This is a genomic window from uncultured Oscillibacter sp. (assembly GCF_910579365.1).
In the GTDB taxonomy this organism is placed as follows: Bacteria; Bacillota; Clostridia; order Oscillospirales; family Oscillospiraceae; genus Oscillibacter.
The window spans coordinates 113,155-168,514 of sequence record NZ_CAJTUX010000002.1 but is presented as its reverse complement, the minus strand read 5'-3'; the positions used below and the strand labels follow the sequence as shown (position 1 = coordinate 168,514).

The 55,360-nt window shown below is 63.1% G+C and carries 58 protein-coding genes (2 of these 58 running past the window's edge); 35 read left to right on the top strand and 23 right to left on the bottom strand.

The window, feature by feature from the left end:
- The 5 genes from QZ329_RS01730 to QZ329_RS01710 form a co-directional block, all read left to right on the top strand.
- Positions 1–631, top strand: the 3' portion of a protein-coding gene (locus tag QZ329_RS01730; protein ID WP_295747658.1) for a carbohydrate ABC transporter permease. 260 nt of this gene lie to the left of the window's left edge; 631 of the gene's 891 nt are visible here — the last part of the coding sequence; its start codon lies off the left edge, out of view; its stop codon occupies positions 629–631.
- Between the two features lie 97 nt (positions 632–728).
- Complete coding sequence (locus tag QZ329_RS01725) at positions 729–935, top strand: hypothetical protein (RefSeq protein ID WP_295747656.1); 207 nt, start codon at positions 729–731, stop codon at positions 933–935.
- Between the two features lie 12 nt (positions 936–947).
- Positions 948–3,110, top strand: a complete 2,163-nt coding sequence (gnpA, locus tag QZ329_RS01720) for a 1,3-beta-galactosyl-N-acetylhexosamine phosphorylase (protein ID WP_295747654.1) — start codon at positions 948–950, stop codon at positions 3,108–3,110.
- A 181-nt stretch (positions 3,111–3,291) separates the two neighbouring features.
- A complete protein-coding gene (locus QZ329_RS01715; RefSeq protein ID WP_295747652.1) occupies positions 3,292–4,893 on the top strand; it encodes a CTP synthase in 1,602 nt (533 codons plus the stop codon).
- Positions 4,894–5,075: 182 nt separating this feature from the next.
- Entirely contained in the window at positions 5,076–5,618 is a 543-nt protein-coding gene (locus tag QZ329_RS01710; protein ID WP_295747650.1) for a hypothetical protein, read from the top strand.
- A 37-nt stretch (positions 5,619–5,655) separates the two neighbouring features.
- Here the strand turns inward: QZ329_RS01710 and QZ329_RS01705 are convergent, their stop codons facing one another.
- Positions 5,656–5,904 (bottom strand): helix-turn-helix transcriptional regulator, encoded by a 249-nt coding sequence (locus QZ329_RS01705; protein ID WP_295747648.1) that lies wholly within the window; start codon positions 5,902–5,904, stop codon positions 5,656–5,658.
- Positions 5,905–6,005: 101 nt separating this feature from the next.
- Here QZ329_RS01705 and QZ329_RS01700 point away from each other — a divergent pair, with 101 nt between their 5' ends.
- The 5 genes from QZ329_RS01700 (at position 6,006) to QZ329_RS01680 (ending at position 9,699) form a co-directional block, all read left to right on the top strand.
- On the top strand, positions 6,006–6,263 hold the full coding sequence (locus tag QZ329_RS01700) for a hypothetical protein (RefSeq protein ID WP_295747646.1): 258 nt from the start codon (positions 6,006–6,008) through the stop codon (positions 6,261–6,263).
- Between the two features lie 103 nt (positions 6,264–6,366).
- A complete protein-coding gene (locus QZ329_RS01695) occupies positions 6,367–7,455 on the top strand; it encodes a Xaa-Pro peptidase family protein (RefSeq protein WP_295747644.1) in 1,089 nt (362 codons plus the stop codon).
- Between the two features lie 32 nt (positions 7,456–7,487).
- Positions 7,488–7,838 (top strand): arsenate reductase family protein, encoded by a 351-nt coding sequence (locus QZ329_RS01690; RefSeq protein WP_295747642.1) that lies wholly within the window; start codon positions 7,488–7,490, stop codon positions 7,836–7,838.
- Positions 7,835–8,794, top strand: a complete 960-nt coding sequence (locus QZ329_RS01685) for a tRNA-dihydrouridine synthase family protein (protein ID WP_295747640.1) — start codon at positions 7,835–7,837, stop codon at positions 8,792–8,794. The genes QZ329_RS01690 and QZ329_RS01685 overlap by 4 nt, the downstream gene beginning before the upstream one ends.
- Positions 8,795–8,886: 92 nt before the next feature.
- Positions 8,887–9,699: a DUF975 family protein gene (locus QZ329_RS01680; protein ID WP_295747638.1), complete on the top strand. Its 813-nt coding sequence runs from the start codon at positions 8,887–8,889 to the stop codon at positions 9,697–9,699.
- Positions 9,700–9,821: 122 nt separating this feature from the next.
- On the opposite strand, the gene QZ329_RS01675 is transcribed toward QZ329_RS01680, so the two are convergent.
- Positions 9,822–10,382: an ECF transporter S component gene (locus QZ329_RS01675; protein WP_295747636.1), complete on the bottom strand. Its 561-nt coding sequence runs from the start codon at positions 10,380–10,382 to the stop codon at positions 9,822–9,824.
- A gap of 107 nt (positions 10,383–10,489) precedes the next feature.
- Between QZ329_RS01675 and QZ329_RS01670 the strand changes: the two genes are divergently transcribed.
- A complete protein-coding gene (locus tag QZ329_RS01670; protein ID WP_295747634.1) occupies positions 10,490–11,890 on the top strand; it encodes a PLP-dependent aminotransferase family protein in 1,401 nt (466 codons plus the stop codon).
- A gap of 1 nt (position 11,891) precedes the next feature.
- Here the strand turns inward: QZ329_RS01670 and QZ329_RS01665 are convergent, their stop codons facing one another.
- The 4 genes from QZ329_RS01665 to QZ329_RS01650 all read right to left on the bottom strand — a co-directional run bounded on the left by QZ329_RS01665 (position 11,892) and on the right by QZ329_RS01650 (position 15,311).
- Complete coding sequence (locus QZ329_RS01665; protein ID WP_295747632.1) at positions 11,892–12,464, bottom strand: ECF transporter S component; 573 nt, start codon at positions 12,462–12,464, stop codon at positions 11,892–11,894.
- Positions 12,465–12,584: 120 nt separating this feature from the next.
- On the bottom strand, positions 12,585–13,736 hold the full coding sequence (locus QZ329_RS01660) for a hypothetical protein (protein WP_295747630.1): 1,152 nt from the start codon (positions 13,734–13,736) through the stop codon (positions 12,585–12,587).
- Complete coding sequence (locus tag QZ329_RS01655; protein WP_295747628.1) at positions 13,733–14,158, bottom strand: DUF3842 family protein; 426 nt, start codon at positions 14,156–14,158, stop codon at positions 13,733–13,735. Before QZ329_RS01655 ends, QZ329_RS01660 begins: the two co-directional genes overlap by 4 nt.
- A gap of 4 nt (positions 14,159–14,162) precedes the next feature.
- A complete protein-coding gene (locus tag QZ329_RS01650) occupies positions 14,163–15,311 on the bottom strand; it encodes an aldo/keto reductase (protein WP_295747626.1) in 1,149 nt (382 codons plus the stop codon).
- Between the two features lie 142 nt (positions 15,312–15,453).
- Between QZ329_RS01650 and QZ329_RS01645 the strand changes: the two genes are divergently transcribed.
- The 8 genes from QZ329_RS01645 to QZ329_RS01610 all read left to right on the top strand — a co-directional run bounded on the left by QZ329_RS01645 (position 15,454) and on the right by QZ329_RS01610 (position 21,779).
- On the top strand, positions 15,454–15,702 hold the full coding sequence (locus tag QZ329_RS01645; protein ID WP_295747623.1) for a sporulation transcriptional regulator SpoIIID: 249 nt from the start codon (positions 15,454–15,456) through the stop codon (positions 15,700–15,702).
- A gap of 25 nt (positions 15,703–15,727) precedes the next feature.
- On the top strand, positions 15,728–16,102 hold the full coding sequence (locus QZ329_RS01640; RefSeq protein WP_295747620.1) for a hypothetical protein: 375 nt from the start codon (positions 15,728–15,730) through the stop codon (positions 16,100–16,102).
- Positions 16,103–16,323: 221 nt separating this feature from the next.
- A complete protein-coding gene (locus QZ329_RS01635; RefSeq protein WP_295747617.1) occupies positions 16,324–17,322 on the top strand; it encodes an LCP family protein in 999 nt (332 codons plus the stop codon).
- Between the two features lie 19 nt (positions 17,323–17,341).
- A complete protein-coding gene (locus QZ329_RS01630) occupies positions 17,342–18,763 on the top strand; it encodes an S-layer homology domain-containing protein (RefSeq protein WP_295747614.1) in 1,422 nt (473 codons plus the stop codon).
- A 229-nt stretch (positions 18,764–18,992) separates the two neighbouring features.
- On the top strand, positions 18,993–19,253 hold the full coding sequence (locus tag QZ329_RS01625) for a TIGR03905 family TSCPD domain-containing protein (protein ID WP_295747611.1): 261 nt from the start codon (positions 18,993–18,995) through the stop codon (positions 19,251–19,253).
- 16 nt (positions 19,254–19,269) lie between these two features.
- Positions 19,270–20,403 (top strand): glycosyltransferase, encoded by a 1,134-nt coding sequence (locus tag QZ329_RS01620; protein WP_295747608.1) that lies wholly within the window; start codon positions 19,270–19,272, stop codon positions 20,401–20,403.
- Positions 20,404–20,552: 149 nt separating this feature from the next.
- Entirely contained in the window at positions 20,553–20,993 is a 441-nt protein-coding gene (locus QZ329_RS01615; protein ID WP_295747605.1) for a cell wall hydrolase, read from the top strand.
- 48 nt (positions 20,994–21,041) lie between these two features.
- Positions 21,042–21,779 carry a hypothetical protein gene (locus tag QZ329_RS01610; RefSeq protein ID WP_295747602.1) on the top strand — a complete coding sequence of 246 codons (738 nt, stop codon included), beginning with the start codon at positions 21,042–21,044 and terminating at the stop codon, positions 21,777–21,779.
- Between the two features lie 64 nt (positions 21,780–21,843).
- Here the strand turns inward: QZ329_RS01610 and rpsI are convergent, their stop codons facing one another.
- The 4 genes from rpsI to QZ329_RS01590 form a co-directional block, all read right to left on the bottom strand.
- Positions 21,844–22,248, bottom strand: coding sequence for a 30S ribosomal protein S9 (rpsI, locus tag QZ329_RS01605; protein ID WP_293280468.1), 405 nt, complete (start codon positions 22,246–22,248; stop codon positions 21,844–21,846).
- 14 nt (positions 22,249–22,262) lie between these two features.
- Positions 22,263–22,694, bottom strand: a complete 432-nt coding sequence (gene rplM / locus QZ329_RS01600) for a 50S ribosomal protein L13 (RefSeq protein ID WP_295747600.1) — start codon at positions 22,692–22,694, stop codon at positions 22,263–22,265.
- 402 nt (positions 22,695–23,096) lie between these two features.
- The gene (locus tag QZ329_RS01595; protein WP_295747598.1) at positions 23,097–23,360 is read right to left on the bottom strand and encodes a pro-sigmaK processing inhibitor BofA family protein; all 264 of its coding nucleotides are present in this window, start codon (positions 23,358–23,360) and stop codon (positions 23,097–23,099) included.
- Entirely contained in the window at positions 23,351–23,611 is a 261-nt protein-coding gene (locus QZ329_RS01590) for a DUF2508 family protein (RefSeq protein ID WP_295747596.1), read from the bottom strand. Before QZ329_RS01590 ends, QZ329_RS01595 begins: the two co-directional genes overlap by 10 nt.
- A gap of 77 nt (positions 23,612–23,688) precedes the next feature.
- Between QZ329_RS01590 and QZ329_RS01585 the strand changes: the two genes are divergently transcribed.
- The 11 genes from QZ329_RS01585 (at position 23,689) to QZ329_RS01535 (ending at position 37,608) form a co-directional block, all read left to right on the top strand.
- On the top strand, positions 23,689–24,150 hold the full coding sequence (locus QZ329_RS01585; RefSeq protein WP_295747594.1) for a nucleoside deaminase: 462 nt from the start codon (positions 23,689–23,691) through the stop codon (positions 24,148–24,150).
- A gap of 307 nt (positions 24,151–24,457) precedes the next feature.
- Positions 24,458–24,892, top strand: a complete 435-nt coding sequence (locus QZ329_RS01580; protein ID WP_295747591.1) for a CBS domain-containing protein — start codon at positions 24,458–24,460, stop codon at positions 24,890–24,892.
- A gap of 290 nt (positions 24,893–25,182) precedes the next feature.
- Positions 25,183–26,235: a TAXI family TRAP transporter solute-binding subunit gene (locus QZ329_RS01575; protein WP_295747589.1), complete on the top strand. Its 1,053-nt coding sequence runs from the start codon at positions 25,183–25,185 to the stop codon at positions 26,233–26,235.
- Positions 26,236–26,361: 126 nt separating this feature from the next.
- Entirely contained in the window at positions 26,362–28,401 is a 2,040-nt protein-coding gene (locus QZ329_RS01570) for a TRAP transporter permease (RefSeq protein WP_295747587.1), read from the top strand.
- A gap of 347 nt (positions 28,402–28,748) precedes the next feature.
- Positions 28,749–30,431, top strand: coding sequence for an HlyD family efflux transporter periplasmic adaptor subunit (locus QZ329_RS01565; protein ID WP_295747585.1), 1,683 nt, complete (start codon positions 28,749–28,751; stop codon positions 30,429–30,431).
- A 1-nt stretch (position 30,432) separates the two neighbouring features.
- Entirely contained in the window at positions 30,433–31,134 is a 702-nt protein-coding gene (locus QZ329_RS01560) for an ABC transporter ATP-binding protein (RefSeq protein ID WP_295747583.1), read from the top strand.
- Positions 31,131–32,402, top strand: coding sequence for an ABC transporter permease (locus QZ329_RS01555; protein ID WP_295747581.1), 1,272 nt, complete (start codon positions 31,131–31,133; stop codon positions 32,400–32,402). The genes QZ329_RS01560 and QZ329_RS01555 overlap by 4 nt, the downstream gene beginning before the upstream one ends.
- A 16-nt stretch (positions 32,403–32,418) precedes the next feature.
- Positions 32,419–34,743, top strand: a complete 2,325-nt coding sequence (locus QZ329_RS01550) for an S-layer homology domain-containing protein (protein WP_295747579.1) — start codon at positions 32,419–32,421, stop codon at positions 34,741–34,743.
- A gap of 258 nt (positions 34,744–35,001) precedes the next feature.
- The gene (locus tag QZ329_RS01545; protein ID WP_295747577.1) at positions 35,002–35,523 is read left to right on the top strand and encodes a nitroreductase; all 522 of its coding nucleotides are present in this window, start codon (positions 35,002–35,004) and stop codon (positions 35,521–35,523) included.
- Between the two features lie 16 nt (positions 35,524–35,539).
- Positions 35,540–36,610: an S-methyl-5-thioribose-1-phosphate isomerase gene (mtnA, locus tag QZ329_RS01540; RefSeq protein ID WP_295747575.1), complete on the top strand. Its 1,071-nt coding sequence runs from the start codon at positions 35,540–35,542 to the stop codon at positions 36,608–36,610.
- A gap of 11 nt (positions 36,611–36,621) precedes the next feature.
- Complete coding sequence (locus tag QZ329_RS01535; protein WP_365351218.1) at positions 36,622–37,608, top strand: pyruvate kinase; 987 nt, start codon at positions 36,622–36,624, stop codon at positions 37,606–37,608.
- A 41-nt stretch (positions 37,609–37,649) separates the two neighbouring features.
- Here the strand turns inward: QZ329_RS01535 and QZ329_RS01530 are convergent, their stop codons facing one another.
- A complete protein-coding gene (locus tag QZ329_RS01530; RefSeq protein ID WP_295747573.1) occupies positions 37,650–38,324 on the bottom strand; it encodes a 3'-5' exonuclease in 675 nt (224 codons plus the stop codon).
- The gene (locus tag QZ329_RS01525; protein ID WP_365351216.1) at positions 38,321–39,031 is read right to left on the bottom strand and encodes a DNA/RNA non-specific endonuclease; all 711 of its coding nucleotides are present in this window, start codon (positions 39,029–39,031) and stop codon (positions 38,321–38,323) included. The genes QZ329_RS01530 and QZ329_RS01525 overlap by 4 nt, the downstream gene beginning before the upstream one ends.
- 131 nt (positions 39,032–39,162) lie before the next feature.
- Between QZ329_RS01525 and pdaA the strand changes: the two genes are divergently transcribed.
- From pdaA to QZ329_RS01505, 4 genes are all read left to right on the top strand, one after another.
- Positions 39,163–39,978 (top strand): delta-lactam-biosynthetic de-N-acetylase, encoded by an 816-nt coding sequence (gene pdaA, locus QZ329_RS01520; RefSeq protein WP_365351214.1) that lies wholly within the window; start codon positions 39,163–39,165, stop codon positions 39,976–39,978.
- 63 nt (positions 39,979–40,041) lie between these two features.
- On the top strand, positions 40,042–40,704 hold the full coding sequence (locus QZ329_RS01515; protein ID WP_295747571.1) for a UDP-N-acetylglucosamine pyrophosphorylase: 663 nt from the start codon (positions 40,042–40,044) through the stop codon (positions 40,702–40,704).
- Positions 40,705–40,853: 149 nt separating this feature from the next.
- On the top strand, positions 40,854–41,150 hold the full coding sequence (locus QZ329_RS01510; protein WP_295747569.1) for a metal-sensing transcriptional repressor: 297 nt from the start codon (positions 40,854–40,856) through the stop codon (positions 41,148–41,150).
- 37 nt (positions 41,151–41,187) lie between these two features.
- Positions 41,188–43,716 carry a heavy metal translocating P-type ATPase gene (locus tag QZ329_RS01505; RefSeq protein ID WP_295747567.1) on the top strand — a complete coding sequence of 843 codons (2,529 nt, stop codon included), beginning with the start codon at positions 41,188–41,190 and terminating at the stop codon, positions 43,714–43,716.
- A gap of 425 nt (positions 43,717–44,141) precedes the next feature.
- Here QZ329_RS01505 and udp read toward each other — a convergent pair whose 3' ends face one another.
- The 7 genes from udp to QZ329_RS01470 form a co-directional block, all read right to left on the bottom strand.
- Positions 44,142–44,915: a uridine phosphorylase gene (udp, locus tag QZ329_RS01500; RefSeq protein ID WP_295747565.1), complete on the bottom strand. Its 774-nt coding sequence runs from the start codon at positions 44,913–44,915 to the stop codon at positions 44,142–44,144.
- A 95-nt stretch (positions 44,916–45,010) separates the two neighbouring features.
- On the bottom strand, positions 45,011–47,398 hold the full coding sequence (locus QZ329_RS01495) for an endonuclease MutS2 (RefSeq protein WP_295747563.1): 2,388 nt from the start codon (positions 47,396–47,398) through the stop codon (positions 45,011–45,013).
- Positions 47,399–47,472: 74 nt separating this feature from the next.
- The gene (gene recO / locus QZ329_RS01490) at positions 47,473–48,216 is read right to left on the bottom strand and encodes a DNA repair protein RecO (protein ID WP_295747561.1); all 744 of its coding nucleotides are present in this window, start codon (positions 48,214–48,216) and stop codon (positions 47,473–47,475) included.
- Positions 48,217–48,439: 223 nt separating this feature from the next.
- Positions 48,440–49,336 carry a GTPase Era gene (era, locus tag QZ329_RS01485; protein ID WP_295747559.1) on the bottom strand — a complete coding sequence of 299 codons (897 nt, stop codon included), beginning with the start codon at positions 49,334–49,336 and terminating at the stop codon, positions 48,440–48,442.
- A gap of 47 nt (positions 49,337–49,383) precedes the next feature.
- Entirely contained in the window at positions 49,384–49,608 is a 225-nt protein-coding gene (locus tag QZ329_RS01480; protein WP_295747557.1) for a helix-turn-helix transcriptional regulator, read from the bottom strand.
- Between the two features lie 112 nt (positions 49,609–49,720).
- Positions 49,721–52,549 (bottom strand): excinuclease ABC subunit UvrA, encoded by a 2,829-nt coding sequence (gene uvrA, locus QZ329_RS01475; protein WP_295747554.1) that lies wholly within the window; start codon positions 52,547–52,549, stop codon positions 49,721–49,723.
- 332 nt (positions 52,550–52,881) lie between these two features.
- The gene (locus QZ329_RS01470) at positions 52,882–53,121 is read right to left on the bottom strand and encodes a helix-turn-helix transcriptional regulator (RefSeq protein WP_295747552.1); all 240 of its coding nucleotides are present in this window, start codon (positions 53,119–53,121) and stop codon (positions 52,882–52,884) included.
- 70 nt (positions 53,122–53,191) lie between these two features.
- Between QZ329_RS01470 and QZ329_RS01465 the strand changes: the two genes are divergently transcribed.
- Entirely contained in the window at positions 53,192–53,449 is a 258-nt protein-coding gene (locus tag QZ329_RS01465; RefSeq protein WP_295747550.1) for a hypothetical protein, read from the top strand.
- Here the strand turns inward: QZ329_RS01465 and ybaK are convergent.
- The 4 genes from ybaK to uvrB all read right to left on the bottom strand — a co-directional run.
- Entirely contained in the window at positions 53,405–53,905 is a 501-nt protein-coding gene (gene ybaK / locus QZ329_RS01460; protein ID WP_295747548.1) for a Cys-tRNA(Pro) deacylase, read from the bottom strand. The two genes, QZ329_RS01465 and ybaK, sit on opposite strands and share 45 nt — an antisense overlap.
- 5 nt (positions 53,906–53,910) lie before the next feature.
- A complete protein-coding gene (locus QZ329_RS01455; protein ID WP_295747546.1) occupies positions 53,911–54,783 on the bottom strand; it encodes an EamA family transporter in 873 nt (290 codons plus the stop codon).
- A 67-nt stretch (positions 54,784–54,850) separates the two neighbouring features.
- The gene (locus QZ329_RS01450) at positions 54,851–55,231 is read right to left on the bottom strand and encodes an MmcQ/YjbR family DNA-binding protein (RefSeq protein WP_295747544.1); all 381 of its coding nucleotides are present in this window, start codon (positions 55,229–55,231) and stop codon (positions 54,851–54,853) included.
- Between the two features lie 45 nt (positions 55,232–55,276).
- Positions 55,277–55,360, bottom strand: the end of a protein-coding gene (uvrB, locus tag QZ329_RS01445; protein ID WP_295747542.1) for an excinuclease ABC subunit UvrB. 1,890 nt of this gene lie beyond the right edge of the window; 84 of the gene's 1,974 nt are visible here — the last part of the coding sequence; its start codon lies beyond the right edge, outside the window; its stop codon occupies positions 55,277–55,279.

The following is a 55,360-nucleotide window of genomic DNA, read 5'->3' as shown; positions in this document are numbered from 1 at the left end:
GGCGCTGCTGCTGGTGATCGCCCTGCCCGCGGCCTACTGTCTGGCCCGGTTCCGGTTCCGGGGAAGCCGCTTTTTGAACACCTGCTTTATGGCAGGGCTGTTCATCAACGTGAACTACATCGTGGTGCCCATTTTCCTGATGCTCCGGGACGGGGACGCGTGGCTGAAAAACCTCATCGGGAACGGGTTTTTGCTGAACAACCTGGCGGTTCTGGCGGTGGTCTACGCCTCCACGGCCCTGCCGTTCACCATCTACCTCCTCTCCGGCTACTTTGCCACCCTGCCCCACGACTTCGAGGAGGCCGCCTATATTGACGGCGCGGGCTATGGACAGGCCATGATCCGCATCATCTTCCCCATGGCCCAGCCCTCTATCATCACCATCATCCTCTTCAACTTCCTCTCTTTCTGGAACGAGTACATCATCTCCATGACGCTGATGAGCAGCGCACAGGGGCAGAAAACTCTGCCGGTGGGCCTTCTGAACCTGATGCAGGCCCAGCAGTCCTCGGCGGAGTACGGCATCCTCTATGCCGGACTGGTGCTGGTGATGCTGCCCACGCTGATTCTTTACATGTGCGTGCAGAAAAAGCTGACCCAGGGCATGACTGTGGGCGGCCTGAAGGGATAGTCTTTTTTCTGTAAAAAGGAACCAAACGAACTTGGCGCGCTCTGCCGTCCGGTGCTTTTCCGGGGCGGCGGCGCAGTGATTTTTGAGAGGGGATTTTATGAAGTTTTGGAAAGAGCACACCGGCCTCCGGGCGCTGTTCATCGCGGGGTTTTTCCTCGTGGGGCTGGCCCTGGTGATTTACGGCTGGAAGCTGACGGGGAAGCTGTCCGGCCTGGGGCTGATGATTGCAGGCGTGATTTTGCTGCTGGCGGCGCTGATGATTTACAACAAGCCCTTTGAGGGTGATAAAGGGCCAGGACTCTAAGGAGTGGAACACATGAGTGATTTACAGAACAAGGGCCGGGTGACGATTCCCACCGACGTGGACGTGGTGCCCGAGACCCTGGCCCTGCTGGAGCGCTGGGGGGCCGACGCCATCCGGGACTGCGACGGCACGGATTACCCGGAAGAACTGAAGGCGGTGGACGCCAAGGTCTATTCCACCTATTACACCACCCGCAAGGACAACGCCTGGGCCAGGGCCAATCCCGACGAGATTCAGCAGTGCTATATCATGACCGCCTTTCACACCGCCTCCGGCGGACCGCTGTCCATCCCGCTGATGCGCGGCCTCAGCGCCGAGCTGCTGCGCGTCAACGACCGGGACGACATCAAGCGCTGGTGGGAGGTGATGGACCGCACCGCGGGAGAGCCGCTGGACCCCGCCCGCTGGAGCTATGAGGACGGCTGCGTGGTGATTCCCCAGCCGGAGGAATTTCACGACTACACCGTCAGCTTCCTGGCCTACCTCATCTGGGACCCGGTGCACATGTACAACGCCGTCACCAACGGCTGGAAGGATTTTGAGCACCAGATCACCTTCGACGTCCGCCAGCCCAAGACCCGGAAGTACACCATGGAGCGGCTGCGGAAATTCATCGCGGACCACCCCTATGTGGACGTCCTTCGCTACACCACCTTCTTCCATCAGTTCACCCTGGTCTTCGACGAGCTGAAGCGGGAGAAGTACGTGGACTGGTACGGCTATTCCGCTTCCGTCTCCCCCTATATTTTAGAGCGGTTCGAGCGGGAGGCGGGCTACCGCTTCCGGCCGGAGTTCATCATTGACCAGGGATACTACAACAACCAGTACCGGGTTCCCTCCAGGGAGTACAAGGACTTCTGCGCCTTCCAGCGCCGGGAGGTGGCCGCCCTGGCCAAGGAGATGGTGGACATCACCCACGAGCTGGGTAAGGAGGCCATGATGTTCCTGGGGGACCACTGGATTGGCACCGAGCCCTATCTGGACGAGTTCAAGTCCATCGGCCTGGACGCGGTGGTGGGCAGCGTGGGCAACGGCTCCACCCTGCGGCTGATTGCCGACATCCCCGGCGTCCGGTACACCGAGGGCCGCTTCCTGCCCTACTTCTTCCCGGACACCTTCCACAAGGGCGGCGACCCGGTGAAGGAAGCCCGGGAGAACTGGGTCACCGCCCGCCGGGCCATCCTCCGCAAGCCCATTGACCGCATCGGCTACGGCGGCTATCTGAAGCTGGCCTGCGAATTCCCGGAGTTCATCGGCTATGTGGAGTCGGTCTGCCGGGAGTTCCGGGAGCTGTACGGCCACATCAACGGGGCCAGGCCCTTCTGCGCCAAGACGGTGGCGGTGCTGAACAGCTGGGGAAAGGCCCGGTCCTGGGGCTGCCACATGGTCCATCACGCCCTGTATCAAAAGCAGAACTACTCCTATGCCGGGGTCATCGAGGCCCTGTCCGGCGCGCCCTTTGACGTGCGGTTTTTGAGCTTTGACGACTTGAAGGCGGACCCCCATGCCCTGGACGGCGTGGACGTCCTTTTAAACGCCGGCGGCGGCAACACCGCCCACACCGGCGGCGCCGTTTGGGAGGACCCGGAGATTTCCGCCCTGGTAAAGCGCTTCGTCTGGAACGGCGGCGGCTTCATCGGCGTGGGCGAGCCCTCCGGCCACCAGTACCAGGGGCGGTTCTTCCAGCTGGCCCAGGTGCTGGGCGTGGAGAAGGAGACCGGCTTCACCCTGGGCTATGACAAGTACAACTGGGAGGAGCACCCGGAGCACTTCATCCTGGCGGATGCCGCCTCCCCCGTGGACTTCGGCGAGGGGCAGCGGAGCGTTTACGCTCTGGAGGGGACGGAGGTCCTGGTTCAGCGGGACCGGGAGGTGCAGCTGGCGGCCAACGCCTTCGGCTCGGGCCGGGGGGTGTACCTCTCCGGACTGCCCTACTCCTTCGAAAACTGCCGCCTGCTCCACCGGGCCATTCTCTGGGCCTCCCACGGGGAGGACGGCCTGAACCGATGGTTCTCCTCCAACTGCCGCACCGAGGTTCACGCCTATGTGGAGAGCCGGCGCTTCTGCGTGGTGAACAACACCTACGCCCCCCAGAGCACCACCGTCTACCGGGGGGACGGCTCCAGCTTTCCGCTGGAGCTGGCGGCCAACGAAATCCGCTGGTACGAAATTTAAGGCCGGGTCCGGCGTCTCCTTCCGGGGACGCCGGGCTTTTTCCATCCGGCCTCCGCCCCGGCACAGCCGGACACATTCCGGCCCGCTCCCGCCGTTGACAAGCGGGGGCGCAAATGATAAGATACTCTGGTATATGCAGTCCGGCGGACGGCTGGACAGAACGAAAGAATAGGAGAGCGGTATGGCAACGAAATACGTATTCGTCACCGGCGGCGTGGTCTCGGGGCTGGGCAAGGGCATCTGCGCGGCGTCCCTGGGGCGGCTCTTGAAGCAGCGGGGCGTCCGGGTGCGGAACCAGAAATTCGACCCCTATATCAACGTGGACCCCGGCACCATGAGTCCCTACCAGCACGGCGAGGTCTTCGTCACCGAGGACGGCGCGGAGACCGACCTGGACCTGGGACATTACGAGCGCTTCGTGGACGAGGACCTGAGCGGCAACAGCTCCATCTCCTCCGGCAAGATTTACTGGTCCGTGCTGAACCGGGAGCGCCGGGGGGACTACCTGGGGGCCACCGTCCAGATCATCCCCCACATCACCAATGAGATCAAAAGCCGGGTCTACGCCATGGCCAGCGAGGACGTGGACGTGGTCATCTGCGAAATCGGCGGCACCGTGGGCGACATCGAGTCCCAGCCCTTTCTGGAGGCCATCCGCCAGGTCCGGGCCGAGCGGCCCCAGGGGGACGTGCTCTTCATTCACGTGCCCTTGATCGTGGAAATCCCCGGCTCCGGCGAACTGAAGTCCAAGCCCACCCAGCACTCCGTGAAGGAGCTTTTGTCCCTGGGCATCCAGCCGGATATCCTGGTCTGCCGCTGCGACACCCCCATCCCCGCCGACGTGCGGCGGAAGATCGCCCTCTTCTGCAATGTGGAGCAGGACTGCGTCATCCAGAACGCCACCGCCGAAACCCTGTACGAGGTTCCCCTTCTCATGGCCAAGGAGGGGCTGGACGAGGTGGTCTGCCGGAAGCTGGGCCTTCTAACCCACCAGCCGGACCTGCGGGAGTGGACCGCCATGGTCCAGCGGGAGAAACGGGCCCACCGGCACGTGGAAATCGCCCTGGTGGGCAAATACGTCCAGCTTCACGACGCCTATCTCTCCGTGGTGGAGTCCCTGAACCACGCAGGCACCGCCAACGACGTGGTGGTGGACATCCGCTGGGTGAACTCCGAGACCCTGACCGGGCAGAACCTGGAGACGGAGCTGGAAGGCTGCGCCGGCATCATCGTCCCCGGCGGCTTCGGCGACCGGGGGATCGAGGGCATGATTCAGGCCGTCCGCTACGCCCGGGAGAACCGCGTTCCCTACTTCGGCGTGTGCCTGGGCATGCAGATGGCCGTCATTGAGTTCGCCCGGGACGTCCTGGACTATGCCGACGCCCATTCCTCCGAGTTCTCCGAGACCACCCAGCACCCGGTCATTGCCCTGATGCCGGATCAGGTGAACGTTACCGACAAGGGCGGCACCATGCGCCTGGGCCGCTATCCCTGTGAGCTGAAGGAGGACACGAAGAGCCGCGCCCTTTACGGCACGGCGGAAATCTCCGAGCGTCACCGCCACCGCTTCGAGTTCAACAACGACTACCGCGCGGAGATGGAGGCCAAGGGCCTGGTGCTGGCGGGGCTGTCCCCCAGCGGGCATCTGGTGGAGATTGTGGAGCTGCCGGACCACCCCTGGTTTGTGGGCGTCCAGTTTCATCCGGAGTTCAAGAGCCGCCCCGACCGGCCCCATCCGCTGTTTTACGGCTTCGTGAAGGCGGCGGCGGAGAGGACGGAGTAACATGCGTCTTTTGGCGGCGCTTTTCTGTTTGCTGCTGCTCTCCTCTTGCAGCGAGCCGGCGGGGGGGCTGCGCCTGGTACGACTCCCACGGCGGCATTGAACCGGTGCTGATGGTGGACGGGACGCTCTACCGTTGGACGCGCCTGAACGGCGCCAGCGTCCCCTTGTAGACGGAGAACGGCGTGATTCTTCCCACCTACCTTCCCCGGGGTTACGAGTTCATCGGGGAACTGGGTCCCGTCACGGAGGAACCGCCGTCGGAGGATTTGCAAATGCAGGCGGGCTTTTCCGCCTCCGGCGTGGTGTTTCAAAACCCGGAGCGGCCATGGGTGGTCTATGTCCACATCACCACCGACTGGCTCACGGACTCCTATATCCGTTTTGAAAGCGACGCCCTGGCGAACCACCTCATCTTCTGGGACGGACGGCTGCTCCGCTTCCCTCACGGCTGCGGCATTCCCCTGGAGGAGCTGCCGGAGGGCTGCGTCTCCATCGGGACGCTCCAATACGTGGGGGACGACGTTTTGCCGGAAAACGATTTGGAGTGCAACGGCATGGAGGACAACTACGGCAAGACCCTGACAGGCCAGGAGGTCTTCCGAGACCCGTCGGACCCGGACGTTCTCTACGTGTTTGAAACCCAATACTGGCGGGAGGGGTCCTACCCCGCCTGGGAGGTCTGCCGCCCCTGGAAGCCGGGGGACCCCCTGTATCCCACCGAATGACGGAAAAAACAACAGGAGCTCCGGCATTCCGGAGCTCCTACGTTTCCAGCAATTCCTCCACCGTGACCCCCAGCGCCTGGGCCAGGGCTTTCAGCTCGATGTCCGTCACGAACCGCTGGCCGCTCTCAATGCGCTGGACCGCGTTCTTGTCCACGTCCAGGCCGCTCAATTGAAGCATATCCGCCAAGCCCCGCTGGGACAGCTTTGGCACTTTGGCTTTGCGCAGGGCGGCTACCTTGCCGCCGCATAGATTATACCGCCCATCCGGCGCACGGTTTTTATACATCAAACCATTCCTGACATTTAGTGATTGTCATTTTGCTTATTCTATGCTATTCTGTGTTCACAGATGACATTCATTAAATGTCACAAAGGAGGTTTTTATGTATGGAACCGGAGTTGAAGACCCACGACGAACTGCTGGTACACGCCATCGGCATTGTGATCCTCCAGCACATGAAGAAAGACGAGGTTCTGCGGGAAATTCTCGCCATGGCGGAGACCGAGGCGATGCAGATTCTGGACGAAATCCGGCAGACCCTGGAGGACGACACGCTGGAGGACCCGGAATGCTTCCAGCGGATCAAGGCCATCCTACGCATATTGGAAAAACGGGGAATCGGCTCCCTGCGCCATGATTGGTAAGCGCGGGAAGACCCCCTATCCGCCGCCAAACGCCGTCTGAGCGGTCCTGTTCCCGCTCGGACGGCGTTTCCGGTTATCAATCCAACGAAGAGAAGGGAACGAAATGAATCACTACGCCAACATCGCCGCCGCCCTGGAGGCGGAGAACCTGGACGCCGTCCTCCTCACCGGGGAGGCCAACCGCTTTTACGCCTCCGGCTTTTTCATCCCCGGGGGAGACGCCACGGCCCTGGTCACCCGGAAGGACGCGGTGTTCCTTACCGACGCCCGGTACACCGAGGCCGCCGGGCGGCAACTGGAGGAGACGGAGCTTCGGGAGATCAAGCCCGGCAGGGGCCTCATGGACCAGCTCCGGGAGCTGGTGTTTCTAAAGGGCATCCGCCGCCTGGGGTTCGAGGACGGGTCCATAACCGTCCAGTCCTTCCGGCGGCTGGAGAAGGCCCTGACGGAGAGCAAGGCCCCCTGCGCGCTGGTCCCCGTCTCGGAGGTCCTGAGGAAGCTCCGGCAGACCAAGGACGCCGGGGAGCTGCAGGCCATGGAGGCGGCTCAGGGCATCGCCGAGCGGGCGCTGGAGGACATTTTGAAGGAGGTCCGCCCCGGCGTGACGGAGAAGGAGATCGCCGCCAGACTGCAATATTTGATGCTGCATTATGGCGCGTCCGACATGTCCTTTGATCCCATTGTGGTCTCCGGACCCAACGGAAGCCTGCCCCACGGCGTGCCCTCCGAAAAGGAGATTCGCCCCGGTGAGTTCGTCACCATGGACTTCGGCTGCATCTGCAAAGGCTACTGCTCCGACATGACCCGCACCGTGGCCGTGGGGTCCGTGACGGCGGAGATGGAGCGGGTGTACCGCACCGTCCTGGCCGCCCAGGAGGCGGGCATCGCCGCCGTAAAGGCCGGCGTCACGGGGAAGGCGGTGGACGCCGCCGCCCGGGCCGTCATCGATCAGGCGGGCTATGGGGCGTATTTCACCCACAGCTTCGGTCACGGCGTAGGGGTGGAAATTCACGAATCCCCCAACGCCTCCTCCGCCAACCAGTCCCCCCTCCCCGCCGGGGCCGTCATCTCGGCGGAGCCGGGCATTTATATTCCCGGACAGCTGGGCGTCCGCATTGAGGACGTGCTTTTCATCACTCCCCAGGGCTGTCGGAACCTGACACAGGCCCCCAAGGACCTGCTGGTTCTGTAAGCGCCCCATCATACAATTAGGAGGAATTCCCCATGCTCATGCTCTGGTATCCCAAGTGCTCCACCTGCCGGAAGGCCAAGGCCTGGCTGGAGGAGCGGGGCCTGGACTGCGCGGTCCGGGACATCAAGCTGGAACGGCCCTCGGCGGAGGAGCTCCGGCAGTGGCTCCGGGCCAGCGGCCTGCCCTTGAAGCGCTTTTTCAACACCAGCGGACTCCAGTACAAGACCCTGGGCCTGAAGGACAAACTCCCCTCCATGGACGAGGAGGCCCAGCTGGAGCTGCTGGCCTCCGACGGCATGCTGGTGAAGCGTCCCCTTCTGGTGGGGGACGGCTTCGTGCTGGCCGGCTTCCGTCCCCAGGAGTGGGAGGAGCGGCTGGGATGATCCGCCGTCTGGACTTTGCCCCCCTGGACGGCATTACGAAGCGGGTCTTCCGTCAGGTGTGGCACGCCCGGTTCGGCGGGGCGGACCGCTATTTCATCCCCTTCATCTCCCCCACGGACCAGCACATCCTCACCCCCCGGGACCGGCGGGAGCTGGAAAATCCCCAGGCCCTCCCCCAGGTCCCCCAGGTGATGGCCAAGCGGGCGGCGGACTTCGTCTGGGCGGCGGAAACGCTGGCAGACATGGGTTATACGGAGGTCAATCTGAATCTGGGCTGTCCCTCCGGCACCGTCACCGCCAAGGGGAAGGGCTCCGGCCTGCTGGCGGACCCGGAGGGGCTGGACCGCTTTTTTGACGAGGCGTTCTCCGGCGTCTCCCTTCCCGTCTCCGTAAAGACCCGGCTGGGCTATCAGACGCCGGAGGAGTTCCCCCGCCTGCTGGAGGTCTTCAACCGCTACCCCATCGCCTGCCTCACCGTCCACCCCCGGGTCCGGCCGGAGAAGTACCGGGGAACCGTACACCTGGACGCCTTCGCCCAGGCCCTGGCGGAGAGCCGGAATCCCCTCTGCTACAACGGCGACCTCACCTCCGTTTCCGGCGTCCGGGCTCTGGAGGACCAATTCCCCCCTCTGTCCTCCGCCATGATCGGCCGGGGGGCCATTGCCGACCCAGCGCTGTTCCGGCGGCTCCGGGGCGGCCCTCCCGCCACGCGGGAGGAGCTTCAAGACTTCACCGCCACGCTGTACCAGGCCTATCAGGATTTCTACGGTCAGGCCGCCCCCGCCTCCCAGCGGATGAAGGAGGTCTGGTTCTACCTCATTCACCTCTTCTCAGGCGGCGAGCGTCTGGGAGGCCGGATGCGCCGCTCCCGGGGCCCCAGAGCCTACGAGGAGCTGGAGACCCAGATTTTTCAGGAGCTGGACCTGCTGGACGCGCCGGAGGGCGCGCTGGTCTAATCGCTTCCAGGGCTTCCCCACTTGTCAAGCGGCCCGGTCTGTGCTACACTATATGATAGAAATGCTCATTTTCACCCACGAGGAGGCCCACTATGATGTATGAACAAATTGACCGGCCCCGCCGCAAACAGGAGGCGGCGGAACTTCTCCGGACCGCGCAGGTGTCCCCCAAGGCCATGACCGCCCTTTACCTCTCCCTGGTGGTGGTTTTGAACCTGATCTCCTCCCTCGGCGGCAGCGGCTTTTTCAGCATTTTCATCTCCATTCTCACCACCCTGCTGTCCACCGTTCTGGCGGCGGGCTTCGCCCTCTACTGCATGGCCATCCGCCGGGGCGAGCGGGCGGAGTACCTGACCTTGTTCGACGGGTTTTCCTTCGTGGGAAAGCTCATCCTTTTGGACCTGGTCACCGGCTTCTTCGTCTTCCTCTGGAGCCTGCTCTTCGTCATCCCCGGCATTGTCGCCATCTACCGTTACCAATTTGCCAAGTACAATCTCTATGAGAACCCCGGCATCGGCGTTATGGAGGCCCTGGACATGAGCAAACGGCAGACCCGGGGCTACAAGCTCCAGCTCTTCATGCTGGACCTGAGCTATTTCGGCTGGACCCTGCTGGCCACCTTCCCCGCCCTCCTTCTCAACTTCATCATCAACCGGGATCTGGCCATGTCCCTTTACCTGGGCGGAACCATGCCCGACATCACCTCCTACGGAGGCATTCCCCTGATCGTGTGGAACGTGGGACTGGGCCTGTGGCAGCTGGTGGTCTCCCTGTTCTACCTCGCCAACTACATCTGTGTGGAGCTCAGCTATTTCGAAACCGCAAAGAGCACCTCCGGCGCCGGCAAGGACGTTCAAAGCCAGTCCTCCTGGGACGGCTGGAATCCGCCCGACGGATTGGGCTGAACATAGTGCGCCCCCCAAGGCAAGGCCTTGGGGGGCGCTGTTGTTTCCCCGGCGCGCTCCGGCCTCCCCGCCCGCATCCGCCCATCCGCAGCGCGGGGCCGGGGGCGGCGCTTCGCGGGGCGCTAGAACCTGGGGAACCGCTTTTGCACATAGGCGCTCCGCCGGAGCGCCAGGGCCAGCAGCGTGGACGCCGCCGCGCCAAAGGCCGCCTGAACGAGGTTGCTGGGGATTCCCGCCGCGCTTCCCGCAAGGCACAGGCCGAAGGAAGCGCCGCTGGAGAGGGCGGTCAGCAGCGCGTCAAAGAGCCAGTAGCCCACGACCATGGGAACCTCCGCCGCCGCCGCGCACACGGCAAGCCCCTTCTTCCCCAGGGCCCGGTACAACAGCGCCGCCGTCAAGGCCATGAGGGCCTTGATGACCAGGGTGGCGGGGACGTACATGGCATAGCCGCTCAGAAGGTCCGCCATGGCGGGCCCCACGCCCCCGGCAACCGCGCCATACACCGGCCCCAGCAGCCAGGCCCCCAGAATGACCACGGCGTCCCCCAGGTTCAGATAGCCCCCGGTGGGAGAGGGCACCTGCAATACCATGGTGGCCGCGCAGCCCAGGGCGGCAAACAATCCCGTCAAAACCAGCAGCCGGGGCTCCGTCCGGCCCGCCTCCCGGCGCAGTGTCTTTTCCATCGTCTTTCCCTCCTTTGGTGGTTGGTGTTGCTATCATAGCGCAGTTGTGATATGATGGAAATACTCAATTTTTAACTTTTTTATAAGGTCAGACGGAGGGGTCGAAGATGCTGACATACGATCTGGACCAACGGGGCGGCCTGCCTCTGTACGAATATCTCTACCGCCGCCTCCGGGCGGATATTTTAAGCGGCGTTCTGGCCCCAGGAGAGCGTCTGCCCTCCAAGCGGGCCCTGGCGGAGCATCTGCGCATCTCCGTCATCACGGTGGAGGGCGCCTATCAGCAGCTGGAGGCGGAGGGTTATGTGGACGCTCGGCCCCGGATGGGGTTTTACGTCTCTCCGGTGGACCGCCTTCTCCCCGCCCCGGCGGTTCGGGAGGAGGTTCCGGCGCAATCCCCCGCCCCGGTCTGGCGTCTGGACCTGAAGAGCGGGCGGGCGGACCCGTCCTGCTTTCCCTCCGCCCTCTGGGCCCGGCTGACCCGGCAGGTCCTGTCGGAGGGCGGGCACCTGACCGCCCTCCCCCACCAGGGTCTTCCCGCCCTGCGGGAGGCCATCGCCCGGAATCTTCGGGACTTCAAGGGCATGGCCGTGTCGCCGGAGCAGATCGTGGTGGGGGCGGGCGCGGAATACCTCTATCTGCTGCTGGCCCAGCTCCTGGGCCGGGAGGCCGTCTTCGCCCTGGAGGACCCGGGCTATCCCAAAATCCGCCAGGTCTACGCCAAGTGGGGGGCGGCCTGCCGCCTCATCCCTCTGGATAGCCAGGGCATGCCGCCGGAGGCGCTGTACGCCTCCGGCGCAACCGCCGCCCACCTCTCTCCGGCCCACCACTATCCCACAGGCATCGTCACCCCCATCGCCCGGCGGCAGGCCCTCCTCCGCTGGGCGGAGGAGACGGACGGACTCGTCATCGAGGATGATTACGACAGCGAGTTTCGCTTTACTGGGCGTCCCATTCCCACCCTGCAAAGCATCGACGCCGCCGGCCGGGTGATTTACGTCAGCACCTTCTCCCAGACGATTTCTCCCTCCATGCGGATGGGCTTCATGGTCCTGCCCCTTCGTCTGCTGGAGCGCTACCGGAGGGACCTGGGGTTTTACGCCTCCGCGGTCCCCGCCCTGGAGCAGCAGGTTCTGGCCCGGTTTCTCAGCGGCGGCGGCAGTCCCGCCGGCAGCTGGTACGAGCAGCATCTCTCCCGCACCCGGAAAAAGTACCGTCTCCGCCGCGCCGCCGTGCTGGATGCCTTCTCCGCCTGTCCCTTCACCGCCTCTGTCACCGACCGGGGAGCGGGGCTCCACTTCCTCCTCCGCCTGAACACGGCGGAGGAAGACGAAACCCTCCGCCAAAGGGCGGAGGGCCTGGGGGTGCGTCTTGGATTTTTGTCGGACTACGCCGCCGTTCCGTACCCCGCCTATGCGCACACACTGGTGGTAAATTACGCGGGGCTGGACCAGTCGCGGCTGGACGAGGCGGCGGCGCTGCTCAGCGAGGTCTTCCTGACCCGCTGATTCAAGCCGCCGGAGCTATCTCGCCGCTCCGGCGGAAACGGACCAATCCGGTCCGGTCCAGGGCCGCCATCACTGCGGGGATGAAGACCAGCTGAAGGATGATGCCGGGAATGGCGGTGAGGAACGCGCCGGAGAGGAACATCTGCCACGTGAACGCCTGCCCGGACACGCCGGAGAGAATCACCCGGGCAATGGCCCACACGATGCGCCCGCCCAGCATGGCGGCAATCAGGCAGCGGTACAGCGCCACGACGCACTGCCAGCGGGACCGGGCGTAGAGAAAGCCCGCCAGAAAGCCATAGGCGGCCAGTTCGAAGGCCATAGCGGCGGCGGAAAACATCGGAGGACTCCCCAGGGTGACGCCGCGCAGCAGCGGCAGGAGGAAGCCCACGGTCAGACCATATTTCCAGCCGCAGAGGAGGCCGCACAGCAGCACGGGCAGGTGCATGGGGCAGAGCATGCTGCCAATCTGTGGAATCTGCCCGGTGAAAAAGGGCAGGACGAAGCCCAAGGCCATCATCATAGCGGCCATGGCCAGGGTTTGGACGGGGCTTTGGGTCTTGGTTTCATTCATGGGAAAAACTCCTTCAAAATCACATAAGTTTTTCCGTCTTCTGACAGTCCGCCGCCTTCCTGGCGGCGATTCCTTTTGAAAAGTATACCACAGGTGTCCGGCTTTTGCCAAGTCCCTTGTTCAATCGAAGAAGCCCGTGGTGTCCACCACCAGGTCTGCGGCCTCCTCCGTGCCGCAGGCGGCGAAATACCGCTCTTCCAGCGTTCGCCACACCCGGTCGAAGGTGGGGAAATCATCCCCCTCCCGGGCCTGGAGGCGGCGGGTCTGCTCCTCCCGGTCACAGGTGAGGAAGATTTTATAGTCGTAGTATCCCGCCAGGGCCGGATGCTGGGAGTAAGTGCCCTCCACCAGGATGAGCTCCACGTCATCCGGGTCGATTTCTATGGGCTCCCCGTACTCGTCCAGCACCGGGCCATCGGGAAGGAAGGGCGGATACGTCAGGGGCGTTCCGTTGTGGACCGGGAGCAGAAGCTCCTCCCGGATCCGGTCCAAATCCATATTCCCGGCGGGAATTTTCATCCAGTTGAAAGCCCGGTTCTCCCAGGGAAGGTAACAGTCGTCCATGTGGGCGACGTGCTTCGAACCGGGAATCAACTGTTCCGCCAGTTTGGCAAATCCGGTTTTTCCGCTGCCGCACCGGCCGTCTACGGCCGCAAGGAAGGGCCTCAGCCCATTTCGGTGCCGGTGGGCCAGGGGGCTCTCTCCCGGCAGCGGCTCCCCCCAGCTTCCCCGCCGCAGCCAGGCGGCATAGTACTCCCGGGCCATTCGGTCGATGGGGACCAGCGCCGGGAGAAACCCTGCCATGCGTGTTTGCAGAACCCGGTAATGGGGGTCGTAGGCATTCCGGAACGCCTCGCTGTGGCGCACCGGCGGGCAGCCCTCCCGCCGCCAGCCCTCCAAATACTCCGCCATACCGGGGACCGGGAGGGCCGCCAGCTGCTCCAGCTTTTCCAGAAGCCCCTTCTCCGCGCCCTCTGTCTGAACCATGGTCAGGCTGAACATCCGCCCAATCAGCGGCAGTTCCGACAAAGTGGAGAGCGCCTGCGTGATATGGAAGCGGCAGAGGCCGCCCCCGATGGACTCCGGGGGAAGGGGCTCCGGCCCCGCCTCCTTCCGTTCCGCCAGCAGGGCCGCCAGCACCTTGTCCGGGCTCTGGACCATATGGGCGGGGCCAAACTCGCTCTGATAGGCCAGCTTGGCAAAGTCCTGGGGCTCCATCTGGGGATATTTCGCCCAGTGCTCCCGGGCAATCGCGAGAAATTCCCTGCTCACAGTCCCAGCTCCCTTGCCGCCAGGTCCACGGCCCGGCGGAGGTACTCCTCCAGGCGGCACTCCTCCACTCCCGCCACGTATACGCCGCAGGACGAGGAGGGAATCAGAATCTTCACCGCCCCCGCCCCGGTGACGGCGGCGGCCATGGCGGGGGATACCTCCCCCAGGATGCCGTTGGCCAGCACCACGCCGATGGGGCCCAAAATCAGGTCCGCCTGGGCGGCGTTGTACACCACGGCGTTCTCCCCCGTGGCCCCCTGGGCGGCCCCCGCCCTCAGCATGGCGCTGGTGGCCGCCACGTTGGTCCCCACGCAGAGGAGGCGGCAGTCCTCGGGCAGGCGGGGCTTCAGCAGCTTCACCAGCTGACTGCCCACGCCGCCGCCCTGACCGTCCAGAATCAGGACGGTGCGAATACGGTCCATCCCCTCACCTCCCGAATAGCTCCGCCGCCCGGCGCATGTTCTCCATGACAGGCACGGCGAAGGGGCAGCGCTTCTCGCAGGCGGCGCAGGCGGCGCACTCCCCCGCCCCGTGGGGCAGGGCGGCGTAATGCTCCCGCACGGTCTCCGGAACGGCCCCCTGAGCCAGGGAGAGATTCAGAAATTTCGTGACGCCGGCCACGTCAATGCCCTTGGGGCAGGGGGCGCAGTGGCCGCAGTACATGCAGTGCCCCTTCCAGCTGATTTTCGGCAGGGCCGCCAGGGCGGCGGCGTAATCCCGCTGGCTCTCCGGAGCCTCCTCGAAGGCGATGCTCCGCTTCAAGTCCTCCAGATTCCGGGCGCCGGACATGACGCAGGCCACGCCGGGACGGTCCAAGGCGTATTGGATGCACTGGAACGCCGTCAGAGCCTTTCCCGCCGGAGAGAGGGTGTCGCTGAGGAGGTCCCCGCCGCCGAAGGCCTTCATCACCGTAATGCCCACGCCGAGGCGCTGGCAGGTCTCGTAAAGGGTCTGACGCTCCGGGTCCATGTTCAGCAGGGGGGCGGCGTAGTTCTTGGGGGCCCAGAGCTCCTCCACATCCTCGGAGGCGGGCTGGAGGTCGTAGCAGGGATTGACGCTGAACATCAGCACGTCTATGAGCCCGGATTCCACCGCCGCCAGGGCCGCCCGGGGATTGTGGCTGGAAAGGCCCACGCAGCCGATGGTTCCCTTCGCCTTCAGCTCCTGCGCGTAGGCCATAACAGGACCGTTTTTCACCGTCTCCCAGTCCTTCAGGGAGTCCACATAGTGGATCATGCCGATCTCCACGTGGTCTGTCTCCAGCCGCCGGAGCTGGTCCTCAAATCCCTCCCGTACTTCGGCAACATCCCTTGTGCGCTTGTACTGCCCCTCCTTCCAGACGGCGCAGAGGTGGGCCTGGAGGATGAACTTCTCCCGCCGCCCCCGAAGGGCCCGGCCAAGGCGGGACCGGAAATCCGGATTGGGCGCGTAGAGGTCAATGCAGTTCACGCCGCCGGCCTCCATCAGGTCCACCATCTCCCTCACCTGATCGTCGGATTTCTCCAAGAAACCCTCGCAGCCCATGCCGATCTCGCCGGTCTGAAGGCCGTTCCTTCCCAAAGTACGATACCGCATATCATGTACCTCCTCTTTGTTAAACAATCGTTTCGCCCTTCAGCATATCATGTGGAGTCCACTCCATGTCAAGAAGTTTTTCGCATTTCGTGCCGCCACCGTGCATAGGATGGACCAACAAGAGGCAGGGAGTGAGGGTGTTTTGAAGGGAAACATGGAAGAGCGGGCGGAGCGCCTGGCTCTTTACATCATAGAGAATCGGTCCACGGTCCGGGCCGCCGCCCAGAAATTCGGCATCAGCAAATCGACGGTACATAAGGACATTTCCGAACGGCTGCCCCTGTTCAACCGTCCGCTGTACCTCCAGGTCAAGGAGGTGCTGGACGTGAACAAGGCCCAGCGGCACATTCGGGGAGGCATCGCCACCCGCAAAAAATACCGCGGCGACTGAGGCCGCGCGAGGAGGGACCTCTATCATGGCAAATCGTCAACACGGCAGCCGCCCCTCCGGCGGCAGAAACGGCCGGGCAGCCCGGGCTGTGCCGGTCTCCCGGTCCCCTGCGGGCGGCCGGGAGAATTGGACGCCGTTCCCGCCGGGGACGCCTATTTACACAGAACCGGAGGTCCGCCGCTGGCCCCATCCGCCGGAGGAAACCTCTTCCGCCCAGACACCGGAACCGGCGCTGCACTACATACGCTGCGCGCTCTCCTATCAAAACCAGCTGCTGGCGGACATCAAAGCGCTGCTGGAACGGCTGGCGGAGGAAGCGCCTGTGGCAGCCGCTGCTCCTTTGCCAGTGGAGAGGACGGCGGAGCCGGGAGAGGCGGCGCAATCCCAGGCCAAGATGTAAACTTTCTGAAAATATTTTAAATCCCTTGTAAGATGTGACAGAAAACCCAGGGAAGCGACGAAAAAAATAGCGGCTTCGCCGCTATTTTTTCTCTTGAGTTTTTTCTGCTCCAGTTTTATAATGAAGCAAACGTTCTGTCAATCCCCTCTTTGTCAGGGGCCCGTTCCAGCAAACATTTACGTTTACGATACGCGCCGCCCTGCGGCGCACGGGAGGTTCTCATGCCGTCAAGACTCCGCCGCCGCAAGCGCAGCCCCTGGGGGCTCACGCTTCTGCTGCTTTTGATATTGATCGCTTTGATTTACGCCGTCGTCCGGGTCTACTTCCGCGCCCCGGACCAAAGGGCCGACGTGCCCGCCATGGTCCAGCGGGTGGACAACCCCGCCGCCTCCCAGGACCTCAGCGGCGAGGAGGCGGAGGCCCTTCGCTCCCACTACGAGCGGAAACCCTCGTTCTACACCATCCTCGTCTCCGGCGTGGACGACGGCAACGGCGGCAGCGACACCAACATTCTGGTGGCCGTGGACGCGGAAAACGACTATATTTACGGCGTCAGCATCCCCCGGGACACCAAGGCCAGCATCAACGGGAAAAACCGCAAAATCAACTTCGCCTACAACTCCGGCGGCATGGAGCTGATGGCCCAGACCGTCTCCCACCAGCTGGGCATTCCGGTGGATTACACGGTGCTGGTGGACCTCCGGGCCTTTCAGGCCCTGGTGGACGCCATCGGCGGCGTGGACTTCTACATCCCGGTGAATATGGATTATGACGATCCCTACCAGAACCTCTCCATTCACTTCTCCAAGGGAATGCGGCACCTCAACGGCGCAGAGGCCCTGAAGGTGGTCCGCTTCCGCCACAACAACGACGGCTCCGGCTACGGCAGCGAGGACATCGGCCGCATGCAGACCCAGCAGGACTTTTTAAAGGCTGTGGCCAAGCAGACCCTGACCGTCTCCAACCTCACCAAGCTGGACAGCTTCTGCAAAATCTTCCAGCAGTACGTGGAGACGGACCTGACGGTGGGCAATCTGGTCTGGCTGGGGGGCGAGGCCATCGGCATGGGGGCGGAGAACATTGAGTTTTCCACCCTGCCGGGAGACTGGAAGTCCCCCTATATTTACTTGAACCAGGAGGAGGTTCTCGCTCTGGTGAACCAGTACCTGAACCCCTATACGGAGGACCGGGTGCCGGAGGATTTGAACATCCTCTCCTGAACGGATGGAAAGGAGCCCCATGAAAAAACATATCCCCGCCCTTCTGTTGGCCCTGTGCCTGCTGATGACGGTTCCCGTCCACGCCGCGCAGGAGGCCGGCTTCACCAGAAGCCGGACCTATGCCGGGCAGTTCTCCGACCTGACTTCGGACTCCCCGTTTTACGGCAACGTCGCCGCCCTGTACGAATACGGCCTGGCCTCTGGAAAAGAGGACGGAACCTTTGGCCCGGAGGACACCATGACCGTGGGACAGGCCGTCATCTTCGCCGGGCGCATCCGTGGACTCCACCAGACCGGCAGCGCCGAGGCCGCCCTGTCCTTCCGCCAGGAGGGCGCTCCGGCGGCCCAGGCCTATCTGCGCTATCTCCAGGCGGAGGGCGTTCTGGACACGGAGCTGGACGGCGCGCTCCAGGAAACCGCCACCCGGGCCCAGGTGGCCCACGTGCTGGCGGGCGTCCTGCCGGAGGAGGCCCTGCCTTCCGTCCACGAGGAGCTGGTCACCCTGGGCTATTCCACCCGGCGGTACATCCCCGACGTCACCGAGTACACCCCCTACTATCGGGATATCCTGGCCCTTTATAAAAAGGGCGTTGTGACCGGCAGCGGCGGCAGCGGCGCCTTCCTTCCCGCCAAACCCATTACCCGCGGGGCCGCCGCCGCCATGCTCACCCGTATGGTGGACCCCGCCCTGCGGGTCCGGCCCCAGTGGGACCTGTCCAATCTCTACAGCGCCGCCGGGACCACCCTGGCGGATTTGGTGGAGCCCGGGGGCTACACCCTCTCCCCCTCCACCCGCGAGGAGCTGGAAAGCTCCATCCGCTCCATGCTCTCCACCGGCAGCAGCCAGCTGGTGTTCTATTATCCCGGCGTCTCGGAGGGCGAGGCGCGGCAGCTGATGGACCACAGCCTCGCCATTGTGAAAACCTACTGCGAGCAAGGCTATAACGAGGTGCACTGCACCCGGAGCGCGGGACTGCTGACCCTGAACTTCACCGCCGCCGGGGCGGGCCGCCGTGTGGAGGAATACCGCACCGCCGCCATGGAGGCCGCCATCGCCGTCCACGACCAGCTCTGGACGGAGGGGATCCTCCGCCCGGACATGACGGAGCTGGAAAAGGCCCGGGTCTATTACGACTGGGTCTGCGGCCACTGCGCCTATGACTATCAGGCTGGAGACGACTCCCTCAGCCACATTCCCTACAGTCTTTTTGCCAACCAAACCGCCGTCTGTGACGGCTACACCGGCGCGTACAACCTCCTTTTAAAGCTGGAGGGCATCGCCTGCTCCACCGTCATCGGCGGGGACCACATCTGGACCGTCGCCACCCTGGACGGCGTCCAATACCACATCGACACCACCTGGGGCGACAGCGGCAGCACCATCAACTACGACTATTTTGCCATGTCCCCCCAGCAGTCCCAGACCCTCCACGCCCGCTAAGTCCCTCTCCCCCGCCAGGGGAAACGCTTCATAATCTGATTGTGCAGGGGCGGACCTTGGCGTCCGTCCCTGCGTTCCATTCCGCGCTGAACAGGCGGCGCGGCCGGAGGTGTTTCTCCGCCAAGGTCCCTCTTGCCTTTTCCCTGTGCCTATGCTATGCTGTATAAAATTATGGCCCGGACCGGCGCTCTTGCCGCCGTCCGCAGGCCCGAGAAGGAGTAACCGCGATATGAAAACATATACTTTCCAGCCTCGGGGCGTCTGCTCCCGCGAGATGCAGGTGGACCTGGACGACCAGGGCATCATTCAGGCCCTCCGCGTCACCGGGGGCTGTCATGGCAACCTCCAGGGCATCGCCGTCCTGGTTCAGGGCATGCCCGCGGAAGAGGCCATCCGCCGCCTGAAAGGCATCGACTGCTCCGCCAGAGGCACCTCCTGCCCGGACCAGCTGGCCCGGGGATTGGAGCAGGCTCTGAACGCCCAGCGCTGAGGGGGCGGCAGGAGTTATGAAGATCGTATTGGTCATCGACCAGTTCGACGACGCCAACAACGGCACCACCATCAGCGCCCGCCGCTTCGCCACCGCCCTGAAAGAGCACGGCAACGAGGTGCGGGTCATCGCCACCGGCAAGCCCACGGATTATAAATATGCTGTGCGGCAGATGAAATTTCTTCCCATTGTGGAGCATCTCATCACCAGCCAGGGCATGCGCTTGGCCATTCCCAACAAGCACGTCTTTGAGAAGGCGGCGGCCTGGGCGGATGTGGTGCATTTTATGATGCCCTCCCCCCTGTCCATCATGGGCCTGAAGCACGTGGAGCGCCTGGGCATCCCCCACACGGCGGCCTTCCACTGCCAGCCGGAGAACATCACCTTCACCCTCCACCTGGGCAACAGCAAGCGGGTGAACGACTTTGTCTACACCAAGTTCCGGGATACCTTTTTCAACCGCTTCACCCACATCCACTGTCCCAGCAACATGATCGCCAACCAGCTCCAGGAGCACGGCTATACCGCCCGCCTCCACGTCATCTCCAACGGCATCAGCCCGCAGTACGTCTATGGCCGCAGCCCCCAGGAGGACTGGATGCAGGGAAAATTCAACGTGCTGATGGTGGGCCGCTATGCCGGGGAGAAGCGGCAGGACGTGCTGATCGACGCATGCGCCCAATGCCGCCACAGGGAGGAGATCCAGGTCATCCTGGCGGGTAAGGGCCCTCTGGAGCGGAAATACCGCCGTCAGGCGGAGAAGCTGCCCAACCCCATTGTCATGGAGTTTTACGAGCCCGCCCGCCTTCTGGAGATTCTCCACATGGCGGACCTATACGTCCACACCTCCGACGCGGAGATTGAGGCCATGAGCTGCATGGAGGCCTTCGCCTGCGGGCTGGTGCCGGTAATCGCCGACTCGCCCCGCTCCGCCACGCCTCAGTTCGCCCTGGACCAGCGAAGCCTCTTCCCCGCGGGGGACGCCGCCGCCCTGGCGGAGAAGATCGACTGGTGGTTCGAGCATCCCCAGGAGCGGGAGGAAATGGGGAAGCGCTACGCCGGACACGCGAAGCAGTACGCCCTGGACCGCTCCATCCAGCAGACGGAGGAGATGTTCCGCCTGGCCATTCAGGAGCAGCGAGGCCGGTGAGAAACCGCCCCCGGAAAGAGGGACCGGCCGCCGTTTCCATCCGGCAAGCCCCGCCGCCCAGCCCGCTTTCCATTTTCAATAAGCGCAGAGGACCGCTGTCACCAGCGGTCCTCTTTTTGCGTATGATGGGGGCAAAGGAGGAGTGAACCATGGCATATTCCGACCGGGAACTGCTGGCGCGCCTGATCGAGTGCGAGGCGGGCGGCGAGGGGGAGAACGGCATGAAGGCGGTGGCAGGGGTTGTGATGAACCGGGTCCACGCCAAAGGCGGCGAGTACGCCCGCGTTGGACAGGGCAGCATCCGCAACATCATTTTCCAGCCCTATCAATTCGTCTGCGCCAGCGAGACGGAGGGGGGCGCCTACAATCCGCAGAACATATACAACATGCGGCCGGAGCAGATCCACTATGACATCGCCGACTGGGCCATTGCGGGAAACCGCCTGCCCGTGGTGGCGGAGTCCTTATGGTTCTATAACCCCTTCAGTCCCGACTGCCGCCCCTTTTTCCCCACCGGCGTGGGCTACTGGCAGACCCGCATCGGCGACCACTGCTTCTATAACCCGACAAACGCCTACTTCTCGACCTGAACCGCTGTCCAGGTCCCGCGCTTACTATAAAACTTGAGAGGTGTCATTATGGCCAACATACCCTACGCTTCCCAGTCCTCCATGGACTGGTCCTCGGAAATCAGCGGGTCCCGCCCCGCAGCACCGGCGGCGGGCTCCCCGTCCTCCGCGTCCTCCCAGGCGCTCACCTATCCCCCCGCCACCACAGCGCCCGACGTTTCCCCCGCCTTTCAGTTTCCCTCCGCAGCGGCAGCCCCTTCCGGCTCCATGCCTCCCGCCGCTGCGGCGGCTTCCTCCGGCTCCATGCCTCCCGCCGCTGCGGCGGCTTCCTCCGGTTCCATGCCCCCTGCCGCTGCGGCGGTTTCCTCCGGTTCCATGCCCCCTGCCGCTACGGCGGTTTCCTCCGGTTCCATGCCCCCTGCCGCGCCGGCCCGCCCCAGCGCCGCCCGAAATGAGTTCGCTGGCAGCACCGGCAATCTGGACCTCCTCAGCCACCAGCCCTCCGAGGTGATCGAGTCTCCGGCCACCGTGGGGGAGGCCTTCCTGGGTTCCCTGAAATCCATGCTTCTGCGCAACCGGGGGAACTTCGTGGCGGCCACCCTCCTCATCGGCACCCAGGGCACCATGGTCTGGGAGGGTATTCTCCACGAGGTGGGCAACGACTATTTCATCATCTATCAAGCCGGACGGCAGCGCTATATCCTCTGTGACATCTACGCCCTGAAATACATGGAGTTCTACGACACCAGACAGCGGGAGCTGTGCGAACGGTTTCTCCAGGAAAACGGGGAGAAGGGCTTTTGCTGAAACGAAAAAGCGGGGACCCGTTGGGTCCCCGCTTTGCATGCCATATCGTTGTGAAACCGGAAAATCAGCGCTTGGAGAACTGCGGCGCGCGGCGGGCGGCCTTGAGGCCGTACTTCTTCCGCTCCTTCATGCGAGGGTCGCGGGTCAGGAACCCGGCCTTTTTCAGGATGGGGCGGTTGTCCTCGCTGGCCAGCAGCAGGGCGCGGGCGATGCCGTGGCGCAGGGCACCGGCCTGACCGGTGACGCCGCCGCCGGTGACAGTGGCCACAATGTCCATCTTGCCGGTGTTGCCGGTGGCCTCCAGGGGCTGGCGAACGACCATCTTCAGGGTTTCCAGGCCAAAGTAATCGTCAATGTCCCGGCCGTTGATGGTGATGCTCCCGGTGCCGCCCGGGAACAGGTGGACGCGGGCGACGGAGGACTTCCGGCGGCCGGTGCCGTACAGATAGGGCTTCTTAGACTGATACATACGCTTCCTCCTCCTTATTCGGCATCCAGGGCGATGGGCTTCTGGGCCTGCTGCTTGTGCTCCGCGCCGGCGTAGATGTGCAGACGCTTCAGAGAATCCTTGGCAACCGTGTTCTTGGGCATCATGCCCCGGACGGCCACCCGCATGGCGACCTCGGGCTTCTCCTGCATCAAGATGCGGTAGGGAGTCTCCTTCAGACCGCCCACCCAGCCGGAGTGGGTGCGGTAAATCTTCTGGGTGCCCTTCTTGCCGGTGAGGACGGCCTTGCCGGCGTTGATGATGATGACGTTGTCGCCGCAGTCGGCATGGGGAGTGTAGGTAGGCTTGGTCTTGCCGCGCAGCAGATCGGCAGCCCGGACGGCGGTCTTGCCCAGGGGCTTGCCGGCGGCGTCCAGGATGTACCACTTGCGCTCGATGTTGGCCTTATTCGCCATAAAAGTGGACATGGTCTTTCCTCCATCAGTATATTTTCCGTTTGGCTTAACAAATCAAGAGCTCCTTGCGGAGCAAGGTTATTTATACCATGCCTTTCCGCCGGTGTCAACAGAATTTTTAATTATTTCCGGTAATCCTCCGAAATTCTCTTGATATCTCGCAAAAACTCACAAATACTCAAAGTCAATTTCAAATTGCCGCTTTCCGCAGAAGACGAAAAAAGCCCCTTGCGCCAAAGGGGCTCACCGGAGCTCCCCCGGCGGAAGAGGCTTTTTATGATTTCCGAACGAAAAGCTCGGAAATCATCCATTTGATTAGATTCGTTTTTCTCGCCGGACGCAAGCGGCGGCAACCGAAATACACGGAAAATATTACCTCCTGCCGTTCAGTTTGGAAGAATATTATGTACCGCCTTATAAAACCCACTGCACCAGCAGCAGCAGCACAAATCCCGGCAGACCCAAAACGCCGATGACCAGGGCATTCCAGACGTTGACCCCGAGGGCCACCCCCGTGACCCCCGCGGTTACGTTCACCGCCCAGAGGGCGCAAAAGCCCAAGAGCGTGTTCACCAGCAGCTTCACTGCCAGCTTCAGCGGCGCGCTGAACACCCGCAGAAGGGCAATGAGGAAAAACCCCGCCAGCAGCGCGGCGATGATCTTTTGATTCAGGTCCATACCGCGTCGCCCTCCAGCCGCAGGGCGGCATAGCCCTCCGGACTCCGCTCCTTGATGGCCCGGATGAGGTAGTTGCAGCGGGCCTTCTCCGCCTTGATCTGGTAAATACAGGATTCCACCAGCTCCGGGTCCACCGCTTGGTCAAACTGCCGGTAGGCCAGCGACAGGTCCCCCTGGGCGCTTTGCAGCTCCGCCCGCAGAGCCAGCAGCTCCTGGTCCTGTCTGGTTTTTTTCAAGAAAGTGGTTTTCATAACGTTGTCCCTCCTGTATAATACTGTATGGCAAGTTTGGACAAATATGCCAGTTTTCATACGGGAGTGGATATTCCATGGAAGAAATTTTTATGAGGCAGGCCCTGACCCTGGCGGCCGAGGCCGCCGCCGCCGGGGAGGTCCCCGTGGGCTGCGTCATCGTCCGGGAGGGTCTTGTGGTGGGCCGGGGCCGGAACCGGCGGGAGCAGACCCAGTCCGCCGCCTCCCACGCCGAGATGGAGGCCATCGCCCAGGCCAACGAGACCCTGGGCTCCTGGCGGCTGGAGGACTGCGAACTCTATGTCACCCTGGAGCCCTGCCCCATGTGCGCCGGGGCCATCCTCAACGCCCGAATCCGCCGGGTCTGGTTCGGGGCCCGGGACCGGGCCTTTGGGGCCTGCGGCGGAGTGACCAACCTTTTTATGGAAGATTTTCCCACCTCCCCCGCCCTGGTGGGCGGGATTCTGGAGGCGGAGTGCCAGGCGGTGCTCTCCCAGTTTTTCCGGCGCCTGCGAGGGGGACAGGTTGACATAATTTAAGACTTTTGTAACAATTGGTGCTGGTTTCCTTAACAACTCTCCTGTATCTTAATACTTGCAAGAGACAAAACTTCTTTTCATCCAATCTTCCAAACCATAAGGAACCGGGCCAGCCTCACGGCTGGCCCGGTTCCGTTTTTCCATCCTCCCCGCCTCCGCCGGTTTCCGGGAGGTCCGTCAAAGTTTCCAGCAAATTTCATAAACTGTTCACCACTTTCCCAGCCTCTTCCTGTATATTATAGATACAGACATTTAACCCACCACGACCCAGGCGGGCTGCCCCGCCTTTGAGAAACGAGGCATGATCGTGAATATTGCGTATCTCTTGATCCCCAAACACCGCGTCGCCTTCCTTTACGACGACAACACGATGCGTCAGGGCTTGGAAAAACTCCGGCACCACGGCCTCAGCGCCGTTCCCGTCATCAACCGGAAGGGCCAGTACGTGGGCACCGTCAGCGAGGGAGACTTCCTCTGGCGGCTCATTCCCGACGAGGGCACCCCCTGCCCCTGCACCGTCAAGGACCTGGAGCGGCTCCACGTCCGGGACATTCTTCAGGAAAACCCCTCTGTCCGCATTACCGCTTCCCTGGACGAACTGCTGAACAACATCATCCGCCACAACTTTGTTCCCGTGGTAGACGATCTCAACAGTTTCATCGGCATTGTCACCCGCCGCTCCATCATCCGGTATCTGGCAAAGGAGAAAGAATCCGCGCCGTCCCTCCGAAAAATCGTATAAACAGGTTGCATGGAGCCGTCCTTTCCCGGGCGGCTCCTTATTTTTGCATAATTTTTTCATGGGTAGACCGGCTTTATTTGTGTAAATCGTCTCAGTTTGCAGGACGGCGGGAAAAAAACTTACAAAAAAGCGTCAGTCTGCAAGTCAAATCGCATCATCCTGCAAAAATTGTACAAAAACCGGAAAAACGCCCTTGAAAACTGGAGGATAGAATGGTATGATATTCATATGATTGCAGGAATTGCATTCAAACCCAGCAAAATTTTATCCTGATGAAAAGAGGAAGAACGATGAAAAAGAAATTCTCTCTGCTGATGGCCGTGCTTATGCTGGCCATGCTCCTCGCCGGCTGCGGCGGCAATAATGACGGCGGCTCCTCCACTGGAAGCGGCACGCCTGTGGACGGCTCCGCCGACTCCGGAAATTCCGGCGCCTCCACCGTCGCGGAGGACACCAACACCGTGGCCGTGGGCGCTGTGGTCATCGCCCGGGACGACGTGCCGGAGGACGACATCTACGCCTTCACCTCCGCCATCTTCGAGAATATCGAGACCATCACCGAGCAGCACGCCAAGGGCGGCGAGCTGGACCTGACCTTCGCCTCCTCCGTCACCTCCGTGCCCTATCACCCCGGCGCGGCCAAGTACTTTGCCGAGAAGGGCATTGAAGTCGCCTCCGTTAAGGAAGGCGCGGGCTCCGGCAGCTCCAAGGCCCTGACCTTCGGCACCGGCGGCGAGTCCGGCACCTACTACGCCTTCGGCGGCGTGCTCAGCAGCTATGTCTCCAACAACACCGGCGTCTCCGTCACCGCCATCACCTCCGGCGGCTCCAAGGAGAACATTGAGAATCTGGCCGCCGGCGACGTGCAGCTGGGCTTCGTCCAGTCCGACGTCATGAGCTACGCCTACAACGGCGAGCGCCTCTTTGACTCCAAGGTGGAGAACTTCTCCGTGGTGGCCTCTTTGTATATGGAGCAGGTCCAGATCGTCACCACCAATCCCGACATCAAGTCCGTGGCCGACCTGGCGGGCAAGTCCGTCTCCATCGGCGACCGGGGTTCCGGCGTGTGGTTCAATGCCGTGGACGTGCTGAGCGCCTATGACATCGACCCTGACACCGGCATCAGCCCCGTGTACCTGGGCTTCGCCGACAGCACCGAGAACCTGAAGGACAAGAAGATCGACGCGGCCTTCGTCGTGGCCGGCGCTCCCACCACCTCCATCGTGGACCTGGCCACCAGCGGCCCCGTGTATCTGGTCAGCCTGGACGAGGAGCATACCAACGCCCTGCTGGAGGTCTCCCCCTACTACAGCGCCTACACCATTCCCGCCGGGACCTATTGATCCCTTACGGCATCTCCGGCAAGGGCCGCCTGACGCGGCCCTTGCCGCATTGAAAGGGCAGCGCGCCGCCGCCCCTTCAATGCGGCAAGGACCCCCCTGTGTTTATTTTAATAAGGAGTACGAACTATGAGCGAGAAAGACAAGAAGCATCTCCCCGACGTGGACATTGGCACCCCGGCGGACATGAGCGAGGTCATGCGGAAGTACGACCGGGAATCCGCCACCCGCATCTGGGAGGGGAAGCCCAAGGTTGTGGTCAGCGTGGTCATGGCCCTCTTCTCCCTGTACTGCATCTGGTCCACCCTCCGCTGCACCTGGGATATGCCCATCCGGCTCAGCTCCTTCCTGGGGCTTATCATTGTCATGGGCTATCTGACCTACCCTGCCCGGAAGGACCATGTGAAACCCAACGCCATGCCCTGGTACGACGTTGTTCTGATGCTGCTGGGGGCGGGTTCCTTCTTCTATTACTGCGTCAATTACAAGTCCCTGGTCATGGTCATCACCAGCGCCGGAAAGATCAACCCCGCCAGTGAAACCGCCATTCCCAACGCGTGGTTCTACCTGGTCATCGGCATTGTGGCGATTTTGTGTCTGGCGGAGCTCTGCCGCCGGTGCGTGGGCCTGCCCATTCTCGGTGTTGTGGGGGTGCTGCTGGTGTACACCTTTGCCAGCGGGCAGAATCTGGCCCGGGTGATTTACACCCTGTTCTACGGCACCTCCGGCGTCATGGCCACGCCCATTCAGGTCTGCGCCAAGTTCATCGCCGTCTTTATCATCTTCGGCGCGTTCCTGGAGCGGACGGGCATCTCCAGCTTCTTCATCGACCTGGCCAACTCCCTGGCGGGCAGCACCTCCGGCGGCCCCGCCAAGGTGGCGGTCATCTCCTCCGCCCTGTGCGGCATGGTCTCCGGCTCCTCTGTGGGCAACACCGTCACCACTGGCTCTGTCACCATCCCCATGATGAAGCGCACCGGTTATCAGGGGGAGTTCGCCGCGGCGGTGGAGGCGGCGGCCTCCACCGGCGGACAGATCATGCCCCCCATCATGGGCGCGGCGGCGTTCCTCATGGCGGAGTACATGGACACAACTTATGCCAACGTGGCCCTGAAGGCCATTCTCCCCGCCCTGCTGTACTTCACCGGCATCTTTATGGCCGTCCATCTGGAGGCACGCCGCCTGAACCTCAAGGGCGTCCCCCGGGACCAGCTGCCCAAGCTCCGCCTGCTGGTCCGCAGCATCTATCTGCTGCTGCCTCTGGTGGTCCTGGTGTGGATGGTCTCCACCGGAACCCGGACCCTCCAGTTCTCCGCCTCCGTCGCCATTTTGCTGGCGATTCTGGTGAGCCTCCCCCATATGTTCACGGACAGCCGGAACCAGCATGACGAGGGCTTCGCCGCCCACTTTGTGAAGGACACCGCCTCCATGACCGTCAGCGCCCTGGAGTCCGGCGGCCGGAGCTGCATCACCGTGGCCGTGGCCTGCTCCATGGCGGGCATGGTGGCCGGGTGCATCACCGTGACGGGTCTTGCCTCCAAGCTCATCAACGGGGTCATCAACGTCAGCAGCCTGATCCCCTATCCGCCGGTCTCCATGTTCATCGCCCTGTTTTTGACCATGCTGTGCTGCATCGTGCTGGGCATGGGCGTGCCCACCACGGCCAACTACTGCATCATGGCCTCCACCTGCGCCCCCATTCTGATTCAGCTGGGCATTGGCAAGATTCCTGCCCACTTCTTTGTCTTCTATTTCGGCATCGTGGCGGACATCACGCCTCCCGTGGCCCTGGCGGCCTATGCCGGCAGCGCCATCGCCAAGTCCGACCCCATGAAGACCGGCGTCAACGCCACAAAACTGGCCATCGCCGCCTTCATCGTCCCCTATATCTTCGCCTACAGTCCCGCCATGCTCTTTGTGGACGTGACCAGCGCCTTCCAGGTGGTGCAGATCGTCATCAGCGCCCTGCTGGGCATCTTCGGCGTGGCCGCCGCGCTGAACGGGTATCTCTTCCGCCCCATTCCCAAGCTGCTGCGCCTTGCCCTGGCGGTGGGGGGTCTGGCCATGATGATTCCCGGCTCCGTCACGGATATGGTGGGTCTGGCCGCTCTGGCCGCCGTGCTGTTCTATCAGCGGTCCACGGCGAAAAACCGTCCCGCCAACGCCTGAGCCTCATTTCAAAACCGCCCCACTCGGGGCGGTTTTTTCCTGGAGGGAGCGCATGACGGAAAATCCGCCCTGTCCCGCTATATTTTTGTACATATTTTTCCGAAACCCTTCCAGCGCCTCAAACGTCTAAAGAAATAGGGAGCTGTGTTCTCATCTTCAGAAAATCTTAAGAATTCTGTAACCGTTTTGTTGTTGTTTTCCAAGGCAAACTGTTCTAGCATAGATGATACAGTTTTGATGCCAGCTCCCTGTATTCTGTACCCCGGCGGCAGCTCTGTCCTGGGAAACGCGCTTTCGGGACGGGCGCGGCCATTGGAATTCGATCAAACCGACGAAGGAGAAGTCATATGTCAGAAGTCATGGATCGCGAAAAGCAGACGGCCGAAGCCGTTCAGCCGGCTCCGGAAGCGGCTCCGGAAAAAACCTCCCTCCTGAAAAAGTGGAAGGGGATGCCCCGAAAGAAACGGCGGAAAATTGTCCGGTGGTTTCTCTTTCTTCTCATCCTCATCGCCGCCGGTCTGGGCGTCCGCCAGTTTTTAAGCGGCCAAAGCGGCGGGGACCAGACAGAGGTTCTCACCACCACGGTGCAGTACGGCTCCATCACCGCCACCGTGGACGGCAGCGGCCTCACCAAGGCCAAGGACAGCGAGACCATCACCATCGCCACCTCCGGCACCGTCAGCGAGGTCTTCGTCAACGAGGGCGACACCGTGGAACCCGGCACGCCCCTTTTTATCATCGACTCCGACGCCGCCCGCACCGCCGTGGACAAGGCCCGGCAGGACGTGCTGGGCCGGGAGAAGCAGCTCAACGCCCTCTTGAAGGACGTGGCGGGCCTCAACCTGGCGGCGGGCTATCCCGGCAAGCTGATGGAGGTGGTGGACCTGAATCCCGGCGACACCATCAGCAAGGGGCAGAAGGTGGCCGTCCTGGCGGACGACACCCGCCTCCGCCTCACGCAGTATTACAGTTATGCCTACGAGGGCCGCATCTTCCAGGGGCAGAGCGTGGATGTGTCCATCCCCGCCCTGATGAGCTCCATCCCCGGCACGGTGGAGGCCGTCCACATGGTCAGCCGCATCACTCCAGAGGGAACCAAGCTCTTCTCCGCCGATATCCTGGTGGAAAACGAGGGGGCCCTCAGCGCGGAGATGGCCGCCTCCGCCACCGTGTCGGTGGAGGGGGAGACCGTGTATCCCTATGAGCCCGGGAAGCTGGAGTACTACCGCACCGGCGACCTGACCTCCACCGTCAACGGCACCATCCTCTCCAGCAGCCTGGTGGACTATCTCCAGGTCACCGCCGGGCAGGTGCTGGTCCGGGTGGACGGCGAGGACAGCGAGGCCGAGATTTTCTCCGCCCAGCAGAGCCTGGAGGAGGCCCAGAAGGAGCTGGAGACCGCTGAGAAGAATCTGGCGAATTGCAATGCCGTGGCCTCCATCGCGGGCAAGGTCATCGGATTGACCATGAAGCCCGGCGACGAGATCGCCGCCAACACCTCCGTGGTCACCATCTCCGACACCTCCTCCCTCATTGTCAACGCCACCGTGGACGAGCGGAACGTCAGCGCCGTTCAGGCGGGGACCATGGTGAACCTGGACCAGTGGGGCACCCAGGCCATGGGTATGGTGGAGAGCGTCAGCCTCTCCAGCACCATCAACAACGGCGTGGCCACCTATCCCATGGTCATCTCCGTGGACAACGCGGAGGAGACCCTCCAGGTCAACAGCTACATCAACTACTCCCTCACCGCCAGCGAGAACGACAACTGCCTCATTCTGCCCCTCCAAGCGGTCCGCACCGTCTCCACCGAGGCGGGAGAGAGCCTGACCGTGGTCTACGTCGCCGGCGACAGGCCCGAAAACGCCGTGGAGGGCGTCATGATCGACGAGATGATTCCCGAGGGCTATTGGCCCGTGGCTGTGGAGATCGGCATCTCCGACAACTACAATGTGGAGATCAAGTCCGGCGTGGAGGAAGGCGCCGAGGTCTTCACCCAGGTCCAGATGTCCTCTTCCTGGGGTTTCTGATATGGCGAATTTAGTAGAGCTTCGAAACGTCTTCAAGATCTACGGCGAGGGTCTTGAAAGCGAGGTCCGGGCCCTGGATGGGGTCTCCCTCACCATTCAGCGGGGGGAATTCGTGGCGGTGGTGGGCCAGTCCGGCTCCGGCAAGTCCACAATGATGAACGTCCTGGGCTGCCTGGACATTCCCACAAGGGGGGACTATTTCCTGGACGGCACCGACGTCCGGGACCTGACGGACAAGGAACTTTCCCTCATCCGCAACAAGGAGATCGGCTTCATCTTCCAGCAGTACAACCTCATCCAGACCCTGACGGTGCTGGAGAACGTGGAGCTGCCCCTGATCTATCAGGGCATCGGGGCGGACGACCGCTACGACCTGGCTCTGGAGGCTCTGGAGCGGGTGGGCCTTTCCAAACGAGTCAAGCACAAGCCCACGGAGATGTCCGGCGGCCAGCAGCAGCGGGTGGCCATCGCCAGGGCCATCGCCACCAAGCCCCCCATCATCATGGCCGACGAGCCCACCGGCGCCCTGGACTCCCGGACGGGCCACGAGGTGCTGGAGTTCCTCCAGCAGCTGAACCGGGAGGGCACCACCGTCATCCTGATTACCCACGACAACGGCATCGCCGCCACGGCCCGCCGGGTGGTCCGCCTGACAGACGGCAAGATCGTGGAGGACAAGGAACAGGAGGTGGACTGGTTTTGAACGTTCGACAGGCAGTGAAAATGGCCTGGAAGTCCATCTGGGGCAAAAAGGGCCGGTCCGTTTTGACCATGCTGGGCATCATCATCGGCATCGCCTCCGTCATGACCATCGTCTCCGTCATCACCGGCTACGCCAGCAAGATGATGGAACAGTTCGAGGCCATGGGCACCAACCGCATCCAGGTCAGCGTCTACTGCTACGCGTACACCTCAGATGAGAACGGCAACATGGTTCCCATGGGAAAGGACTACTTCCCCGATATCTACGAGTACTGCAACGGCATGAAGGACCTGGTGGCCGGCGTGACGCCCCAGGCCTCCTTCAGCGCCAACATGGTCTACGGCACCAAAACCACCGCCAACATGGACTACCAGTGGGACGAGTCGGGCATGAACCTCATCAGCGCCCCGCCCCAGTTCTATTACGGCAGCGACCAATACGCCGCGTGCAGCAACCTGAAAATCGCCAGAGGCCGGGACCTGAGCTATCTGGACATTCAGAACTACAACCAGGTGGTGGTCCTGGGGGCCCAGGCCGCCAAGGTTTTCTTCGGCACGGCGGACCCCGTGGGAAAGACCGTGCAGCTGAACAACCAGAATTTTGAGGTCATCGGCGTCTACGCCTCCCGCATCAAGGAGGGCAGCACCTCCATGAGCACGCTGGACAACTTCGTCCTGGCCCCCTATACCGCCAAGCGCGTCCTGGGCGGGGACAACGGCGACAGCACCTTCATCGTCATCGCCAAGGACACCACGCGGATGGACGAGATCGTCACCCAGCTGGACGGGTTTTTAAAGGGCCTTTTGAACCGGAGCACCAACGACTATAGCATCCGCCCCGAAAACCAGAACATGGACTATGTCAACGAGACCCTGGGCCTCATCGGCGGCGTGCTGGCCGGCGTGGCCGCCATCTCGCTGATGGTGGGCGGCATCGGCATTATGAACATCATGCTGGTCACGGTGACGGAGCGCACAAGGGAGATCGGCATCCGCCGTGCCATCGGCGCCCAGCGAAGCAGCATCGTCACCCAGTTTCTCATTGAGGCGGCCATGCTCTGCGGTATCGGCGGCATCATCGGCATCGGCATCGGCACCTTGGGCTGCTTCGTCCTGGGGAACCTGCTCTTCCAGATGACCATTTATCCCTCCGCCATGGTGACGGCAGGGGCCTTCGGCCTCTCGGTGCTGCTGGGCGTCGTCTTCGGCAGCTATCCGGCGGTGAAGGCGTCCAATCTCCAGCCCGTGGAGGCTTTGCGGGCAGAATGAAGGAGGAAAACCATCCATGAAAAATCGCATCGTATCCCTGCTGCTTCTGGCGGCCATGGCAGCGTCGCTGCTGGTCCTGCCCGCCCAGGCCGCGCCCCCGCCCAACCGCTTTTACGACCTCAGCGACGGCGCCTCCACCATGGCGGTGGAGTCCCTGCGGCTGATGGGCGTGATGGACGGCTTTTCCGACGGCAACTTCCGTCCCTCCGCCCCCCTGACCCGGGCCCAGTTCTGCAAGATGGTGGTCTGTGCCCTGAACGCCGAAGACGAGCTGGGGCTTTACCGCACCGTCACCGTCTACCCGGACGTGAAGCCCTCCCACTGGGCCGCCGGGTACATCAACATGGCCGCCAAGGGAAAGAAGATCATCTCCGGCTTCTCCGACGGCAAGTTCTATCCGGACCGCACCGTCACCCTGGGGCAGGCGGCCACCATCCTCCTCCGGGTTCTGGGCTATCAGGACGAGAACATTGGCGGCGTCTGGCCGGACAGCTATCTCTCCTTCGCCGCCTCCATTGACCTGACCCGAGGCGTCGACACCTCCAACGGAAACGTTCCCCTGACCCGTCAGGACGCGGCCACCCTCTTCACCAATCTTCTCCGGGCGGACGTCCAGGGGGAGAAGTCGGCCAGCAATTTCCTCACCGCCGCCGGGCTGACGGTGAAGGAGGACATGGTCCTTGTGGCCTCCAACGCCAGGGGCCCCGACGGCAAGGAGACCGCCATGCTCTTCTCCGACGGGTCCATTTACCAGATGGCCGGAGACAAGGCGTCCAACGGCTCCCTCAACGGCTTCAAGGGCACGCTGGTGCTGGAGGGTCAGAAGGTCCGCACCTTCCTGCCCGACGCCCAGGGCGTCAGCCGCAGCGTCGTGGCCGCCAAGCTGGAGGCCAATCAGCTCACGGACCGCTCCGGCACCAAGTACGCCCTCACCGCCGACACCAAGGTGTACTACCAGGGCAAGGAGCAGACCTGGAGCGAGGCCCGGGTCTGGCTGAACCCCGGCGCGTCCCTGACGCTGTATCTGGGCGCGGCCGGCAATGTGGAGTATATCTTCGCGGGCGGCGGCGGCAGCGCCAGCGAGGCCATTGTCGTCTATGAGAAGGGCTCCTCCAAGGGACTGGAGTCTCTCACCGGCGGCGTGGGCGGCTACACGATCTATAAAAACGGCTCCAAGGCCAACGCCAAGGACCTCCAGGTCTACGACGTGGCCACCTACTCCAGCGCCACCAACACCATCCGGGTCTCGGACACCCGCCTCACCGGCTATTACGAGTCCTGCACCCCCAGTCCCACGGAGCCCACCAGCATCCGGATGCTGGGCCATGACTTCCCCGTCCTTACCACGGCCCAGGCCACCCTCTCCAAGTTCCGTCCCGGGGACCAGATCACCCTGCTGCTGACGGAGGACAATCAGGTCGCCGGCGCGGTGAAGGAGGGAACCAACGGCGCCAATGCCAACGCCATCGGCATCGCCACCTCCGTCTCCGGCACCAGCGTCACGGTGGAGCTTCTCTGCGGCATCGAGATCAAGGGCACCGTGGACCTGGGCCTGAGCGAATCCGACCAGCAGAACAAATACATTCCCACCATTCGCCAGGAGGAGCTGAACCGGATGGAGAACCGTCTGGTCCGTGTCACCTCCACCGGCCGGAATTCCATCGGCCTGGTCCGGCTGGGCGGCGGCGTGTCCGGAAACCTGGACCTGGAGAAGCGGCGGCTGGGCAACTCCAGTCTGGCGGAAAACGTCACCGTCTTCCGCTACACCGGCGAGGGGCTGGAATACCTGAGCCTGAACGACCTGGGGGCGGGTCCCATCTCCAACGGCGAGATCAGCTACGCCCACCTCAACTGGGCCGGCAGGGTGGACATCATCGTCCTGGGCGGCGTGAACAACGGGTCGGTCTTCTATGGCCGCACGGCTGTCCTGGCGGACTACCACGCGGAAACCGATTCCTATACCTACCGTCTGGCCGTCCGCCGGAACGACGGCACCAGCGTTGGTCCCTTCAACGACCGCTATAACATCCCCAGCGGCACCTATGTGGCGGCCGTGGTCGCCAACGACGGCACCGGCTTCTCCAGTCTCCAGCGGCTGACCGCTCTGGAGGATGTGCCCAACACCGCCTGGAGCGGGCAGGGCGCCGTCACGGTGGATGGCAGAACCTACTCCATCGCCTCCGACGTCATGTGCTATAACCGGGATATCAGCGGCTGGATTACCGCTGCGGAGGGCCGGAGCGCCCTGGATATCGCCCACGCCTATGCCCAGAAGTGCGATATGTACGCCAGCAGCGACGGCGTCATCCGCGCCATCGAAGTGGGCGGAGATTTCCGCTGAACCCCTGTTCCCTCTCTTTCCCCGCGCGCCTGGTCCATTCCGGATTCAGGCGCGCGGGGTTTTTCCGGCCCGTTCTCCGGATTCTTGAAATTGCGTCTGGCGCTTTTCCAAAAATGTGATATGATAGAGAGGATACAGCGGACACGCGAAACCGGACCGAACCCTCCCCCGGATTTGATTCAGGACGTCCGGCGGTGAAGCGGTCAATACAAGGGCCCCGGCGGTATTTGTCCAGGGCCGGGAAAGGAAGGCAGTACAATGAACGAAACGTTAAAGGTCTTGCACGAGCGCCGGAGCATCCGCAAATACAAGGCGGAGCAGATCACGGACCAGGAGCTGGACGCCATTCTGGAGGCCGGCACCTGGGCCCCCACCGCCAAGAACCTCCAGACCCCCGTGATGGTGGTGGTGCAGGACAAGGAGACCATCGCCCGCATGTCCGCCCTGAACGCGGAGATCATGGGCAAGCCCGGCACGGACCCCTTCTTTGGCGCGCCCACGGTGGTGGTGGTACTGGCGGACGGAACCCAGGCCAACTGGCTTCAGGACGGGTCCCTGGTCATGGGAAACCTGATGACCGCCGCCGCGGCCACGGGAATCGGCTCCTGCTGGGTGAACCGGGCCATGGAGCTTTTCGACGGCGCCGAGGGCAAGGCCCTTCTGCGGCAGTGGGGTTTGCCGGAGACTCTGCGGGGCGTGGGAAACTGCGTCCTGGGATATGCCGACGGGCCCGCTCCCGCCCCCAAGCCCCGGAAAGAAGGCTGGATTATCCGGCCCTGACAGGAGGTGCAGCACCGTGAAGGACGCCATCCGGCAGATTACCCATGCCCAGAACATCCGCTATGACAAGGGGACGGAGACCCTCTATATCATCGACCAGAGCCTGCTGCCCGGCGAAGAGCGGGAAATCCCCCTGCGGACGGCGGAGGAGATGGTGGAGGCCATCCAAACACTTCGGGTTCGGGGAGCCCCGGCCATCGGCATCTGCGCCGCCTACTGCCTCTATGTCCTGGCCCGGTCCATTGAGGCGGAGGACCCCGCCGCCTTCCAGTCCCGTCTCGGGGGCTGTTCCGCCCAGCTGAACGCCTCCCGTCCCACGGCGGTAAACCTCAGCTGGGCCCTGGGGGAGATGGAGAAGACCGCCGCCGTCCATTTGGGCGAGCCCCGCCCCCTCCTGTTGGAGGCCCTCTATCAAAAGGCGGTGGAAATTCACGAGGACGACATCGCCAAGTGCCGGGCCATCTCCGAATACGGTCTCAGCCTTTTGAAGGAGGGAGACGGCGTCCTCACCCACTGCAACGCCGGTCCCCTGGCCACCTCCCGCTACGGCACCGCCCAAGGTCCCTTCTTCCTGGCGGCGGAGCGGGGCATGGGCATCCGCGTCTTTGCCGACGAGACCCGCCCCCTGCTCCAGGGGGCCCGGCTGACCAGCTACGAGCTCCACCGGGCCGGGGTGGACGTGACGCTGATCTGCGACAACATGGCCTCCATGGTGATGAAAAACGGCTGGGTCCAAGCCTGCTTTGTAGGCTGCGACCGGGTCGCCGCCAACGGCGACACCGCCAACAAGATCGGCACCAGCGGCGTGGCCATCCTGGCCAAGCACTACGGCATTCCCGTCTATGTGCTGGGCCCCACCAGCACCGTGGACCTGAGCTGCCCCGACGGGGACCATATCCCCATCGAGCTCCGGGACCCGGAGGAGATCAAGACCCTCTGGTACGAAAAACCCATGGCCCTCCCCGGTGTGAAATGCTACAACCCCTCCTTTGACGTGACGGACCACCAGCTGATCTCCGGCATCGTCACGGAGAAGGGCATCTGCCGCCCTCCCTACACGGAGAGCCTGGCGGCCCTCTTCCGCTGAGAGGGAACGCCATGATTCAAATCTACGGCACTCTGGGCCCCGCCTGCGCCGGTACGGAGACCCTGGTCCGGCTCTTTGAGGCCGGCATGACCGGCATCCGGCTGAATCTCTCCCACGTGGGCCTCCCCGGCGCGGCGGAGCAGATCGAGCATCTGCACGCCGCCGCCCGGCTCTGCGGCGTGACGCCGCAGCTTCTCATCGACATGCAGGGCCCGGAGCTCCGGGTGGGCGCTCTTCCCGCCCCCCTCTCCCTGGAGTCGGGGACCACCGTCCGTCTGGGAACGGACATCCCCCTGCCCCCCGCCGTCCTGCCCCATCTGACCGCGGGGCAGGAGGTGCTTCTGGACGACGGCAGACTTCTCCTCCGGGTTCTGGAGCCGCTTCCAAACGGGGCCCCGGCCCGGGTGGAGCGGGGCGGTGTCCTCCGGAGCCGGAAAAGCGCCGCCCTTCCCGGCGTGGACATCCGCCTCCCCGCCATGACGGACAGCGACCGGGAAAACCTCCGTCTGGCCGGGGACTACGGCGTCACCGGCGTCATGCAGCCCTTCGTCCGCAGCCGGGCGGACCTGGAGGCCGTCCGGGGAGCCCTGGACGAGGCCGGGGGACAGGCCATCCGGCTGTTTGCCAAGATCGAAAATCTGGACGGCACGGCCAGGCTGGCGGAGCTGATTCCCGCCGCCGGGGAGATTGTCATCGCCCGGGGGGATCTGGGGAACTCCGGCCCTCTCTGGCAGCTCCCGGCCCTGCAAAAGCGCATTGCCGCCGCCTGCCGGCAGGCGGGCCGGCCCTTCATGGTGGTGACCCAGATGCTGGCCTCCATGGAGCAAAGCCCCGTCCCTACCCGGGCGGAGGTCAGCGACATCTTCAATGCCGTGCTGGACGGCGCGTCCTCGGTAATGCTTACCGGAGAGACCGCCGTGGGCCGCTATCCCGTGGAGGCCATGACGTATCTGGTCCACACCGTCCGGGAGGCGGAGCGGTATCTACGGACCCTATAGGAAAACGAAAAGCGTCCGGCCACAAGGCCGGACGCTTTATATCATGGCAGCTCATACAGCGGCTTCCGCCGGTCATAGGGCTGGGCCCGGTAAGTCACCGAGGAGATTTTCCGCCCCGACCGCCCGTATTTGGGATGTGTCCCAAAGAGGCCCACATACCGCTCCAGGTCGTCCCGCTCCTCCGCCATGACCCCCAGCAGCAGCGCCGCCGCCCGGGCGTCGTCAATGGCCCGGTGGCTGTTTACCGCCCGGTCCTCCAGACGGTATGCGGCGATGGCGTTCTCCAGCTTGTGGGGATAGTCCCGCCGGTCCCGGTATACCGTCAGCACGTCCAGCAGCCGGACGCGCCGCAGTACCCCCGCCAGTCCCCAGGGCCGGAGCAGATCGTATAAAAAGTTCAGGTCGAACTGGGCATTGTAGGCGGCCAGCAGCGGCCGCTCCGCACCCGCCAGCAGGGCGGTGAAGGCGCGGGCTGCCTCCTCATCTCCCACGCCCTCGGCCTCCAGCCGCTCCTGGGTGATGCCGGTCAGCTGGGTGATAAAGGGGTCCAGCCGCCGTCCCTCCGGCAGGCGGAGGAAGAGGTCTATGCCACCAGTCTCCGCCCCGCCCTCCAGAGAGACCGCGCCGATCTCAATTATCCGGTCCCTCCCGAAATCGATGCCGGTGGTCTCCGTATCAAAGACCACCATCCGGTCAAACTGCTCCCACAGCCTCATGCCGCACCCTCCAGCCAGCTCTCTCCCGTGGCGTATTCAATGGCCACGCCGGGCTGCACATTATAGGCGAAAATGTTGAAGCACACACCGTCCCCGGCGTCCTCCACGGAATAAGCCTCCATCTGCACGCCCCGGGCCACCAGCTCCGTTCCCACGAACACCGGCGTCACCCGGTAGAGGACATGGTTGTCCGTCCGCCGGACGTAGTCCGCCACGTCGTTTTCAAAGGGCAGCATTCCCGTGACGTTGAGATACCGGGTCCCGGTGATGAGATTTTTTTCGTTGGCGTTCTCCCCCGCCAGCTGAAAGCCGATGAGGTGGCAGCGGTTGTAGAGGTACTTGCCGTCCACGCAGTCATATTTGGCGGAGACCCAGCCCGTGGGCTTCACGCTTCCAATGGCCTCCCGCTCCTCTGTGGGCATCAGCTCCGGGCAGATATTGGCGTAGGCCACGCCGCAGCGGCCCAGGTAATCCAGCTCGCTGTAATGTTCAAAGGCCTCCAGGGTCATCTCCTCCTTGGTAAAGCCCGGCTGGTTGTCCTCCAGCTCCACGTAGGCCGCGCCGTTCCACTCCGGGATGTCCTCCAGCGACACCGGCTCCGGCTGGAAATACCATCGGATGGCCGCCGCCGCGACGCACAAAACCAGCAAAACCGCCATCTGCCTGGGCGTCAGCTGCTGCTTCGTCCCGCCTCTCCGCTTTGCCATATCCCTTCCTCCCGTTTTCCGCAAAATTCGTGATACTAAATATAACATTTTTCGCCAGCTTTTTCAACCGATAATCCGCCCGCTCCCGGACATGCTGAGTGGTGACAACATTCCACAATCCGGAGGTGCCTATGCTCCATCGTATACGCAGCGCGTGCTTTCTGCTGCTCCCTATCGTATTTCTGGCGGCCATGCTCTATCTTCAGGGGCGGTCTCTGTCCGTCTCCGCTCCCGCCGTCATCCCGGCCTCCGCCGACAACTGGGGCCTCTCCTTTCCCAACGAGGGGCAGTCCCCCATTGGCAACGCCAGCGTGGAGGACCTGGCCCGGTACGACGCCTGGTTCCTGGGGGACACGTCCCAGAAGGTGATTTATCTGACCTTTGACTGCGGCTATGAAAACGGCTATACGGAGAAAATCCTGGACGCTCTGAAGAAGCACAACGCCCCGGCGGCCTTCTTCGTGGTGGGCAACATGATCGAAACCGCCCCGGACATCATCCGCCGCATGGCGGAGGAAGGTCACATCGTGGGCAACCACACCTTCCACCACCCGGACATGTCCGCCATTTCCGACCAGGCCGCCTTCCAGAAGGAGCTGGACAGTCTGGCCGCCCTTTACCAGGAGACCACCGGGCGGGAGCTCCCTCGTTTCTACCGCCCGCCTCAGGGAAAGTACAGCGAGGAGAACCTGCGGCAGGCCCAGGCCCTGGGCTACCGGACCGTCTTCTGGAGCCTGGCTTATGTAGACTGGTACGTGGACAACCAGCCCACGGCGGAACAGGCCTACGCCAAGCTTCTTCCCCGCATTCACGACGGCGCCATCGTCCTTCTCCACTCCACGTCCAAAACCAACGCGGACATTCTGGACGAGCTGCTGACCAAGTGGGAGGATATGGGCTACCGCTTCGCCTCCTTGGAGGACCTGCCCCCCTCTTGCAACTCCTGACGGGCTGGTATATAATGAGGCCAGCACGCCGCCTCTCCGGCGGCGAAAACAGGAGGCGCGTTTATGAATCTCACCACTACGGCCCTGCTGGACCTCTCCCACACCCTGGCGGGGGATTATCTGGCCCAATTTCAATACCCCTGGAAGGCTCTGGACGGCATTCAGAACCTGATTTTGACCCTGGGGCCCGCCCTGGACCCGGCGGAGTATAAGCAGCGCTCTCCCGGCGTCTGGGTCCACAAAACCGCCGCCCTGGCCCCCACGGCCTTCCTGGGCGCGCCCTGCATCATCGGCCCGGAGACGGAGGTCCGGCACGGCGCTTTCATCCGGGGCTCCGCCCTGGTGGGGACCGGCTGCGTGGTGGGCAACTCCGTGGAGCTGAAAAACGTCATCCTCTTCGACGGCGTTCAGACCCCCCACTACAACTACGTGGGGGACTCCATCCTGGGCTACAAGGCCCATATGGGCGCGGGGTCCATCACCTCCAACGTCAAGTCTGACAGGACCCTGGTGACGGTGCGCAGCGGCGCGGAGCGCCTGGAGACGGGCCGGAAGAAGTTCGGCGCGATTCTGGGGGACCATGTGGAGGTGGGCTGCAACAGCGTTCTGAATCCCGGCTCCGTTCTGGGGCGGAACACCAGCGTTTATCCCCTCTCCTCCGTTCGGGGGGCGGTCCCGCCGGACAGCATTTTCAAAGGGCCCGGCCAGGTGGTTCACCGGGACTGAGGCGGTTTTCATAAAAGGTCCGGCACGGGGAACACTCCCCTTGCCGGATTTTTTTGCGTCTCAGCCCAAACAAGGGCTTGACAAATACCCCACCCAGGTATATGATAATTATACCCCCACGGGGTATAGTACAAAAGGAGGCGTCCGCCATGGAAAGCTGTGACTGCCGCAAGACCAAGGAGCGCTCCGAGGAGGAGTACAAGCGCCTGATCCACCGGCTGAACCGGGTGGAGGGCCAGATTCGGGGCATCCGGGGGATGGTGGAGCGCAGCGCCTACTGTCCCGACATCCTGGCCCAGGTGGCCGCCGCCAACGCGGCGCTGAACGCCTTCGCCAAAGAGCTTTTGGCGGAGCACATCCGCACCTGTGTCACCCGGGATATCCGGGAGGGGAAGGACGAGACGGTGGAGGAGCTCCTCTCCACCCTCCGCAAGCTGATGAAATGACGCTTCGAAATCATCTTGAAAATGGGAGGTCCCGCTTATGGAACAATACCATGTCACCGGCATGAGCTGCGCCGCCTGCTCCGCCAGGGTGGAGAAGGCCGTGGGCAAGGTGCCGGGAGTCTCTTCCTGCTCCGTCAGCCTCTTGACCAACTCCATGGGCGTGGAGGGCAGCGCTTCCGCCGCCGATATCATCGCCGCTGTGGAGAGCGCGGGCTACGGCGCTTCCCAAAAGGGCCGGGAGACCGCCTCCGCCGGAGCCGCCGCCCGTCCGGAGGACACTCTGGCGGACCACGAGACGCCGGTTTTGAAAAAACGCCTCTGGTCGTCCCTGCTCTTCCTGGCGGTGCTGATGTACTTCTCCATGGGCCATATGATGTGGAGCTGGCCCGTCCCCTCCTTCCTCCACGGGAATCACATGGCCATGGGGCTCCTCCAGCTGCTGCTGACAGCGGCGGTCATGGTCATCAATCAGAAATTCTTCATCAGCGGCTTCAAAAGCCTCTGGCACCGGGCCCCGAACATGGACACCCTGGTGGCCCTGGGGGCCTCCGCCGCCTTTGTCTACAGCACCTACGCCCTCTTCGCCATGACGGACGCCCAGGTCCGGGGGGACATGGAGGCGGTGATGGACTACATGATGGAGTTCTACTTCGAGTCCGCCGCCATGATTCTCACTCTAATCACCGTGGGCAAGATGCTGGAGGCCCGGTCCAAGGGCCGGACCACCGACGCGCTGAAAAGCCTCATGAAGCTGGCCCCCAAGACCGCCGCGCTGGAGCGGGACGGCAAAGAGGTCGTGGTCCCCATTGAACAGGTGCAAAAGGGCGACGTCTTCCTGGTCCGCCCTGGGGAGAACATCCCCGTGGACGGCGTGGTGGTGGAAGGCTCCAGCGCCGTCAACGAATCCGCCCTTACCGGAGAGAGCATCCCCGTGGACAAAGCGCCCGGGGACGGCGTCTCCGCCGCCACGGTGAACCAGTCCGGCTTCCTCAAGTGCCGGGCCACCCGGGTGGGGGAGGACACCACGCTCTCCCAGATCATCCAGATGGTCAGCGACGCGGCGGCCACCAAGGCCCCCATCGCCAAAATTGCCGACAAAGTGTCCGGCGTGTTTGTCCCGGCGGTCATCGGCATCGCCCTGGCCACCACCGCCGTGTGGCTGCTGCTGGGGCAGACCATCGGCTTCGCCCTGGCACGGGGCATCTCCGTGCTGGTCATCTCCTGTCCCTGCGCCCTGGGCCTGGCCACGCCGGTGGCCATTATGGTGGGCAGCGGCATGGGGGCGAAAAACGGCATCCTCTTCAAGACCGCCGCGTCCCTGGAGGCGGCGGGCCGGACGGAAATCGTGGCCCTGGACAAGACGGGCACCATCACCAAGGGCGAGCCCAGGGTGACGGATATCCTTCCGGAGGAGGGGCTGTGCGATGGGGAGCAGCAGCTGCTGCGGCTGGCCTGCGCTTTAGAGAGAAAGAGCGAGCACCCCCTGGCACGAGCCATTCTCCAGAAAGCGGAGGAGGAACAGGTTCCTCAGGAGGAGGTCACGGACTTCCAGGTCCTTCCGGGAAACGGACTGACCGGGAAGTGGAACGGGGCCACCCTCAGCGGCGGGAATTACAGTTTCATCAGCACCCGTGCAGCGGTGTCCCAGGAGACCCAGGCCAAGGCCGAGGCGCTGTCCGCCCAGGGAAAGACTCCCATGTTTTTCAGCCGGGACGGTATGCTGCTGGGCGTCATCGCTGTGGCGGACGTCATCAAGGAGGATAGTCCCCAGGCCGTGCGGGAACTTCAAAACATGGGCATCCGGGTGGTGATGCTCACCGGCGACAATGAGCGGACCGCCAAAGCCATCGGCAACCAGGCCGGGGTGGACGAGGTCATCGCCGGCGTCCTGCCCGACGGCAAGGAAAGCGTCATCCGAAGGCTCAAAGAGCAGGGCAAAGTGGCCATGGTGGGCGACGGCATCAACGACGCTCCGGCCCTCACCCGGGCGGACACCGGCATCGCCATCGGCGCGGGGGCCGACGTGGCAGTGGACGCGGCGGACGTGGTACTGATGAAGAGCCGCCTCTCCGACGTGCCCGCCGCCATCCGCCTCAGCCGGGCCACCCTGCGGAACATCCACCAGAACCTGTTCTGGGCCTTCTTTTACAACACTATCGGCATTCCCCTGGCGGCGGGGCTCTTCATTCCCCTGGGCCTGACGCTGAACCCCATGTTCGGCGCGGCGGCCATGAGCCTTTCCAGTTTCTGCGTGGTTTCCAACGCCCTGCGGCTGAACCTGTTCGACCTGCGGGACGCGAAGAAAGACAAACCCCTGAAATCCAGACATCCCAAACATTCCGAGGAGGTAACGACAATGGAAAAGACCATGAAGATCGAAGGCATGATGTGCGGTCACTGCGAGGCCCGGGTCAAGAAGGCCCTGGAGGCCCTGCCGGAGGTCCAGACCGCCAACGTCAGCCACGAGAGCGGCACGGCGGTGGTGACCCTCTCCGGGTCCCTAACGGACGAGGCCCTGAAAAAGGCCGTGGAGGACCAGGACTACAAGGTGCTGGGGATTCAGTAAGACACAAAAAAGCGGACCGCCGGGAGGCGGTCCGCTTTTTTATGTGCGATTAGAAAGTAAATTTTTCGAATGCTTCCCCTTGGTCCTCTTTCCGTCTTCCGGCCAGCTTACCGGACATCCCGGCTTTTTTGATCTCCTCCACGTCCTTCTCACAGGATTTTGCCTGCTGCTTCCGCAGTTCTTCCATAAATCCCGCCAAAAGGGCCTGATGTCCCATTCCGGCATAAGAAGGAGTCCGGGGCGCTTTTGGCATCGCCTGCTGCGCGCCAAAGCTTCCTGTCGCAGAAATCATCATACTTCCTCCATTTCACAGATTTAATTCGGTTTTGAGCGTCCCGTCCTTGAATCCGTTCAATAGAAGCGCTCCGGTCTTGATTCCATTCATCTGGAATGTCGTCCGGATCTTGAAAAAAATAAGGAATTTGTCACCTGTTCGCGGCCCGGTCCGCCTCGATCTGAAGCTTCAGGGCCTCCACCGCCACGCGGACGGAAGTGGATGTATCCTCGCTCATCTTCTGGTCCAGGCCGGCAGCTTCCCGCTCCTGGTTCCAGACCACGTGGAAGCAGGACCCGCAGCGGCAGCCCAGGGCGGCGGCCACCACGAAGAGGGCGGCGCTCTCCATCTCGCTGGCCTTGACCCCCAGGCGCTTCCAGCTCTCCCACTTCTGCTGAAGCTCATAGTACACCGGGGAGGCGGCGGGATCATGCTGGCCATAGAAGCTGTCCTTGCACTGGACAATGCCGGTGTGGAGGGGATACCCCAGGGCCTTCGTGGCCCGAACCAGGCAGTCCACCAGTCCGAAGTCCGCCACGGCGGGGAACTCCAGAGGCGCGTACTCCAGGCTGGTGTGCTCGAACCGGACAGCGCCGGTGGCAACCACGATGTCGCCGGACTGGACGTTTACGTCGATGCCGCCGCAGGTGCCGGTACGGATAAAGGTGTCCGCGCCGCACTTGTGGAGCTCCTCCATGGCGATGGAGGCGGAGGGGCCGCCGATGCCGGTGGAGCAGGCCGTCACCTTCTCTCCCAGCAGCGTGCCGGTCCAGACGTTGTACTCCCGGTTATAGGCCACTTGCTTCGCGTCGTCAAAATACGCGGCAATGGCCGGAACCCGGCCGGGGTCCCCCGGGAGAATGCAGTAGCGGCCAATATCCTCCGCCGTGCAGGCAATATGAAATTGCTTTTCCAGTTTTTGCATATCTGTCACCTCAAATTTGTGATATTGTGAGAACAGTATAACAAATTTGGGTCGGCCTTGCAACGATTTGACGGAAATTTTCCGTAAACTTTCGCTTATTTCATCGTGACCACCGTGACCCCCGTCTCTCCCTCGCCATAGACGCCCAAGCGGAAGCTTTTCACCGCCTTGCTGCGGCGGAGAATGTCATGGACGGCCTTGCGGAGGGCCCCCGTCCCCTTGCCGTGGATGATGGTGACGGTCTCCAGCTTGCCCATGACGGCGGCGGAGAGGAAGCTTTCCACCACGCTCTCCGCCTCCAGGGTCTCCAGTCCCCGAATGTCCAGCTCCCGGCTGGCGGCGGAGCGGAGCGTCCGGGTCCCGCCGGAGTGGACAGGGGACTTCGGCTTCCGGGCGGCCCGTTCGTCGTCCTCAATCAGGCGCACCTCGGAGGCCTGCGCCTTCATTTTCAGCGCCCCCGCCTTCAATTGGAGGGTTCCGTCCTTCCCGATGGAAATCACCTCCGCCGGCTGGCGCACACCGGGGAACTCCACCAGGTCCCCCTTGACAATGGGGCGGCTGGGCTTGGGAATGGGCGCGGGGCGGTCCTTCTCCGTGCGGAGGCGGTCCTCCGCCTGGTGGAGCCCCGCCCGGATGGCGGCCTGAGCGTCGTTGATGTTCTGGGCGGAATCCGCCTGGGCCTGCCGCCGCCGAAGCTCCGCCAGATCGCTGAAGGTCTGGTCCGCCGCGGCCTTGGCGTCCCGGAGGATGCGCTTGGCCTCCGCCTCCCCCCGGCTGCGGGCGTTCTCCTTGGCCCGCTCCATCTGCTCCCGGAACTCCCGGGCCTTGCGGGCGTCCTCCTCCCGCTGGCGGTAGAGGCGGTCGGACTCCTGCTCCCGCTTTTCCAGGGACTGCCGCTTGACCTCCAGCTGGGTAAGGACGTCCTCAAACCGGACGCTGTCCCCGCTCATCTGGGTCTGGGCCGCCGCAATGACCTCCTCGGGCAGCCCCAGCCGCCGGGAGATGGCGAAGGCGTTGGACTTCCCCGGGATGCCGATGAGCAGCCGGTAGGTGGGACTGAGGGTCTCCACATTGAACTCGCAGGAAGCGTTTTCCACACCGGCGGTGGTCATGGCGAAGGTTTTCAGCTCCGCATAGTGGGTGGTGGCGGCGATTCTCGCCCCGGCGGCCCGGACGTGCTGGATGACGGCGATGGCCAGGGCCGCGCCCTCCACCGGGTCCGTGCCGGCCCCCAGCTCGTCGAAGAGGATGAGGCTCCGGCGGTCCGCCTCCTTCAAAATGCCCACAATGTTGGTCATATGGGCGGAGAAGGTGGACAGGCTCTGCTCGATGCTCTGCTCGTCGCCGATGTCCGCCAGCACCCGCTCGTAAACCGCCACGGCGCTCTGGTCCGCCGCCGGAATGTGGAGGCCGCACTGGGTCATCAGGGTCAGCAGACCCAGCGTTTTCAGGGAAACCGTCTTGCCGCCGGTGTTGGGGCCGGTGATGACCAGCGTGTCAAAGGCGCCTCCCAGCTCCAGGTCGATAGGCACCGCCTTCTTGGGGTCCAGCAGGGGATGCCGGGCCTTTTTCAGATGGATGCAGCCGTCCCGCCGGACCTCCGGACGGACGGCGTCCATCTTCCAGCTCAGCTGCCCCCGGGCAAAAATCAGGTCCAGGTGGACCAGGGCGTCGTAATCCCACTGGATGTCCTCCCGGTGGGCGGCGGCCTCGGCGGAGAGCTCTGCCAGAATCCGCTCGATCTCCTTCTGCTCCTTGGCCTCCAGCTCGATGTATTCGTTGTTGGCCTGGACCACGCCCATGGGCTCCACAAACACCGTGGCCCCGGAGGAGGAGATGTCGTGAACCAGACCGGGGAGGTTCCCCTTCTGCTCCGCCTTCACGGGGACCACGAAGCGGCCGTCCCGCTGGGTGATGATGGTCTCCTGAAGCACCTTGGCATAGCTGGGGGAGGAGATGATCTTCTGGAGAATCTGCCGGCTCTTGGCCTGGGCCGCCCGCATGTGGCGGCGGATATCCGCCAGCTCCGGGGAGGCTGCGTCGGCAATGGTGTCCTCGTCGGGAATGCAGCGCTTGATCTTCTCCTCCAGAAAGCGGTTGCCGTGGAGGGAGAGGAAGAGGTGGTCAATGGCGGTCTTCTCCGCCGCCTCGTCATTGAAATACTCCCGGGCCCGGCGGGCGGCGGTGAGAAGTCCCGCGATGCGCAGCAGCTCCCGGGTGTTGAGGCTGCCGCCCCGGTCCGCCCGGTCCAGGGCCTCGCCCACCGGCTTCACCCCGGAGAAGGAGGGCGCGCCCCGCTGTCCGGTCATCCACCGGGCAGCGTCGGTCTGGTCCAGGAGACGCAGAACCTCCTCCGGTTCCGTCTCCGGGGAGACGCGGAGAGCCCGCTCCTTGGCCTCGGCGCTGACCGCCTGGTCCGACAAAAGCTGGAGCACCCTGGGCAGCTCCAAGGTGCGGAGAGATTTTTCAAACAGTTCGCTCATAGGGGATAACCTCCTTACAAGGGGGATTTGCATCTTAAAACGTATAAAATCGCCGAAATTATACAAACTGTATTTTATTTCGACACACTTTTATAGAAGTCCAAGGTCCGGAAACCCCGCTCCAGCTGGGCGAAGACAAAGGTCTCCGCCGCCCCGGCGAGGCGGTTCAGCGGCTCCGGTCCCAGGCGAAAGGCATAGAGCCGCTTGGGGTCCCCGTAGACAATATGCCGCAGAGCCGCCAGAGAGTCCCGGCAGAGGGAGCGGCCCCCGCCGCAGCTCCGGCAGCGGAGCACCCCCTGGACCGTGTCCAGCACCGGCTCCTCCGGCTCCGCCCGTCCGCAGACGGCGCAGGCATCCGCCAGGGGCTCGTAGCCCGCAAGGCACAGCAGCCGCAGCTCAAACGCGGGCTTTACCAGAGCCGGCGGCTTGTGTAAAGCAGAAAGGGCATACAGGCCGTTCAGGAGATGCCGCATAAGCTCCGGCACGGGAACCGCCTCCGGGGCGGCGGCCTCCGTCAGCTCCGCCATGTAGCAGCCCAGGGCCAGGGACGGCAGGTCTCCCCGCAGGCCGGTGAACAGCTCCAGGGTTGAGGCGTCGCTGGCGTAGTGCCAGTCCCTCCGCTGGCAGAGGGTCCACTCGGCATAGGCCAGGGGCTGGGCGGCGGCGGCAAACTTGCAGTTCTTCCGCCGGGCCCCCCGGGCCGTGACGGCGATCTTCCCCTCCTCCCAGGTCAGCAGGGTCAGAATCTTGTCCGTCTCCCGGGTCTCCGTCTCCCGGAGGACCAGACCCCGGTCCACCGTATAGGGCGTTCCCGCCACGCGCCTCCCTCCTCGCTATGTACGGGGAGTTATTTTCTCCCCGTTTATGACAAATTGTTGTCCGTTTTCTCCTCAATCGACCGATAGAGCATATAGGCCAGGGGCTCGCCGGTGAGGCAGAAGAGCTCCCAGAGGGGCATGGGTTCCATGTTGTTCACGCCGCAGACCTCCTTTTATGGATAGTCTGCGAAAATGGTCGAAGAGGATACGTGGAAACTTTCGGTCAATCCTCCCGGTAACCCAGGCTGCGGACGTAGTTCACGTTGTCCCGCCAGTTCTCCTTGACCTTGACCCAGGTCTCCAGGTAAATCTGCGTGCCCATGAACTTCTCCATGTCGTGCCGGGCCAGGGAGCTGATTTTTTTCAGCATGGTCCCCTGCTTGCCGATGATAATGCCCTTGTGGCTGGCCTTCTCGCAGTAGATCACCGCCCCCACGTCCACGATGCCGGAGTCCCGTTCGGAGAATTTGGTGATCTCCACGGCGGTGCCGTGGGGAATCTCCTTGTCCAGGCAAAGGAGCAGCTTCTCCCGGAGAAGCTCTCCCATCACCTGCCGCTCCGGCTGGTCGGAGGTCTGCCCGTCCGGGAAAAGCTGCGGGCCCTCCTGGGCGTATTTCCGAAGCTCCGCCATCAGCTCCTCCAGCCCGCCGCCGGTGCGGGCGGAGATGGGGATGATGGCGTCAAAGCCGTCCCAAGCCTCGCTGTAAGCGGCGATGACGGGAAGGAGCTGGGCGGGCTCCACGGTGTCGATTTTGTTGACGCAGAGGATGCAGTGCAGCTTCTCCTCCCGGATGCGCTGGATCAGGGCCTTTTCCGGCCCGCCCACATGGGCGATGGGCTCCACCAGCAGCAGCGCGCAGTCCACGTCGCTGAGGCTGGCGGTGACGACCTTCACCATGTAGTCCCCCAGGGCGGACTTGGGCCGGTGGAGGCCCGGGGTGTCCAGGAGGATAAACTGTGTGTCCTCCCGGTTGACCACGCCGTAGATGCGGTTCCGAGTGGTCTGGGCCTTGTTGGAGACGATGGCGATTTTTTCGCCCACCAGGGCGTTGGTCAGGCTGGATTTGCCCACGTTGGGCCGTCCGCAGACGGTGACCATGGCGGTTTTCGTGATGTTCATAGCAGGTGATCCTCAACTTTCTTTGAGCGTTATTGGGGTCTGCGTTTTCAGGGCTTCCGCTCCTCGGTCAGCCCCAACAAATAATCCGCGCTTACTTCAAAATACCGTGCCAGAGTGCACAATGTCAAGGCGGAAATATTGATTTCCCCTTTTTCAATCTTTAGATAATGTCCTTGTGTAACACCGAGCATATCTCCCATTTCTCGCTGGTAGATGCGGCGTTCCTTCCGTAGGGCTTTCAGACGAATACCCATAATTTGAAGTGTGTCCATTAAAAACTCCTTGACATATATCGTTTTGTAGTATATAATAATATTATTAAATGATATGTCTATATATCTTTAAAAACCATATATCGAGGGAGGAACTTTCTCAAATACACACTTACCGCACCAGCACCTTTTTTAGATACTGCCCGGTATAGGACTCCTTGCAGGCCGCCACCGTCTCCGGCGTGCCGGCGGCCACAATGGACCCGCCGCCGTCGCCCCCCTCGGGCCCCAGGTCGATGATCCAGTCCGCGCTTTTAATCACGTCCAGGTTGTGCTCGATGACCACCACCGTGTTCCCGCTGTCCACCAGCCGCTGGAGCACCTCCAGCAGCTTTCGCACGTCGTCGGTGTGGAGGCCGGTGGTGGGCTCGTCCAGAATATAGATCGTCTTTCCCGTGGCCTGCTTGCTCAGCTCCGTCGCCAGCTTCACCCGCTGGGCCTCGCCGCCGGAGAGCTCCGTGGAGGGCTGTCCCAGCTTCACATATCCCAGGCCCACGTCCTGGAGGGTCTGGAGGCGGTTGCGGAGCTTCGGCAGCGGCGCGAAGAACTCCAGCGCCTCGTCCACCGTCATCTCCAGCACCTCGGAGATATTCTTCCCCTTGTAGTGGACCTCCAGCGTCTCCCGGTTGTAGCGCTTGCCCTTGCACACCTCGCAGGGGACGAAGATGTCCGGCAGGAAGTGCATCTCGATTTTCAGCACACCGTCGCCGGAGCAGGCTTCGCAGCGGCCTCCCCGGACGTTGAAGCTGAACCGGCCCGGGCCGTAGCCCCGGCTCTTGGCCTCCTGGGTGGAGGCGTAGAGCTCCCGGATATCGTTAAAGAGGTTCGTATACGTGGCGGGGTTGGACCGGGGCGTCCGGCCGATGGGGCTCTGGTCGATGCTGACCACCTTGTCCAGGTACTCCAGTCCCTCGATGGACGCGCACTTGCCGGGGTGGACCTTCATGCGCATCAGCTCGGCCCCCAGGCGCTTGAAGAGCACCTCGTTCACAAGGGAAGACTTGCCGCTGCCCGACACGCCGGTGACCACGGTAAAGGTCCCCAGGGGGAAGTCCGCGTTCACCTTCCGGAGGTTGTTCTCCTCCGCCCCCCGGACCCGAAGGAATTTCCCGCTGCCGGGGCGGCGGACGTCCGGCACGGGAACCCGCTTTTTCCCGGAGAGATACTGGCCGGTCAAGGAATCGGGGTTGGCCATGACCTCCTCCGGCGTACCGGCGGCTACCACCTGACCGCCATGGATGCCCGCCCCGGGTCCGATGTCGATGAGGTAGTCCGCCTCCCGCATGGTGTCCTCGTCGTGCTCCACCACCAGCAGGGTGTTCCCCAGGCTCTGGAGGTTCCGCAGGGTGGCGAGGAGCTTGTCGTTGTCCCGCTGGTGGAGGCCGATGGAGGGCTCGTCCAGGATGTAGAGGACCCCCATCAGGCTGGAACCGATCTGAGTGGCCAGGCGAATACGCTGGCTCTCGCCGCCGGAGAGGGTCCCGGCGGCCCGGCTCAGCGTCAGATAGCCCAGGCCCACGGATTGGAGAAAGCCCAGGCGGGCCTTGATCTCCTTCAAAATCCGGCCCGCAATCAAATGCTGCTGTTCCGTCAGCTCCAGGTGATCCACCCACTCCAGCTCGTCCATCACGCTCAGGCGGGTCAGGGCGTCGATGTCCTTCTCCCCCACCGTCACCGCCAGGGACTCCTTTTTCAGCCTCCGGCCCTTGCAGGACGGGCAGGGGCACTCGGCCATCAGCTCCTCCAGCTCCCGCTTGCTGGCGTCGCTCTGGGTCTCCTGATACCGGCGCTCCACGTTGTTGCAGATGCCCTCGAAGGGCTGGTAGAGGACGCCCTTGCCCCGGGGCTGGTCGTAGTGGAGCTCCAGTTTCTCGCCCTTGGTGCCGTAGAGGATGATATCCTTCGCCTCGGCGGACAGGGTCTCCCAAGGCTCCTCCAGAGAGAAGCGGTATTTTTTCGACAGGGCGTCAAAGTACATCCGGGAAATGCCGTCGGAGCGGATGTTCCCCCAGCCGCTGGCCTGGATGGCCCCCTCCAGGATGGACTTTTTCGGGTCCGGCACCACCAGTGTGACGTCCACCTTCAGCTGGCTGCCCAGACCGGTGCAGGTGGGGCAGGCGCCGAAGGGGTTGTTGAAGGAGAACATACGGGGGGTCAGCTCCTCGATGGAGACGCCGCAGTCCTCGCAGGCGTAGTTCTGGGAGAACATCAGGTCCTTCTCCTCCCGGAGGAGGTTCACCACCACCAGCCCGCCGGAGAGGCCGGAGGCGGTCTCCACGCTGTCCGTCAGGCGCTGCTGGATGTCCGGGCGGATGATGAGGCGGTCAATGACGATTTCGATGTTGTGCTTTTTGTTCTTCTCCAGCTTGATCTCCTCGTCCAGCTCGTAGAGGTTCCCGTCCGCCCGGATCCGGACATAGCCGGAGCGCTTGGCGTCCTCGAAGACCTTGGCGTGCTCGCCCTTCTTGCCCCGGATGACCGGGGCCATTACCTGGATACGGGTGCCCTCCGGCAGGGCGAGGACCTGGTCGATGATCTGGTCTATGGTCTGCTGGCGGATGACCTTGCCGCACTTGGGGCAGTGGGGCGTGCCCACCCGGGCCCAGAGGAGGCGGAGGTAATCGTAAATCTCCGTGACGGTGCCCACGGTGGACCGGGGGTTTTTCGAGGTGGTCTTCTGGTCGATGGAGATGGCGGGGGAGAGGCCCTCGATGTAGTCCACGTCGGGCTTGTCCATCTGTCCCAGGAACATCCGGGCATAGGAGCTGAGGGATTCCACATAGCGCCGCTGGCCCTCGGCGTAAATCGTGTCGAAGGCCAGGGAGGATTTTCCGGAGCCGGAGAGCCCCGTCATGACCACCAGCTTGTCCCTCGGGATGGTCACGTCGATGTTCTTCAAATTGTTGGCGCGGGCGCCTCTTACGATGATTTTGTCTTGCATATGGGGGCTCCTTGTGTTCCCCGGCAAGGGGGGAGTTTGTACTCGCCCTTGCGGGCGGGGGGGATTCAGCTATGAAGATAGCTGTTCCTTTGCACCCCCCATTTTCTCTTTTTCTGATACGCAGAAAAAGAGAAAACGGGCCGTGCACGGTCCAAAAGAGAAAAAGACGTTTTGAAACGGGGGACGGGGGACGCGCCTGGAGACTGGCTTTCGGGTACGCATGTCCCGGCCCGCGGCTCGGTGCGGGCCGGGGTTTGGCGGGTGTCGAATCGACTTTCTCCTCTTTCCGCTGCCGCTGCCCTGGCGCTATTCTGTGGGGCCTGCTTCTTTGGTCAGGCTCCTCCCTCAACCGCCTGTCTCTCCTCAGTCCTTCCCAACAGGTAATCGGTGCTCACTTCAAAATAATCCGCCAGGGTACATAATGTCAAGGTGGGGATATTAATTTTCCCCTTTTCTACTCGCTGATAGTGCGTTTGTGTAACTCCGAGCAGTTCTGCTACATCCACTTGACGAAGCCTTCTTTCTTTCCTCAAAGAACAAAGCCTTGCCCCTAAAATTTGCAACGTTTCCATAATTCCCCCTTGACAGACCACATTTGATGTTGTACAATATATAACATAAAATGTTGAGCGAGGTGTAGTCATGAACCCTACCACTCAAAGGCTCTTCGAAACTTATGGCGAATCCTTCCTGGCAGAAACAGGGCACGGATTTGACGAAAAGAATCTGGAAAAATGGCTGAAAAATTTTCCGATTGATGATAAAATCCGCTACCGGATTGTAGACGGCCTTTTTGATTATTACCAACATTGGGCCGCACAGTCTTTTGCCGCCGGCCTTCATCTAGGGCTTACCTTATTCAATAACGATATCCGCCGTTTCTGCCTGGATGAGGGCTAACAGCGCCTGGGGGGCCACCTCCACCTGCGCGCCGATTTTTCCGGCGGAGACATAGACCGTCTCAAAGTCCAAAACTGTCCGGTGGAAAATGGTGGGGTACTGCTTCTTCATTCCCACGGGGCTGCACCCGCCCCGGACGTAGCCCGTCACGGCGGTGATGTCCTTCACCGCCAGCAGCTCCACCGACTTCTCCCCCGCCGCCTTCGCCGCCTTTTTCAGGTCCAGATTCTCCGGCGCGGGAATGTCAAACACGTAATATCCCCCGGAAGCTCCCTTCGCCACCAGGGTCTTGAAGGCCCGCTCCGGGTCCTGCCCCAGGGCCTGGGCCACGTGAACGCCGTAGTCCCGGGTGCCCTCCGGGCCCTCGCGCTCCTCGTAGAAATGGGGGGTGTAGGGGACCTTTTTCTGCTCCAGAATCCGCATGACGTTGGTCTTCTCGTCCTTCTTCTTTGCCATTGCCCTCACCTCAAAATCATCACGCCCGCCAGGACGCCGAAAATGCCCAGGGCCGTCAGGGGGCCCATGGGCTCGCCGAACACCAGGACTCCCGTCAGCGTCGCCGCCACCGGCTCCAGACTGGCCAGGATGGAGGCCCGGCCCGGCTCCGTCCGGGCCAGGCCCCAGGTATACAGGACGTAGGGCGCCGCCGTGGAGAAGATCACCAGCGCCAGGGCCGTCAGCCAGACCCCCGGGTCCGGCCCGAAGGCCGCCGCCAGCTCCGCCGGGCGGAGCAAGACCAGAGACGCCGGACCCGCAAAGAGGAACGTCCAGACCGTCACGGTCAGGGGCGGATAGTGGGCCAGGGCGTACCGGCCGAAGATGCTGTACAGGGCGTAGAAAAACCCGGACCCCAGCCCCAGGAGCATGCCGGGGAGGGTGACGGACAGTCCGCCGCTGAACACGCCGCAGACCAGGGCGCAGCCCGCCAGCGTCAGCGCCAGGGCCAGGAGCTTTTTCCCCGTCACCGGCTCCTTCCAGAGCAGGGCGGAGAGAAGCACCACGAAGGACGGGGCGGTGTACAGCAGGATCGAGGCCACCGCCAACGAGCAGAGCTTCTGGCAGGAGAAGTAGCAGACGGTGAACAGCAGCACGCTGACCACGCCGGTGCCGAAAAAATACTTGAGGTGCCGCCGCTCCACCCGGAAGACGCTCCGGTCCCGGAGGGTGAAGAACAGCGCCAGCAGGGCGCAGCCCCCCAGATTGCGGACCAGGACGACGGAAAGGGGCGAGAGGCCCGCCGCCATCAGCCGCCGGTTCCATAAGCCGATCATGCCCCACAGGGCCGCCGCCGCCAAAATGGCGGCCGCCGCCGGGGCTTTTTTCTGTGTCTCCATGGGAAATGCCTTCCTCCATCCACTTGCGCCGGGGCGGCGTCCTCCCGGGGAGGCGGAGCCCCTCCGCTTATTCTCCCAAAATCTCCCTCTGGACATACTTGGGCAGTTTTTTCAAAATCAGCCCGTGGGACGCGGCGCAGAGCTCCCGGAGAATTTCGTCCGGCAGCTCCCCGTCCAGGAGGCAGGCGATCCAGTGCCGCTTGTCGCAGTAAAACCCCGGCAGAACCTCCGGGTGCGCCGCCCGAAGAATCTCCCCCCGGGCGGGGTCGCATTTCAAATTCACCAGATCGTGCCCGTTGTACGCCTCGTCCTTCATCCCCTTGGGGGAGCAGACGGCGGCGAAGAGCTTGCCTCTTATGCTGTACCGGAACCAGCCCCACTCGGGCTTGAAGTCCTTCTCCGCCCCCGGAAGGGAGAGGAGGTATTCATCCAGCCATTCGTATTTCATGAAAAATCCTTTCTCGCGTCTGCCGCGCAGGGGCAGAGCCCGGCCTTACGCCCCCTCTCCCCGCAGCTCGATAATTCGGTCCCGGAGCACTGCGGCGTATTCGAACTCCAGCATCTTGCTGGCCTCTCT

Bases quoted from the DNA above. Each gene is read 5' to 3' on its own strand.
- QZ329_RS01725 (WP_295747656.1), top strand. From the start codon at position 729: ATGAAGTTTTGGAAAGAGCACACCGGCCTCCGGGCGCTGTTCATCGCG.
- gnpA (WP_295747654.1), top strand. From the start codon at position 948: ATGAGTGATTTACAGAACAAGGGCCGGGTGACGATTCCCACCGACGTG.
- QZ329_RS01715 (WP_295747652.1), top strand. From the start codon at position 3,292: ATGGCAACGAAATACGTATTCGTCACCGGCGGCGTGGTCTCGGGGCTG.
- QZ329_RS01705 (WP_295747648.1), bottom strand. From the start codon at position 5,904: ATGTATAAAAACCGTGCGCCGGATGGGCGGTATAATCTATGCGGCGGC.
- QZ329_RS01700 (WP_295747646.1), top strand. From the start codon at position 6,006: ATGGAACCGGAGTTGAAGACCCACGACGAACTGCTGGTACACGCCATC.
- QZ329_RS01695 (WP_295747644.1), top strand. From the start codon at position 6,367: ATGAATCACTACGCCAACATCGCCGCCGCCCTGGAGGCGGAGAACCTG.
- QZ329_RS01690 (WP_295747642.1), top strand. From the start codon at position 7,488: ATGCTCATGCTCTGGTATCCCAAGTGCTCCACCTGCCGGAAGGCCAAG.
- QZ329_RS01685 (WP_295747640.1), top strand. From the start codon at position 7,835: ATGATCCGCCGTCTGGACTTTGCCCCCCTGGACGGCATTACGAAGCGG.
- QZ329_RS01680 (WP_295747638.1), top strand. From the start codon at position 8,887: ATGATGTATGAACAAATTGACCGGCCCCGCCGCAAACAGGAGGCGGCG.
- QZ329_RS01675 (WP_295747636.1), bottom strand. From the start codon at position 10,382: ATGGAAAAGACACTGCGCCGGGAGGCGGGCCGGACGGAGCCCCGGCTG.
- QZ329_RS01670 (WP_295747634.1), top strand. From the start codon at position 10,490: ATGCTGACATACGATCTGGACCAACGGGGCGGCCTGCCTCTGTACGAA.
- QZ329_RS01665 (WP_295747632.1), bottom strand. From the start codon at position 12,464: ATGAATGAAACCAAGACCCAAAGCCCCGTCCAAACCCTGGCCATGGCC.
- QZ329_RS01655 (WP_295747628.1), bottom strand. From the start codon at position 14,158: ATGGACCGTATTCGCACCGTCCTGATTCTGGACGGTCAGGGCGGCGGC.
- QZ329_RS01650 (WP_295747626.1), bottom strand. From the start codon at position 15,311: ATGCGGTATCGTACTTTGGGAAGGAACGGCCTTCAGACCGGCGAGATC.
- QZ329_RS01640 (WP_295747620.1), top strand. From the start codon at position 15,728: ATGGCAAATCGTCAACACGGCAGCCGCCCCTCCGGCGGCAGAAACGGC.
- QZ329_RS01635 (WP_295747617.1), top strand. From the start codon at position 16,324: ATGCCGTCAAGACTCCGCCGCCGCAAGCGCAGCCCCTGGGGGCTCACG.
- QZ329_RS01630 (WP_295747614.1), top strand. From the start codon at position 17,342: ATGAAAAAACATATCCCCGCCCTTCTGTTGGCCCTGTGCCTGCTGATG.
- QZ329_RS01625 (WP_295747611.1), top strand. From the start codon at position 18,993: ATGAAAACATATACTTTCCAGCCTCGGGGCGTCTGCTCCCGCGAGATG.
- QZ329_RS01620 (WP_295747608.1), top strand. From the start codon at position 19,270: ATGAAGATCGTATTGGTCATCGACCAGTTCGACGACGCCAACAACGGC.
- QZ329_RS01615 (WP_295747605.1), top strand. From the start codon at position 20,553: ATGGCATATTCCGACCGGGAACTGCTGGCGCGCCTGATCGAGTGCGAG.
- QZ329_RS01610 (WP_295747602.1), top strand. From the start codon at position 21,042: ATGGCCAACATACCCTACGCTTCCCAGTCCTCCATGGACTGGTCCTCG.
- rpsI (WP_293280468.1), bottom strand. From the start codon at position 22,248: ATGTATCAGTCTAAGAAGCCCTATCTGTACGGCACCGGCCGCCGGAAG.
- rplM (WP_295747600.1), bottom strand. From the start codon at position 22,694: ATGTCCACTTTTATGGCGAATAAGGCCAACATCGAGCGCAAGTGGTAC.
- QZ329_RS01595 (WP_295747598.1), bottom strand. From the start codon at position 23,360: ATGGACCTGAATCAAAAGATCATCGCCGCGCTGCTGGCGGGGTTTTTC.
- QZ329_RS01590 (WP_295747596.1), bottom strand. From the start codon at position 23,611: ATGAAAACCACTTTCTTGAAAAAAACCAGACAGGACCAGGAGCTGCTG.
- QZ329_RS01585 (WP_295747594.1), top strand. From the start codon at position 23,689: ATGGAAGAAATTTTTATGAGGCAGGCCCTGACCCTGGCGGCCGAGGCC.
- QZ329_RS01575 (WP_295747589.1), top strand. From the start codon at position 25,183: ATGAAAAAGAAATTCTCTCTGCTGATGGCCGTGCTTATGCTGGCCATG.
- QZ329_RS01570 (WP_295747587.1), top strand. From the start codon at position 26,362: ATGAGCGAGAAAGACAAGAAGCATCTCCCCGACGTGGACATTGGCACC.
- QZ329_RS01565 (WP_295747585.1), top strand. From the start codon at position 28,749: ATGTCAGAAGTCATGGATCGCGAAAAGCAGACGGCCGAAGCCGTTCAG.
- QZ329_RS01560 (WP_295747583.1), top strand. From the start codon at position 30,433: ATGGCGAATTTAGTAGAGCTTCGAAACGTCTTCAAGATCTACGGCGAG.
- QZ329_RS01550 (WP_295747579.1), top strand. From the start codon at position 32,419: ATGAAAAATCGCATCGTATCCCTGCTGCTTCTGGCGGCCATGGCAGCG.
- QZ329_RS01545 (WP_295747577.1), top strand. From the start codon at position 35,002: ATGAACGAAACGTTAAAGGTCTTGCACGAGCGCCGGAGCATCCGCAAA.
- QZ329_RS01535 (WP_365351218.1), top strand. From the start codon at position 36,622: ATGATTCAAATCTACGGCACTCTGGGCCCCGCCTGCGCCGGTACGGAG.
- QZ329_RS01530 (WP_295747573.1), bottom strand. From the start codon at position 38,324: ATGAGGCTGTGGGAGCAGTTTGACCGGATGGTGGTCTTTGATACGGAG.
- QZ329_RS01525 (WP_365351216.1), bottom strand. From the start codon at position 39,031: ATGGCAAAGCGGAGAGGCGGGACGAAGCAGCAGCTGACGCCCAGGCAG.
- pdaA (WP_365351214.1), top strand. From the start codon at position 39,163: ATGCTCCATCGTATACGCAGCGCGTGCTTTCTGCTGCTCCCTATCGTA.
- QZ329_RS01515 (WP_295747571.1), top strand. From the start codon at position 40,042: ATGAATCTCACCACTACGGCCCTGCTGGACCTCTCCCACACCCTGGCG.
- QZ329_RS01510 (WP_295747569.1), top strand. From the start codon at position 40,854: ATGGAAAGCTGTGACTGCCGCAAGACCAAGGAGCGCTCCGAGGAGGAG.
- QZ329_RS01505 (WP_295747567.1), top strand. From the start codon at position 41,188: ATGGAACAATACCATGTCACCGGCATGAGCTGCGCCGCCTGCTCCGCC.
- udp (WP_295747565.1), bottom strand. From the start codon at position 44,915: ATGCAAAAACTGGAAAAGCAATTTCATATTGCCTGCACGGCGGAGGAT.
- QZ329_RS01495 (WP_295747563.1), bottom strand. From the start codon at position 47,398: ATGAGCGAACTGTTTGAAAAATCTCTCCGCACCTTGGAGCTGCCCAGG.
- era (WP_295747559.1), bottom strand. From the start codon at position 49,336: ATGAACATCACGAAAACCGCCATGGTCACCGTCTGCGGACGGCCCAAC.
- QZ329_RS01480 (WP_295747557.1), bottom strand. From the start codon at position 49,608: ATGGACACACTTCAAATTATGGGTATTCGTCTGAAAGCCCTACGGAAG.
- uvrA (WP_295747554.1), bottom strand. From the start codon at position 52,549: ATGCAAGACAAAATCATCGTAAGAGGCGCCCGCGCCAACAATTTGAAG.
- QZ329_RS01470 (WP_295747552.1), bottom strand. From the start codon at position 53,121: ATGGAAACGTTGCAAATTTTAGGGGCAAGGCTTTGTTCTTTGAGGAAA.
- QZ329_RS01465 (WP_295747550.1), top strand. From the start codon at position 53,192: ATGAACCCTACCACTCAAAGGCTCTTCGAAACTTATGGCGAATCCTTC.
- ybaK (WP_295747548.1), bottom strand. From the start codon at position 53,905: ATGGCAAAGAAGAAGGACGAGAAGACCAACGTCATGCGGATTCTGGAG.
- QZ329_RS01455 (WP_295747546.1), bottom strand. From the start codon at position 54,783: ATGGAGACACAGAAAAAAGCCCCGGCGGCGGCCGCCATTTTGGCGGCG.
- QZ329_RS01450 (WP_295747544.1), bottom strand. From the start codon at position 55,231: ATGAAATACGAATGGCTGGATGAATACCTCCTCTCCCTTCCGGGGGCG.